We start from the raw sequence: 57,524 nt of genomic DNA, 5'->3' as shown, positions 1-57,524 counted from the left end.
GACCCTGGTGTGGATCTACCTCGAGATGCTCCGCATCTTCCAGATCCTCTCGGGCGACGACTAGCAGGACCGGCAGCCGCCCGAGCTGCCGTCCACAGCAGGGGGAAGGCCCCGCGAGCAGCTGCTCGCGGGGCCTTCCCGCGTTCGGGGGGACAGGGATCGCGGGGGCTCAGCCGAAGCGGCGTGCGGCTCTGCGCAGGTCGTACTCGTGGATGATCGCCTTGGCCTGGCCGTAGGACAGCTCGTGCGCGCCGCGCAGCCAGCTGACCTTCTCCTCGAACCGGACGAGGGAGGGGCCTTCGTCGACGGTACGGAGCCAGTCGGCGAGCTCACGACCGGTGGCCTGGGGGATTCTGTCGATCATGTTGCGGTGCGTCTGCTCGGAGAACTCTACGGACATGGGCGCCTCCGGAAGGGTTGCCGTGCTGTTCTCTTCACGCCACCGTGCCGGAGAGTTCGCCCGTTGGCAATGGTGCCGGGACGGCGCGTAAGGTCGGCCGGGTGCTTGATACTTCGCCCCTGACCGCCGTCGTGGAACGCTTCGCCGACCGGCTGCGGGCCGCCCCGCAGAGCCGCCTCCAGCAGGGAGCCGCGGCCGCGGCGCTGGAGCTGGCCCGGGAGCTCGCCGCGCGGGCGCGGGACCTCGAGGGCCTCCCGCCGCGGGAGATGCCGGACGCGGGGATCTTCGTCGTCGGGGACCAGGTGGCGGTGGCCGGGCGGGACCTCGCCGAGGCGCTGCGCTCCGTACCGGACCCCGACAGCGCGAAGGCCCCGTCCGAGGTGCTGGACGAGGCCGTGCGACGGGTGGAGCAGGCGGAAGTCAGAGCGATGCGATGACGCGGTCCGCGAGGATGTAGACGTTGCTGTCCGGGTCCTCGGCGTCCCCGCAGGAGAAGGTGAGCGCGTAGGCGCCGGAGATGCCCGAGCCGCCCAGCAGCACCGGGGCGGTGCCCGAGCGCAGGGCCTCGGCGAGCCGCTCCGCGGTCTCCCGGTGCCCCGGGGTCATACAGAGCGTGGTGCCGTCCGTGAAGACGTACACGTCCAGGGTGCCCAGCGGGCCGGGGCGGACGTCCGCGAGGGCCGTACGGGCCTCGGCGAGCTCCTCGAGGCGGCTGACGGTGCGCTCGTGGTCCGCGCCGTGGTGCGCCTGGACCGGTACGAAGTCGGGGTGCGAGGGGTGGCGCCGGCGGGCGGCGGCCAGCTCGGCCGAATCCTCCGGGTAGTCCTCGGCCGCGTCCTCGCCCAGCAGCGGCTCCAGACCGACCAGGTCGGCCTGCCGGGGCAGGAAGACCGGGCTGTCCTCGCCCAGGCCGGGCAGACCGCCCAGCAGGGCGCCGGGGGCGTCCCCGGCGAGGCGCGGGGAGGCGTCGGCGGCGTCACGGGCCTCCTGGGCGGCCCAGAAGGCCCGCGCCTCGGCCAGCTCGCGCTCGCGCTCCTCGGCGAGGGCCTCGGCCACGGCGGCTCGTATCTCGGCGGCGGGGGACTGCACGGCGCTGCGGGCGTGCGGCACGGTCGCACCGCGCGGGTGGACCGGCACGGCCAGCTCACTGCGCAGGGCCGTGACCTGCTGACGCAGACCGTGGACGGCGTGCAGCGCAGCAGCGCCCACGGCCGTGGCAGCGGCCGTGGTCAGCAGCAGGGCAAGAGACATGGCGCTCACTGACTAACTCCTGATTGATTCGATCCCCCGACTTCCTACATCAGCTTGACCTGACCTGGGAATGGCATGCAGTGCATTACGTCATGAATTGGACAGGCCTTTCGTCCCGAAGCTCTTGGCCGCATATGGTCTGACCTGCGTAAATGCCGATCCCCCAGGAGATAGGTCACATCCTGGGGGAGATTCGGTCACAGCTCGGCCGCGACGGGGTTGGATCCGGGCGTCAGTACGCCGCAAGGGATCAAGAAGGATCCCTTGCGGCGTCTGGAGAGCGACGAGCTCAGGCGCTCGTTTCTTCGGTCGCGCTGAGCTTCGCCACCGCTGCGGGCAGGTGCCGCCCTCGTACCTCGGGCGACCCCTACCCTCCGCTCCGGCTCAGCTCAGCCGCTCGATGACCATGGCCATGCCCTGGCCGCCGCCCACGCACATGGTCTCGAGGCCGAACTGCTTGTCGTGGAACTGCAGGCTGTTGATCAGCGTGCCGGTGATGCGGGCACCGGTCATCCCGAACGGGTGACCGACGGCGATGGCTCCGCCGTTGACGTTCAGCTTGTCCAGCGGGATCTCCAGGTCCCGGTAGGACGGGATGACCTGCGCCGCGAAGGCCTCGTTGATCTCGAACAGGTCGATGTCGCCGACCGTCAGGCCGGCCCGCTTCAGGGCCTGCTTCGACGCCTCGACCGGGCCCAGGCCCATGATCTCGGGGGAGAGGCCGGTGACACCGGTGGAGACGATCCGGGCCAGCGGGGTCAGGCCCAGCTCGCGCGCCTTGGTGTCGCTCATGATGACCAGCGCCGCGGCGCCGTCGTTGAGCGGGCAGCAGTTGCCGGCGGTGATCAGGCCGTCGGGGCGGAAGACGGGCTTGAGGCCCGAGACGCCCTCCAGGCTCACGCCGGCGCGCGGGCCGTCGTCGGTGGAGACGACCGTGCCGTCCGGGGTGGTGACCGGCGTGATCTCCCGCTCCCAGAAGCCGTTCTTGATCGCGGCCTCGGCCAGGTTCTGCGAGCGGACGCCGAACTCGTCCATGTCCTGGCGGGTCACGCCCTTCAGGCGGGCCAGGTTCTCGGCGGTCTGTCCCATCGCGATGTACGCGTCGGGGATCAGGCCGTCCTCGCGCGGGTCGTGCCAGGACGCGCCCTCGCTCTGCGCGACGGCGGCCGTGCGGGCCTCCGCGTCCGCGAAGAGCGGGTTGTGGGTGTCCGGCAGGCCGTCGGAGGAGCCCTTCACGGACCGGGACACCATCTCGACGCCCGCGGAGATGAAGACGTCGCCCTCGCCCGCCTTGATGGCGTGCAGGGCCATCCGCGAGGTCTGCAGCGAGGAGGAGCAGTAGCGGGTGATCGTGCAGCCCGGCAGGTGGTCCATGCCCATCTGCACGGCCACGATGCGGCCCAGGTTGTGGCCCTGCTCCCCGCCGGGGAGGCCGCAGCCGAGCATCAGGTCGTCGATGTCGCGCGGGTCCAGCTCGGGGACCTTGGCGAGGGCGGCCTGGATGATCGTCGCGGTCAGGTCGTCCGGCCGGATGTCCTTGAGGGACCCCTTGAAGGCGCGCCCGATGGGAGAGCGGGCGGTGGAAACGATGACGGCTTCGGGCATCGGGGCTCCAAGGGGGTGCGTCGTTGCGGGACCGGATGCGAAGTTACCGCCCCGTACGGTGGAATTCACCGGGCGGGGCGTGTGATACCGGTCGCTCCCGCGGGTGCCGGCGCTCCCCGCGGACCCCCGCAGGCCAACGGCCGCGTCCGCCGCTGCCCTGGCCCTGCCCGGGAGCCCGCGCACCGAAACCCGCACTCCCCGACCCGACCGGCCCGGACCCGACCGGACCGGACCCGACCGGACCCGACTCGACCGGCCCGGACCGCCCGGCCCGGACCCGAACCGACCGGCCCGGACCCGACCAAACCGCCCGGCCCCCGGCCCCCGCCCCACCCAGCCGTTCCCGGCCGGAGGCCCGGCGCTCAGGACGGGCCGGACACTCCCGTGGGCGAGGCCGCGGCCGACTCCGAGAGGTCCTCGCCGGGGACCCGCCGCTGGCGCCGGTGCTTGAGCAGTGCCCAGGGGCCGCGGGCCGGCGTGACCTCCGTGCCGGCCTGGCCGGCCGCGGCCGAGGCCGCCTTGGCCACCAGGAGCATGTCCTCGTCCCGGGACACGTCCAGCCGGTCGGACTCCGGCCACACCCCGAGCGCCGCGCACAGCGTCGGCAGCACGGCCATGGCGGCGGTCGCGTACCCCTCGGCCGAGGGGTGGTAGGAGTCCGGGCCGAACATCTCGCGGGGGTTCGCGGCGAACTCGGGGCCCAGCAGATCTCCCATGGAGACCGTACGGGCGCCCAGCGCGACCACTCCTATGGTCTGGGCGGCGGCCAGCTGGCGCGAGACCCGCCGGGCCACCCAGCGCAGCGGCTGGTAGACCGGCTCGATCGTGCCCAGGTCCGGGCAGGTGCCCACGACGACCTCGGCCCCCGCGAGCCGCAGCCGGCGCACGGCCGAGGTCAGGCAGCGCACCGACTGGGTCGGCGGCATCCGCCGCGTCACGTCGTTCGCGCCGATCATGATCACGCACACGTCCGGCGCCGGGGCGCCCTCGCCCGCGGGCCCGTCGAGCAGCAGGCCCACCTGCCGGTCCAGGTCGTCGGACATGGCGCCCGAGACGGCCACGTTGCGCAGCTCCACGGGCCGCTCCGCCACCGCGGCCAGACCCGAGGCCAGCAGGGCCGCAGGGGTCTGGCGGGCCCGCCGTACGCCGAGCCCCGCGGCCGTGGAGTCGCCGAGCATGCCCAGGCGCAGCGGTCCGGGGCTCTGCTCGGGCCCGCCGAACTCGCTCCCGTACAGCCCGTCCGCGCGCGGCGGATCGGGCAGCCCGGTCCCCACCGTGCGCTTGGCGAACTGCATCTCCGCCAGTACCAGTCCCACCGCGGCGACCCCGACCAGCCCGAGTCCGCCCCCGCCGTACGCTGCCCCCGCCGCGATCCGGCGGGCCGTTCTCGCCCTGGACACCCTTCAGGCCACCTCGTTTCCCTGCCTGCTCCTGATGACCTTCCTGCCCCGTACGGACGGTCGGCCAATCCCTTTCCGCATACTCTGGCCATGCCTCCCGGAGAACCCGTGGAGTCCCCTCCTTGGAGAACATGGTGCAATTCCACGACTCGATGATCAGCCTCGTCGGCAACACCCCGCTGGTGAAGCTCAACCGTGTGACCGAAGGCCTCCAGGCCACCGTCCTTGCGAAGGTCGAGTACTTCAATCCCGGCGGCTCGGTGAAGGACCGGATCGCCGTACGGATGATCGAGGCCGCCGAGCAGAGCGGAGCGCTCAAGCCCGGTGGCACCATCGTTGAGCCGACCAGCGGCAACACGGGTGTAGGACTCGCCATCGTGGCCCAGCAAAAGGGCTACAAGTGCATCTTCGTCTGCCCCGACAAGGTGTCGATGGACAAGATCAACGTGATGCGCGCGTACGGGGCCGAGGTCGTGGTCTGCCCGACCGCCGTGGACCCCGAGCACCCGGACTCGTACTACAACGTGTCCGACCGCCTCGCGCGCGAGCCCGGCGCCTGGAAGCCCGACCAGTACAGCAACCCGAACAACCCCCGTTCGCACTACGAGACCACCGGTCCCGAGCTGTGGGACCAGACGGACGGGAAGATCACCCACTTCGTCGCGGGCGTCGGCACGGGCGGCACGATCTCCGGTACGGGCAACTACCTGAAGGAGGTCAGCGGCGGGAAGGTCAAGGTCATCGGCGCCGACCCCGAGGGCTCGGTGTACTCCGGCGGTTCCGGCCGTCCGTACCTGGTCGAGGGCGTCGGCGAGGACTTCTGGCCGACCGCCTACGACCCGAACGTGACGGACGAGATCATCGCGGTGTCCGACAAGGACTCCTTCCAGATGACCCGCCGCCTCGCCAAGGAGGAGGGGCTCCTCGTCGGCGGCTCCTGCGGCATGGCGGTCGTCGCCGCGCTGAAGGCGGCCGAGGGCCTCGGCCCGGACGACGTGGTCGTCGTCCTCCTCCCGGACAGCGGCCGCGGCTACCTGAGCAAGATCTTCAGCGACGAGTGGATGGCCGGACACGGCTTCCTCGAGGAGGCCGGGCCCGCTGCACGCATCGGCGACGTGCTCAGCGACAAGGAGGGCGGCATCCCCTCCCTCGTCCACATGCACCCCGAGGAGACGGTCGGCGAGGCGATCGAGGTCCTGCGCGAGTACGGCGTCTCGCAGATGCCGATCGTCAAGCCGGGCGCGGGCCACCCGGACGTGATGGCCGCCGAGGTCATCGGCTCCGTGGTCGAGAAGGAGCTGCTTGCGGCGCTGTTCGCGCAGCGGGCCTCGCTGAACGACCCGCTGGAGAAGCACATGAGCGCCCCGCTGCCGCAGGTGGGCTCCGGCGAGCCGGTGTCCGAGCTGATGGCGGTGCTCGGCGAGGCGGACGCGGCGATCGTGCTGGTCGAGGGCAAGCCGACCGGTGTCGTCAGCCGCCAGGACCTGCTGGCGTTCCTGGCCAAGGCCGCGAAGTAGCCTGCGGCTCGCTCGGCGGGGGTCGCGGGGGCTCGGCGCCCCCGCGCCCCTCGGCGGCCGCGGGTCGCGGGTCGCGGGTCGCACAAACGGTACGGGCCCGACATGTTGCGGCAGCACCGGCTTAACACGGCTCCGGCACAGTGGTGGTCGTCGGCAGGAGCGGGAACGCTCCGGCCGCACCACCGAACGGCGTTGCGCACCTCCGGAGCGGCTCCCGGACCGCGTGGACGCCTCGGACGCGGACGGCCCTGACCCGGCCCGTGTCCGTCGCGGGGACCGCCGTCGTCCCGCCCCCGGTAACCCGGGGTGCGGCGGTCCCCGCGCCAACTCCTCCCAGGCCCCGCCGGGGCATTCCCAGCCCCGCCGGGGCCAAGTTCAGCCCCGCCGGCGTTTGAGGCGCGGGGGCCCGGGGGCAGCGCCCCCGCAACGCTGCCGCACCCGCCCGGTTGCCGAGCCTGCCCCGGCTCTCGGGGCTGCCAGGGGCATTCCCAGCCCCGCCGGGGCCAAGTTCAGCCCCGCCGGCGTTTGAGGCGCGGGGGTCCGGGGGCAGCGCCCCCGCAACGGCGCCGCACCCGCCCCGGTTGCCGAGCCTGCCCCAGCTCTCGGGGCTGCCAGGGGCCGATCCCAGCCCCGCCGGCGTTTGAGGCGCGGGGGTTCGGGGGCAGCGCACCCGCAGCGGTGCCGCGCCCGTGCCTACTCCGCCGGCCCCCGCCGGAGGCGCGTGGCGTGGATGAAGTTCACGCCGACGATGCCGCCCCAGGCGACCAGCAGGCCCGCAAGATGCGCCTGCGCGGCGGCGATCGCCGACAGCGGGATCGCCAGCACCAGCGTGACGATCACGAAGCCGAAGCGTTCGCCGAAGTTCCCCTCCGCCGGATCCGGCCGGCGGCCCCCGCCGCCCCCGCGGGCCGCGGACAGGCGTTGCTCGGCCAGCCGGCGCCGCACCTGCGTGTCGACCTTCTCGACGAACGAGTCCACCAGCGCGGCCTCGTACTCCGGACCCAGCTCCCGCCGGGCGTCCAGCGTGGCGTCGAGTTCCTTCTTCAGCTCTCGGGCGTGGGCGTCCATGCGCCCACCGTAGGAACCGCCGCGGGGGCCCCGCACTGGGGCTAGCCCCCGTATCCGCATCGCGGGCGCGGCTTGCCGAGCTGCATAACCACATGCAGAGTGCTCCGTGACTGAATAACCCACCGGGACGGAGGGGACGGGCATGAGCGACAGCCCGGCCGCGCGGCTGCAGAAGCTGTTCGAGGGGCACCGGCTGACGCCGACCCAGCGGCGTATCGCGCACTGCATGGTGCGCGGCGCCGCGGAGGTGCCCTTCCTGTCGAGCGTGGAGCTCGCCGAGCTGGCCGGGGTGAGCCAGCCCTCGGTGACCCGCTTCGCGGTGGCGCTGGGCTTCGACGGCTATCCCGCCCTGCGCCGCCACCTGCGCGAGGTGGCCCCTGCCGAGCGGCGGCCGGACGTCACGCACGAGGACGCGTACAACGAGTACCAGCAGGCGGTGCAGGGTGAGATCGAGAACCTGCGGCAGCTCGCGGCGATGCTGGCCGACCCCGCGCCGGTCCAGGAGGCGGGGCGGCTGCTGGCCGCCTCCACCCCGCTGCCGGTGCTGGGGCTGCGGGCCGCGTCCTCGCAGGCGCGCGGCTTCGCGTACTTCGCGGCCAAGGTGCATCCGGACGTGCGGCTCCTCGACGAGGGCGGTTCGATGCTGGACGACCGGATCGACGCGGCCGTCTCCGCAGGGGCCTCGGCGCTGCTCTGCTTCGCGCTGCCCCGGCATCCCCGGGAGGTCGTGGACGTGCTGGAGCGCTCCCGGCGGGCCGGGCTGACCGTGGTGACGGTCGCGGACTCGGCCTTCGCCCCGGTGGCCCGCCACTCGGACCTGCTGATCCCGGCACCCGTCGGGACCGGGCTGGCCTTCGACACGGCGTGCGCGCCGATGCTGCTGGGGCGGGTGCTGCTGGAGGCGATGGCGGACGCCCTGCCGGACGCGCAGGCCCGGCTGGAGGCCTTCGACGCCAGGGCCGCCGCCCGCGGGCTGTTCGTGGAGTAAGCCCGCGGCGCCGCTGCCGGGGGCTCCGCCCCCGCACCCCCCCGCCTCAAACGCCGGCAGGCTGGATGTTGGCTGAGCCGGGCCCGAAAGGCGTCTGAGGCGCGGGTCGCTACAGCAGGGCGTCCCGGAGGGCGCCGCCCGCCTCGGTCACGATCTCCGCGAGGGACTGGGCCGGCCTGGCCAGGCTGAAGCGGACCTCGGTCGACGGGGACACCGTGAAGCCGTGCACCGCCGGGCGCGGCAGGCTGTTGTAGCCGTAGTGGGCGGTGAAGAAGTACGCGCCCGTGTCCGGTACGCCGATCAGGTCGCCCGGCGCCAGCAGCGGCAGCTCCCGGGCGGTGGCGAGCAGGTCCCCCGCGAAGCAGGCCGGGCCCGCGATGTCCTGGGCCACCGGCTCGCCGCGCTTGGCGGCCCCCTTCGCGTCGTACGGCAGGATCCGCAGCGGCCACGCCGCCGGGGCGTAGACCGTGCGGGTCGCCAGCTGGACCCCGGCGTGGGTGAGGGCGATGGGCCGGGACCCGGTGGTCTTGGTGTACTCGACGCGGGCCACCACCAGCCCGTGCTTGGCCAGCAGCGACCGGCCGAACTCGGTGACCAGGCCGTACGAGCCGTCGAAGAGGGCCGGCACCGCCCCGCGCAGGGCGCGGACGTAGTCCGCGTAGGCCGGTGTGTGCTCGTCCGAGGCGAAGTTCACCGGCAGGCCGCCGCCGATGTCGAGGGTGTCGACCTGGCGGCGCCCGGCCGCCGCGTTGATCTCCTCGGCCAGGGCGTGCAGTTCCCGTACCCCTTCGGCGATCAGCTCCAGCGGGACGCCCTGGGAGCCGGAGTGGATGTGCAGCCGGGTCAGCCAGGGCCGGTCCAGGTAGGCCCGTACCAGCCAGGCGCGGGCTCCCGGGTCGCGCAGCGCGATACCGAACTTCGAGGTCGCGGTGGCCGTGGACAGGGCGTCGATGGTGCCCGCCCCGGTCTGCGGGTTGATCCGTACGCCGATCGGGGACGCGGTGGGCGCCGCGGCGACGAGAGCGTCGAGCCGCCCCAGCTCCTGCCGGTTGTCGGCGTTGACCGCGATGCCCAGGGCCAGCGCCTCGCGCAGTTCGGCCGCCGTCTTGGCGGGGGAGTCCAGGACGGTCCGGTCCGACCCCACCCCGGCCGCCCGGGCCAGCGCCAGCTCGCCGGGGCCGGCCACCTCGCAGCCGAGCCCGGCGTCGGCCAGCAGCCGCAGCACCGGGACGAGCGGGGCGGCCTTGACCGCGAAGGCGTGCAGGACGGGGGTGCCGGGGGCCAGCTCGGCGGCGAAGGTGGCGGTCAGGGCCGCGGCCGAGGCCCGGATCCCGGCCGTGTCCAGCAGGCAGACCAGGGGCTCCGCCTCCAGCAGCCCCTGCTCGACGGCGGCCCGTACGGCCAGATCGCGGCGCGCGGCGGCGCCTCCCGTGTCCATGTCGGCAGCCATGTCCGCCATCCCATCATCCGAAGGAGCGGTCCGCAGCTGTTGACTGAATCTATTCATGAGGCCAGGATGTGAATGGATTGACCAACATCGGAGGAGGCACCGCCATGTCAGGACCCCGCCCCGTACGTGCCGCGCGAGGCACCGAGCTCAGCACCCTGGGATGGCAGCAGGAGGCCGCGCTGCGGATGCTCCAGAACAACCTCGACCCCGAGGTCGCCGAGCACCCTGACAAGCTGGTCGTCTACGGCGGCACCGGCAAGGCCGCCCGCGACTGGCGCTCGTACGACGCGATGGTCCGCACCCTCCAGACCCTCAAGCAGGACGAGACGATGCTCGTCCAGTCCGGCCGCCCGGTCGGCGTGATGCAGACCCACGAGTGGGCGCCGCGCGTGCTGCTCGCCAACTCCAACCTGGTCGGCGACTGGGCCAACTGGGAGGAGTTCCGCCGCCTGGAGCAGCTCGGCCTGACCATGTACGGGCAGATGACCGCCGGATCGTGGATCTACATCGGCACGCAGGGCATCCTCCAGGGCACCTACGAGACCTTCGCGGCCGTCGCGGCCAAGAAGTTCGGCGGGACCCTCGCCGGCACCATCACCCTCACGGCCGGCCTCGGCGGCATGGGCGGCGCCCAGCCGCTCGCCGTGACGATGAACGACGGCGTCGCGATCTGCATCGACGTGGACCCGCGCGCGATCGAGCGCCGCATCGAGCACCGCTACCTGGACGTGAAGGCCGACAGCCTCGCCCACGCCCTCCAGCTGGCCGTCGAGGCGCGCGACGCCCGCCGCCCGCTGTCGATCGGCCTGCTCGGCAACGCCGCCGAGCTGCTCCCGCAGATGCTGGCCGAGGGCGCGCCGATCGACATCGTCACCGACCAGACGAGCGCCCACGACCCGCTCGCCTACCTCCCCGTCGGCGTCGCCTTCGAGGACATGGCCTCCGCCGCGGCCAAGGACCCGGCCGGCTTCACCACCCGGGCCCGCGAGTCGATGGCCCGCCACGTCGAGGCCATGGTCGGCTTCATGGACGCGGGCGCCGAGGTCTTCGACTACGGCAACTCCATCCGCGGCGAGGCCCAGCTGGCCGGCTACGACCGCGCCTTCGCCTTCCCCGGCTTCGTCCCCGCCTACATCCGCCCCCTCTTCTGCGAGGGCAAGGGCCCCTTCCGCTGGGCCGCCCTGTCCGGCGAGGCCTCCGACATCCACAAGACCGACAAGGCGATGCTCGACCTCTTCCCGGAGAACGAGTCCCTGCACCGCTGGATCAAGATGGCGGGCGAGCGCGTCCACTTCCAGGGCCTGCCCGCGCGCATCTGCTGGCTCGGCTACGGCGAGCGCGACAAGGCCGGCGAGCGCTTCAACGACATGGTCGCGAGCGGCGAACTCGCCGCCCCGCTGGTCATCGGCCGCGACCACCTGGACTGCGGCTCGGTGGCCTCCCCGTACCGCGAGACCGAGGCCATGCTCGACGGCTCCGACGCCATCGCCGACTGGCCGCTGCTCAACGCCATGGTCAACGTCGCCTCCGGCGCCTCCTGGGTCTCCCTGCACCACGGCGGCGGCGTCGGCATGGGCCGCTCGATCCACGCGGGCCAGGTCACGGTGGCCGACGGCACCCCGCTCGCGGGCGAGAAGATCCGCCGCGTCCTGACCAACGACCCGGGCATGGGCGTCATCCGGCACGTCGACGCCGGCTACGACATCGCCGAGTCGGTCGCCGACGAGCGCGGCGTCCGCGTCCCGATGCGCGAGGGTGACACCGCGTGAGCGAGGCCCCCTCGTTCCACACCATGTGGGCCGAGCTCGCGCCCATCGGCAGGAATGCCGACACCGGCGGCTACCGCCGCCACGCCTGGACCGGCGCCGACGCCGACTGCCGGACCTGGTTCCAGGAGCAGGCCGAGGCGCGCGGGCTGGCGTACGAGACCGACCGCAACGGCAACCAGTGGGCCTGGCTCGGCGACCCCCTCGCGGGCGACGCCGTGGTCACCGGCTCGCACCTGGACTCCGTCCCCGACGGCGGGGCCTTCGACGGCCCCCTCGGGGTGGTGTCCTCCTTCGCGGCCCTGGACGAACTCCGCAGGAGGGGCGCGGAGTTCGCCAGGCCACTTGCCATCACCAACTTCGGCGACGAGGAAGGGGCCCGCTTCGGCCTCGCCTGCGTCGGCTCCCGGCTCGCCGCCGGGCAGCTGACCCGGGAGAAGGCGTACGAGCTCCGGGACGCCGAGGGGATCTCCCTCCCGCAGGCCATGGAGGCCGCCGGGTACGACCCGGAGGGCATCGGCGCCGACCCCGAACGGCTCGCCCGCATCGGCGCGTTCGTCGAGCTGCACGTGGAGCAGGGCCGGGCCCTGGACCTGTCCGGGGACCGCGTCGGGATCGCCTCCGCGATCTGGCCGCACGGCCGCTGGCGGTTCGACTTCCGCGGCGAGGCCAACCACGCGGGCACCACCCGCCTGGTGGACCGCCGCGACCCGATGCTCACATACGCGGCGACCGTGCTGGCCGCCCGTACGGAGGCGGCCCTCGCCGGGGCCGTCGCCACCTTCGGGAAGATCGCCGTCGAGCCCAACGGGGTCAACGCGATCCCCTCCCTCGTGCGCGGCTGGCTCGACTCGCGCGCCGCCGACCAGGCCACCCTCGACACGGTCGTCACCGCCATCGAGAAGGCCGCCCGGGAGCGCGCCGACCAGGACGGCATCGACCTCGGGATCGTCCGGGAGTCCTTCACCCCGGTCGTCGAGTTCGAGCACGCCCTGCGCGAGGAGATGAACCGGATCCTGGGCGGGGCCGTCCCCGTCCTCGGCACCGGGGCGGGACACGACGCCGGAATCCTCTCCGCGGCGGTCCCGACCGCGATGCTGTTCGTACGGAACCCCACCGGCGTCTCCCACTCCCCGAAGGAGTTCGCCGCGGAGGACGACTGCGTGGCCGGAGTCCTCGCCCTGGCCGACGTACTGGAAGGTCTCGCATGCAGCTGAAGGGGCACGTGGTGACCGCGGAGAAGACGTACTGGCTGGAACACGCCTGGCTCGGCACCCACGTCGAGCCGGGCGTCGCCCTGGACGTGTCGGCCGACGGCCGCATCGCGGGCCTGCGCACCGGCGCCGACGCCCCGCCGCCCGGTGCGGAGATCCTGCGCGGCCTGACCCTCCCGGGCCTGGCCAACGCGCACTCCCACGCCTTCCACCGGGCCCTGCGCGGCACGGTGCAGGTGGGCTCCGGCACCTTCTGGACCTGGCGCGACCTCATGTACAAGGTCGCCCAGAACCTCACCCCCGACAGCTACTTCGAGCTCGCCCGGGCCGTGTACGCGGAGATGGCGCTGGCCGGCATCACGAACGTCGGCGAGTTCCACTACGTCCACCACGCCCCGGGCGGCGCCCCCTACGCCGACCCGAACGCGATGGGCGAGGCCCTGATCGAGGCCGCCGCCGCGGCCGGCATCCGGATCACCCTCCTCGACACCGCCTACCTCTCGGCGGGCTTCGGCGAGGCCCCCGACCCGCACCAGCTGCGCTTCTGCGACGGCACCGCCGACGCGTGGGCGGAGCGCGCGAGCGCGCTGAAGCCCCGCGGCCACGCCCTGATCGGCGCGGCGGTCCACTCGGTGCGCGCCGTCCCGGCCGCGCAGCTGGCGACCGTCGCCGCCTGGGCGCAGGAGCGCCGGGTCCCGCTGCACGTCCACCTCTCGGAGCAGACCGCCGAGAACGACGCCTGCCAGGCCGCGCACGGCCGGACCCCGACGCAGCTCCTCGCCGACCACGGAGTGCTCGGCCCGCGCACCACCGGCGTCCACAACACGCACCTGACCGACGCGGACATCGCCCTCCTCGGCGGCACCGCCACCGGCACGTGCATGTGCCCCACCACGGAGCGGGACCTCGCCGACGGCATCGGCCCGGCGACCCGCCTCCAGCAGGCGGGCAGCCCGCTGTCCCTCGGCAGCGACAGCCACGCGGTCATCGACCTCCTGGAGGAGGCGCGGGCGATGGAGCTGAACGAGCGCCTGCGCAGCCGGACCCGCGGGCACTGGACGGCCAACGCGCTGCTCACGGCCGCCACCGCCGACGGGCACGCGGCGCTGGGCCTGGGTGACGCGGGCCGCCTGGAGGCGGGCGCGCTCGCGGACTTCACCACGATCGCGCTGGACTCCGTCCGGACGGCCGGACCCCTGCCGCGCCTCGGCGCCGAGACGGCCGTCTTCGCCGCCTCGGCCGCGGACGTCCGGCACACGGTGGTGGGCGGCCGGCACATCGTCCGCGACGGCCACCACACCCTCGTCCCGGACGTCCCGTCCGCCCTTGCCTCCGCCATCGCGACCCTCCGCGCCTGACCGCTGCGCCCGCGGCGGGCCCTTCCCCCACCCCGCCCCTTCCCGAACCGGGGCTCCGCCCCGGACCCCGCTCCTCAAACGCCGGAGGGGCTGGACATCCAGCCTCGCCGGCGTTTGAGGCGCCGGGGGCCCGGGGGCGGAGCCCCGAGGGGTCCGGGCGGAGCCCGGTTTCGGGAAGGGGCGGGGTGGGGGAACAAACCCTTCGACCACCACGAGGAACCATGACCACCACCGCCATCACGAACATCGGCAGCCTCGTCACCAACGACCCCGCCCTCGGCGAAGGCCCCCTCGGCCTCCTCCAAGACGCGGCCGTCGTCATCGAGGGCGACACGATCGCCTGGGTCGGCCCGACGGCGCAGGCCCCGGCGGCGGACGAGGCGTACGACGCCACCGGCCGCGCCGTCATCCCCGGCTTCGTCGACTCCCACTCCCACCTGGTGTTCGCCGGCGACCGCACCGCCGAGTTCAACGCCCGGATGTCCGGCCGCAGCTACTCCGCCGGGGGCATCCGCACCACCGTCGCCGCCACCCGCGCCGCCTCCGACGCCGAGCTCGAGGCGAACCTGGTGCGCCACCTCGACGAGGCCCGCCGCCAGGGCACCACCACCTTCGAGACCAAGTCGGGCTACGGACTGACCACCGCCGACGAGGCCCGCGCCCTGCGCATCGCCGCCGCGCACACCGAGGAGGTCACCTACCTCGGGGCGCACATCGTGTCCCCCGACTACGCCGAGGACCCGGCCGCCTACGTCGACCTCGTCACCGGCGAGATGCTGGCGGCCTGCGCCCCGTACGCCCGCTGGGTGGACGTCTTCTGCGAGAAGGGCGCCTTCGACGGTGACCAGGCCCGTGCCATCCTCACCGCCGGCGCGGCCGCCGGGCTGATCCCGCGCGTCCACGCCAACCAGCTCTCGTACGGGCCCGGTGTCCAGCTCGCCGTCGAGCTCGGGGCGGCCTCCGCCGACCACTGCACCCATCTGACCGACGCCGACGTCGACGCCCTCGCCCAGGCCGCCGGCACCACGGTCGCCACCCTGCTGCCCGGCGCCGAGTTCTCCACCCGCGCCCAGTGGCCCGACGCCCGCCGCCTGATCGACGCCGGCGCCACCGTCGCCCTGTCCACGGACTGCAACCCCGGCTCCTCCTACACCAGTTCCATGCCCTTCTGCATCGCGCTCGCCGTGCGCGACATGCGGATGACCCCCGACGAGGCGCTCTGGTCGGCCACCGCCGGCGGCGCTCGGGCCCTGCGCCGCACCGACATCGGCGCCGTCACCCCCGGAGCCCGCGCCGATCTGGCCCTGCTCGACGCGCCCAGCCACGTCCACCTCGCCTACCGCCCGGGTGTCCCGCTCGTTTCCGGCGTGTGGCAGCGGGGTGTCCGCGTGCACTGACGAACGGTCAATTCCGGCCTGCCCTTTGTCTTCCCTCCGCAGGGCCCCGGGCGTACCTTGAGCCACCAATCTGATGTGTCGTCAGTAACTTGTGGTACCGAGGTCCGAGGGGAAGACGAAGGTGTCCAACCGGAAACGCTCCACCGCGCTCGCGCTGGCCTCCGCGCTGGCCGGATCGGCGGTCCTGCTCACCGCCCCCGCGGCCCAGGCCGCTGTCGTCGACGTGGCCTACGACTGCAAGACCCCGATCGGCGACAAGTCGGCGGTGTCGCCCATCGACATCAAGGCCGTCAAGGAGGGCGACGGCTACAAGCTGACGATGTCCTTCCAGAAGGGCGTCTCGTCCAGCCCCATCGAGCTGGGCAAGGGCGCGATGAACCCCAGCGCGGTCATCGTCGTCGGCGGAGCGGACAAGGCGTCCGTCCCGGTCTCCGGTCCGCCCAACCCCGAGGCCGCGCCCGCCAACACCCCCATCAAGATCACCGATCTCTCGGGCACCTACACCCCGAAGAAGAGCGGCAAGGTCACCTTCACCGCCGGCGTGCTCACCATCAAGGCCATGGGCACCACGACCACCTGCACCCCGGGCAACAGCCCGGGCCCGTCCCTGGAACTGGACGTCACCGCCGCCGGCGGCGGGGCCCCGGCCGGGGACGAGGACGGGGACGGCACCCTCCCGCAGACCGGCCCCACCGACTCCGCCCTCGCCCTCGGCACCCTCGGCGGCACCGTGCTGCTCTCCGGCGCGGCCGGAGTGCTCTGGCTGACCCGGCGCGGCCAGCGGGCCCGGTCCTGAACGGAGCACCCCCGGCCATGCCCGTGCTCCACACGCTCCGACGGCTCGGGGTGCCGCTCCTCGCGGCCGCCGCGCTGTACGCGGCCGCCGCGACGCCCGCGGCGGCCGAAGAGCCCGGCTGGACGGCCGAGCCCCTCGCCGGAACGGCCGCCGCCGCCCGGCCGGGCGGCGACCGCCCCTTCTTCTACCTCGCCGGACCCCCCGGCACCGTCCTCGAGGACCGCCTGGCCCTGGCCAACACCACCGACCGGGAGCGCACCATCACCCTGCGCGGGGCCGACGCCTACAACACCCCCGACGGCGCCTTCGCGGTGCGCCCGGCCCAGCCCGCGGCCGGCGGCCGCTCGCAGGGCCCCGGGACCGGCGCCGGGTCCTGGATCAGCTTCGGGGCCGGAACCACCGTGAAGATCCCGCCCCGCACCCGCGCGGTGGTCCCCTTCACGCTCACCGTGCCGCCCGCCTCCCCGCCCGGCGACCACCCCGCCGCCGTCGTCGCCACCGAGGCCGGCCACGAGGTCGGCGTACGGGTCCACCTGCGGGTCAGCGGCCCCACCCTGGCCGCCCTCACGGTCGAGGACGTCGCCGTACGGGGCAGGGGCTCGGCCGCCGTCGTCTCCTACACCCTGGTCAACCGCGGCAACGTGGCCCTCGCGCCCGAACTGGGCCTCGCGGCGGAGGGCCTCTTCGGCGAGGTGCCCGGCCGCACCGGCCGCGCCCTGCCCGTCGAGCTGCTCCCCGGCCAGCGGGTGGAGCTGACCGAACCGTGGCCCGGAGCCCCGGTCCTGGACCGGGTGGACGTCACCCTCACCGTCACCGCGCCCGGCGGCGCCCGCGCCACGGCCTCCGGATCGCGCTGGCTCGTGCCCTGGCACCTCGCCGGCTGGACGGGAGCCGGCCTGCTCGCCCTCGGCGGGACCACCGCGGCCGCGCTGTACCTCGTACGCGGCCGCCGGCCCGGCCCGGACCCCTCGCACGACGCGCCGCCCGCGGCCGGACCTGTCCCCGCACCCGAACACGAACTGACGGGAGCCTCCCGGTGAGAAGACTCGCAGCGCTGCTCGCCGCCGGGCTGGCCGTGTGCGCGCTGGCCCTGTTCCCGGCGCCCCCGGCCGCGGCCGACGAGGGCAAGGCCGCCGTGGCGCTCTCCCTCCAGGAGGCCGCCAAGGGCACCGAGATCACCGTCACCGGCACCGGCTGGCGGGCCAAGACCCTGGTGATGCTGCTGGTCTGCGGGCAGAACATGATCGGCGGCACCAACAGCTGCGCCAACGCCGACGGCGTGGCCGTGTCCGTCGCCGACGACGGCCGCTTCGCCGCGCAGCTGCCGGTGGTGGCGCCGCCCAAGCCCTGCCCCTGCGTCGTCAACGTGGCCTCCGTCAACGGGGACCAGTCCACCGTGGCCGCCGGGCTGAAGATCACCGACCATCCGGTGGCCGACCTGCCCGCCGCGTCCGGCACGGCCCGCCTCGCGATGCTCACCGGGGTCCGGCTGGAGGGCGACGACGGGGTGCTGACCTGGTTCGGCGCCCCGCCCAGCCGCACGTTCAAGGTCACCGTCGGCAATCTCGGCTCCGCCCCCGTGAAGGACCCCGTCTTCCAGCTCGGCACCGCCCACGGGGTGTTCGCGCCGCTGTGGGAGGAGGTCCGCTGGAAGGGCACGATCGCACCCGGCGGCAAGGCGGAGATCGCCCTGGACGCGGCCCTGACCGCGGGCGCCCACGGCGACTACACCGTCTCCCTCAAGTACGGCGAGACCGTGCTGGCCACCCAGCCCTGGGGCGTGGACCGGCCGTACGGGGTCCTGCTCTTCTGGGGCCTGCTCCTGCTGGTCGTCCCCGCCGCCGTGTTCCGCCTCGGCATGGCCGTCGTCGACCGGGTCCGGCCGCGCACCGCGCCCGCCGGCCGCCACCGCGGCGCCCGGGTCCCGGAGGGTGCGGCCGCCGTGACGGCCCGCCTGCCCAGGATCCCCGCCCTACGAGGACCCGCCCGCGCGGCCGCCGAGCCGCCGCCGGCGGAGTCCCCCGAGACCACCACGGCGGTCCTGCCGTGGTTCACCCCGGACAGCGCGCCGGAGACAGCACCGCAGACGTCCGCACCGTCTGAGAACCGTTCGACGACGAAGGGACATTCGTGAAGACCCAACGGAGGGTGAGCGCGGCCGTGGTCGCGCTGCTGCTCGGCGGCGCGGGTATCGCCATATCGGCTTCTCCCGCGGTGGCCGCCGAGGCCACGTTCAAGGTCAAGTGCGTTCCGCCGGCCGGCGGAGGCGACCCGGTGGAGGGCGAGACCACCGCCAAGATCACGGCCCCCGCCACCGCCAAGGTCGGTGACGAGGTCGAGGTGGTCTGGGAGACCGTCAAGCCCGCATCGAACAACACCGACCTGATGGACATCCCCAAGGACTCCGTGCAGCCCACCGGCTGGATCGCGGTCAGCGGCGGGGCGGGTGAGCTGAAGGTCGTCGGGGAGAAGAAGAACCCGCCGATCCCGAAGAAGGCCCCCATGGTCATGTCGCCCATGAAGGCCAAACTGAAGCTCACCAAGGCCGGCAAGATCACCCTGACCCCCGGCAAGTACGAGGTCGCCGTCACGTTCTCCTTCGGCACCTTCGTCACCAAGTGCGCGCCGACCGGGGAGGTGAAGGGCGGGGCGACCATCGACGTGGCGGCCGGCTCCACCGGCGGCACCACCAACGGCGGCACGACCACCGGCGGCACCACCAACGGGGGCACCACCAACGGGGGCACCACCAACGGAGGCACCACCAACGGAGGCTCGACCAGCGGCGGGGGCGGCGGCCAGACCGACTTCCCGGGCAAGGCCGTCGAGGTCGCCTTCGACTGCGGCCCGGTCGTCCCCGGGGGCATCAAGACCCCGGTCACGATCAACGCGAAGAAGAACGGCGGCAGCTACGACCTGACCGTCAAGACGGCGAAGGGCGCGATGGCCGCGCCCATGGCCCTGCCCGCGGGGGCCCTCAAGCCCTCCATGAACGTCAAACTCGGCGGCGCGGACAGTGGAACGGTCAAGGTCGCCGGCCCGGCCAACGCGGAGCCGATCGCGGACAAGGCCCCGGTCAGCCTCAACGACATGACCGGCACCTACAAGCCGGGCAAGACCGGCAAGGTGACGCTGAGCCCGGACCAGCTGACCATCGACGTCACGATGGCCCCGGGCTCCACGCCGATCAACGTGCCCTGCAAGGCCACCAGCAGCGGCGTCTCGCTGGAGCTGGACACCACCGCACAGGCCGGCGGCTCCGGCTCGCCCTCCACCACGGGCGCCACCAGCAGCGGCCCGGGCGGGCTCGCCGACACCGGCGCCGAGGACGAGGGCGGCATCAAGGCCCTGGCCCTGGTCGCCGGCACGGTCATCCTGCTCGGCGGGGCGGTGTTCACCTTCACCCCGTGGCGCCGCCTGCGCGGCACGCGGTAGGCGGTACGCACGGGCGCACCCGCCCGGGCGAACGCGAACGGCCCGGCACACCTTCCGGTGTGCCGGGCCGCTCACGTGGCGAGGGGGTGCGTCAGTGCACGGAGCCCATCATCGACTGGACCTTCTTGCGGTACGAGTAGACCGCGAAGCCCGCGAGCACCGCGGCGGCGGCCTCGAAGCCGATCACCCAGGTGCCGTTCAGGTCCACACCGGCGATCGAGAGCAGGCTGGTCGTGCAGTCACCGGCGGTGACCGCCAGGAACCAGACGCCCATCATCTGGGACGCGTACTTCTGCGGCGCCATCTTCGTGGTGACCGAGAGGCCGACCGGGGAGAGGCACAGCTCACCGATGGTCTGGATCATGTAGATCGAGACGAGCCACATGGGGGAGACCATGGTGCCGTCGCCCGCCATGTTCATCGGGACGATGAAGACGAAGAACGAGGCGCCGACCAGGACCAGGCCCATCGCGAACTTCACGATGGTGTTCGGCTCCTGGTTCTTGCGGGCCAGCCACAGCCACAGCCAGGCGAAGACCGGGGCCAGGGCCATCACGAACAGCGGGTTCAGCGACTGGTACCAGGTGGCCGAGAAGCCCAGGCCGAAGATGGTGTCCGCGGTCTTGGAGTCGGCGAACAGGGACAGCGTGGAGCCGCCCTGGTCGTAGATCATCCAGAAGACGGCCGCGGCGATGAAGAACCAGATGTACGCGGTCATCTTCGACTGCTCAGAGCCCGACAGGTCCTTGTCGCGCTTGATCCGCGTCAGGACGGCGATCGGGATGATCAGACCGGCCAGGGTCAGCGGGATCAGGGCCCAGTTCAGCGTGTAGTAGCCCAGCCAGACCACGGCGCCGTAGAAGACGGCGACACCGGCGACCCAGAGCAGGACCTTGCGGATGACCGCGGTGCGCTCCTCGGGGGACAGCGGGTTCGGGACCTCGCTGCTCTTCGGGCTCAGGTTCTTGGTGCCGATCAGGAACTGGGCGAGACCCAGGCCCATGCCGACGGCGGCGAGGGCGAAGCCCAGGTGCCAGTTGTGCTCCTTGCCGACCGTTCCGACGATGAACGGGGCGACGAAGGCACCGAGGTTGATGCCGATGTAGAAGAGCGTGAAGCCACCGTCACGGCGCGGGTCCTCCGGGCCGTCGTAGAGGTGGCCGACCATCGTGGAGATGTTGGCCTTCAGCAGACCGGAACCGGTCGCGACGAGGATCAGACCGACGAAGAACATCGCCTGGCCGGGAAGGGCCAGCGACAGGTGACCACCCATGATCACGAAGCCGGCGATCGCGACCGTCTTGCGGGCACCCCAGACGCGGTCACCGAACCATCCGCCCGGCATGGCCATCAGGTAGACCATGGAGACGTAGACGGAGTAGATGGCCGTGGTCGTGGCCGCGGTCATCGCAAGGCCGCCGCCCTGGCTGCCCGTGGCGGCGTCGGCGCCGCCCGAGACCAGGTAGTACACGAGAAGTGCGCGCATGCCGTAGTAGGAGAAGCGCTCCCACATCTCGGTCATGAACAGCGTGGCCAGGCCACGGGGGTGGCCGAAGAAGGTCGGTTCCGCGGACGGATCCGCCGAGTCCTTCGTCAGGCTGGAAGCCATGGTCGATCCTTGCTTGCTCGGGACGCGTGGCTTCGTGAGCCCATCAGCGCCCGGTGGGGGGTGGCCGGCACCGGCAGCGGAAGTCCCACCCCACGCCCGGGGGTCTCGTCCCCGCGGGGTACGGGGGCGAAGAGACATCCGTAACCGGGATCCACGCCCGGCCGCGCACCATCGCGCGGCGGGCCCGGCCCACAGGTCATTCACTGTCATCAAGCCCGGACAGGTCAGTCCGTCAAGACTGCCCGGTCCGGTCAGGACAGAAATAGAGACCTTCGGCGCGGTTTTCGGCACAAAGGTCCCTGAGGTAGTGCATCAGGCGTCTCGACACCATACGACACGACAGGGCGGCATAAGGAAGGACTTGAGATATGGATCACAGGTCGCCAGGGAACCGTCCGACCATATTCGAAGGTGGTTAATGGTTCATCGGCCCAGATAGCCAGGGGTGCTCCCGCAGCCCCCTCGAACCAGTCGCCTCGGACTACCATCACCCACATGACGCGTGTACTGCTCGCCGAGGACGACGCATCCATCTCGGAGCCCCTGGCCCGCGCCCTGCGCCGGGAGGGGTACGAGGTCGAGGTCCGCGAGGACGGCCCCACGGCCCTGGACGCCGGACTGCAGGGCGGCGTGGACCTGGTGGTCCTGGACCTCGGACTGCCGGGCATGGACGGCCTGGAAGTGGCCCGCCGGCTGCGCGCCGAGGGCCACGGCTTCCCGATCCTGGTCCTGACCGCCCGCGCGGACGAGGTCGACACGGTCGTCGGCCTCGACGCCGGCGCCGACGACTACGTGACCAAGCCGTTCCGCCTCGCCGAGCTGCTGGCCCGGGTCCGGGCCCTGCTGCGGCGCGGCGCCGCCGAGACCGCCCAGCCCCCCGCCACGCACGGCGTGCGCATCGACGTCGAATCGCACCGCGCCTGGATGGGCGAGGAGGAGCTCCAGCTCACCGCCAAGGAGTTCGACCTGCTGCGCGTCCTGGTCCGCGACGCCGGCCGGGTCGTCACCCGCGACCAGCTCATGCGCGAGGTCTGGGACACCACCTGGTGGTCCTCCACCAAGACCCTCGACATGCACATCTCCTGGCTGCGCAAGAAGCTGGGGGACGACGCCGCGAACCCCCGCTACATCGCCACCGTCCGCGGCGTCGGATTCCGCTTCGAGAAGAGCTGAGCAGCTCCCACGCCATGCGCCGCCGCCTGATCAACTCCACGCTCGCCGTCGTGCTCGTCGTGATCGCCGTCTTCGGCGTCTCCCTGGTGATCGTGGAGACCCGGACCATCACCAGCAGTGCCCAGGACCGCATCGAGTACGAGGCCCAGCGCCTGGTCGGCATCGTCGAGGCGAACGTCCTGGAGCGCGAGAGGGTCGACCCGCAGGCCTTGTCGGACCAGCTGGACGTCGGCCACCACGCCACGATCACCATCCCCGGACAGGCCACGGTGGAGGTCGGCCACCGGATCGACGAGGACGTCATCCGCGGCACGGCACGCGGCGAGCAGGGCGAGCTCGTCGTCGTCGAGGAAGCCCGCTCCACCGTGACCAAGGAGGTCGGGCGGACCCTCGCGGTGGTCGGCGCCGTCGCGCTGCTGGCCGTCGTGGCCGCCGTGCTGCTGGCCGTACGGCAGGCCAACCGGCTGGCCTCCCCGCTCACCGACCTCGCCGAGACCGCCGAGCGCCTGGGCTCGGGAGACCCGCGGCCCCGGCACAAGCGGTACGGGGTGCCCGAGCTGGACCGGGTCGCGGACGTACTGGACTCCAGCGCCGAGCGGATCGGGCGGATGCTGACCGCCGAGCGGCGACTGGCCGCGGACGCCTCCCACCAGCTGCGCACACCGCTGACCGCGCTGTCGATGCGGCTGGAGGAGATCACGGTCACCGATGACCTGGAGACCGTGCGGGAGGAGGCGACCATCGCCCTCACCCAGGTGGAGCGGCTCACGGACGTGGTCCAGCGGCTGCTCACGAACTCGCGGGACCCGCGGACCGGCTCGGCCGTCCCCTTCGACCTCGACGAGGTCGTCAAACAGCAGGTGGAGGAGTGGCGGCCCGCCTACCGCAGCGCCGGCCGCGCCATCGTGCGCTCCGGCAAGCAGGGCGTACGGGCCGTCGGCACCCCGGGCGCGGTCGCCCAGGTCCTGGCCACCCTGGTGGAGAACGCGCTGATGCACGGCGGCGGCACCGTCGCCCTGCGCACCCGGGTGATCGGCAACCAGGCCGTGCTGGAGGTCACGGACGAGGGGCCGGGGGTTCCGCCGGACCTCGGCAACCGGATCTTCGAGCGGGCCATCAGCGGCCGCAACTCCACCGGCATCGGCCTGGCCGTCGCCCGGGACCTCGCCGAGGCGGACGGCGGGCGCCTCGAGCTGCTCCAGGCGCAGCCACCGGTCTTCGCCCTGTTCCTGAGCCGGACGGCCCCGGAACGTTCGGAACCGGAGAAGACGGTCCGCTAGGCGGGCGTGTCAGCTCGCCGCGGGTTCGGGTTCCGGCTCGGGCTGCGGTTCGGGCCTGCGGCCCGGCAGCGGAGCCGGCCCGGGTATCGGCTCGACCTCGGCGGCCGACGGCAGGGCCTTGAAGACCCAGGTCCGGTACGACCAGAAGCGGAAGACGGTCGCGGTGCCGATGCCGATGAACTTGAACACGTTGGTGGCGACCGGTCCGTCCCAGCCGAAGCCGTACGTCGCCGTGTACAGCACACCGTTCTCGATGACCAGGCCGACCGCGCTGAAGGCGGCGAACAGGGCCAGCTCCCGGGTCCGGCCGCTCTTGGCGCGGTCCCGGTAGGCGAAGTAGCGGAAGCCGAGGTAGTTCGTGGCGATGGCGACCACGGTGGCTATCACGCTCGCGCGCACCACCTGGAGGTCGGTCGTGTGGCGGATCAGGTTGAAGACACCCAGGTTGACCAGCACACCCAGACCGCCGACGGCCCCGAACTTGGCGACCTCCCGCACGAGACCGCGTACGCGTTCGAGAACAGATCCGTTCCCCGGCGAGCTCATCTGAATGGTCAGTCCCTGTCGGTCACCGCCCCGCGCGGGGGCGTCCGCTGTTCTCCGTCAACCCCCTCATGTTAAGTGTCGCCCCCACGGTCCGTCTGTGCCTTCGGACACCGTGCGACGCACGGCACACCGGCGGGTCCGCGCCAGGGGCACGTCCGGATGGCGGAATACCGCCGGATACCCTGGAGGCGTGACGTTCCCGGTAGTCGGCATGGTCGGCGGCGGACAGCTCGCCCGCATGACCCACGAGGCGGGCATCCCCCTCGGAATCAAATTCAAGATCCTCAGTGACACCCCACAGGACTCGGCGGCCCAGGTCGTGAGCGATGTCGTCATCGGCGACTATCGCGACCTGGAGACGCTGCGCGCCTTCGCGCGCGGCTGCGACGTGATCACCTTCGATCACGAGCACGTGCCCACCGAGCACCTCAGGGCCCTGGAAGCGGACGGCATCCCCGTCCGCCCGGGGCCCGACGCGTTGGTGCACGCCCAGGACAAGGGGGTGATGCGCGCCAAGCTCGACGAGATCGGCGCGCCGAGCCCCCGCCACCGGATCGTGAGCGATCCGGCGGACGTGGCGGCCTTCGCGGACGAGGTGGGCGGTTTCCCCGTCATCCTCAAGACGGTGCGCGGCGGGTACGACGGCAAGGGCGTGTGGTTCGTGCGCACCCCGCAGGACGCCCAGGCGCCCTTCAGAGCGGGCGTCCCGGTCCTGGCGGAGGAGAAGGTCGAGTTCGTCCGCGAGCTCGCGGCGAACATCGTCCGCTCCCCGCACGGCCAGGCCGTGGCCTATCCGGTCGTGGAGTCCCGCCAGGTGGACGGGGTCTGCGACACGGTGATCGCCCCCGCTCCGAACCTCTCGGAAGCGCTGGCGGGCGAGGCCCAGGCCCTCGCCCTGCGCATTGCCAAGGAACTCGGCGTGACCGGCCACCTGGCCGTGGAGCTGTTCGAGACCCCCGACGGCCGCATCCTCGTCAACGAACTGGCCATGCGCCCGCACAACAGCGGCCACTGGACCCAGGACGGGGCCATCACCTCGCAGTTCGCCAACCACGTACGGGCGGTCCTGGACCTTCCGCTGGGCGACCCGCGCCCCCGCGCCACGTGGACGGTCATGGCGAACGTGCTGGGCGGGGACTACCCCGACATGTACGCGGCGTACCTGCACTGCATGGCCCACGACCCGCAGCTGAAGATCCACATGTACGGCAAGGACGTGAAACCCGGCCGCAAGGTCGGCCACGTCAACACCTACGGCGACGACCTGGACGATGTGCTGGAGCGCGCACGCCACGCTGCCGACTACCTCAGAGGAACGGTCACCCAATGAGCACCTCCGCCGCAGGCCCCGTCATCGGCATCGTCATGGGGTCCGACTCGGACTGGCCGGTCATGGAGGCCGCCGCCCAGGCCCTGGACGAGTTCGAGATCCCCTACGAGGTCGACGTCGTCTCCGCGCACCGGATGCCGCGCGAGATGGTCGCGTACGGCGAGCAGGCCGCCGACCGCGGCCTCAAGGCGATCATCGCGGGCGCCGGCGGAGCCGCCCACCTGCCCGGCATGCTCGCCTCGGTCACCCCGCTGCCGGTCATCGGCGTCCCGGTGCCGCTGAAGTACCTCGACGGCATGGACTCGCTGCTGTCGATCGTCCAGATGCCCGCCGGCGTCCCCGTCGCCACCGTCTCGGTCGCCGGGGCGCGCAACGCCGGTCTGCTGGCCGTACGGATGCTGGCCGCGCACGACCCCGACCTGCTGGGCCGGATGCGCGAGTTCCAGCAGGAGCTGAACGACCAGGCCACGGAGAAGGGCAAGCGGCTGCGCACCAAGGTCGCGGGCGCGGAGTCCTTCGGATTCGGCAAGTGAGCGCGGCGCAGCGCCTGGACGAGGCGCGCGAGCTGCTGGCCGAGCACCCCGTCGTGGACGGTCACAACGACCTCCCCTGGGCGCTGCGCAAGCAGGTCCGCTACGACCTGGACCAGCGGGACATCGCCGGCGACCAGTCGGCGTACCTGCACACCGACATCCCGCGGCTGCGGGCCGGCGGGGTGGGGGCGCAGTTCTGGTCCGTGTACGTGAGCACCGAGCTGACCGGCGACGAGGCGGTCAGCGCCACGCTGGAACAGGTGGACGCGGTCGACCAGCTGATCCGCCGTTACCCCGCCGACCTGGTGCGGGCGCTGTCCGCGGACGACATGGAGGCGGCCCGTGCCGAGGGCCGGATCGCCTCGCTGATGGGAGCCGAGGGCGGCCACTCCATCAACAACTCGCTCGCCACCCTGCGCGCCCTGCACCAGCTGGGCGTGCGGTACATGACGCTCACGCACAACGACACCATCGACTGGGCGGATTCGGCGACCGACGAGCCCCGGCACGGCGGCCTGACGGACTTCGGCCGCGAGGTCGTGCGCGAGATGAACCGCGTCGGCATGCTGGTGGACCTCTCGCACGTGGCCGCGACGACGATGCGCGACGCCCTGGACGCCACGTCCGCGCCGGTGGTCTTCTCGCACTCCTCGGCCCGCGCCGTGTGCGACCACCCGCGCAACATCCCCGACGACGTGCTGGAGCGGCTGCCGGCCAACGGCGGGGTGGCCATGGCCACCTTCGTCCCGAAGTTCGTCCTCCCCGCCGCCGTCGAGTGGACGCTGGCCGCGGACGAGAACCTGCGGGCGCACGGCCTGCACCACCTGGACACCACGCCCGGGGCGATGGCCCTGCACCGGGCCTTCGAGGCGGCGCGCCCGCGCCCGGTGGCCACTGCCGCCACCGTCGCCGACCACCTGGACCACATGCGCGAGGTGGCCGGGATCGACCACATCGGCATCGGCGGGGACTACGACGGCACGGCCTTCACCCCGGCCGGGCTGGACGACGTGGCGGGCTACCCGAACCTGATCGCGGAGCTCCTCACCCGCGGCTGGTCGAAGGCCGACCTGGCGAAGCTGACCTGGTCCAACGCGGTACGGGCGCTGCGCGACGCGGAGGCGGTCGCGCGGGAGCTGTCGGCGTCCAGGGGCCCGTCCAACGCGGTGATCGGCTGGTAGGGGCCGTCGGGGCAACGGGTGTGACCTGCGGGTTACACCCGTTTGCCACACCTGCCGGGCGACCCGGGCGTCCGGCGTGTCACGGTGGCACCATCTCTCCCTGCTGCCGCCGAGACCGGAGCGAACGCCATGGCCGACCTGCAGGATGAACCCCACTCCGTGGGCATCGGGGCGGAAGACCTCCCCGCCCCCACAGCGGTGACCAGCGCCCTGGAGCGGGCCGCCGCGCTGCTGTCCGCGCATCCCGTCGCGGACGGGTGCAACACGCTCGTCTGGACCCTGCGCCAGACCCCGTACCACGACATCGACACGCCCGACGCCGGTGTCGACACCGACATCCCGCGGCTGCGCGCCGGGGGAGTGGGCGCCCAGTTCTGGTCCCTGCTCACCCCGGGCGAGGCAGCCGACGACCAGGTGGTCTCCGACACCCTGGAACAGATCGACGTGGCGCTGGCCCTGGTGCGCCGGTACCCCGACAGCCTGTGCCTCGCGCTGACCGCCGACGACATGGCGGACGCCCGCAACCGGGGCCGCATCGCCTGCTTCCTCGGGCCGGTGCCCGGCCGTACGCTGACCGACTCGCTGAGCGCACTGCACGCGTTCCACGCGCTGGGCGTACGGATCTTCGCGCCGGCGGGAGCGCCCTGGGCCCGGCACGACCTGGAGCCCTTCGGCCACGAGGTGGTGCAGGAGGCGAACCGGCTGGGCATCGTGCTGGACCTGACCGGGTGCCCGTCGTTGACGGCCCGCCGGATCGCGGCGGCCTCGAAGGCGCCGGTGATCATCTCGAACACCGCGGCCGCGGCCCTGACCCCGCATCCGGCGAACGTGACCGACGAGGTCCTGCTGGCCCTGCGGGAGGCGAACGGCCTGGCGATGATCACCTTCGACACCGCCCGGACCGGGGACTCCCTGCACGCGGTGGCGGACCACCTCGACCACGTCCGGGCCGTCGCCGGCCCGCACTGCGTCGGCCTGGGCGCCGCCTTCGGCTCGGAACCGGGCGACCCCCGCCCCACGGGCCTGACGGACCCCTCGGGCTATCCGCGCCTGATCGCGGAACTCCTGGACCGGGGCTGGCCGGAAGCCGACCTGGCCCTCCTGACCTGGGGCAACACCCAGCGCGTCCTGCGCGACGCGGAATTCACCGCCCGCGCGGCCCACCACCGCCGCCCCGCGCCCACGCCCTTCTGACGCCCCGGGGCTCCGGGGGCAGAGTCCCCGGCAGCGGCGCCGCACGGTCGGGCACACGGCCCGCCCCCGCGCAGCGGCAACGGCCCGGCCCGTCCCCCGGCGCGGCCGGCGGGCTAGGCGTGCGGCCGGCCCATCGCCCGGTAGGTCCACCCGGCTGCCCGCCACACGGCAGGGGCCAGTGCGTTGCGCCCGTCCAGGATCAGCCGGTCGGTGACGACCCGGCCCAGCTCCGCCGGGTCCAGCTCGCGGAACTCGCGCCACTCGGTGAGGTGGAGGACGACCTCCGCGCCCCGGGCCGCCTCCACCGCGGAGTCCGCGTACCCCAGCGTCGGGAAGACGCGCCGGGCGTTGTCCATGCCCTTGGGGTCGTAGACGGTGACCTGCCCGCCCTGGAGGTGGATCTGCCCGGCCACGTTCAGCGCGGGCGAGTCCCGGACGTCGTCGGAGTCCGGCTTGAAGGTGGCGCCGAGCACCGCGACCCGCTTGCCGAGGAACGATCCGCCGACGGCGTCGCGCGCCAGCTCCACCATGTGACCGCGCCGCCGCATGTTGATCGAGTCGACCTCCCGCAGGAAGGTCAGCGCCTGGTCGGCCCCCAGCTCGCCGGCCCGCGCCATGAAGGCGCGGATGTCCTTGGGCAGGCAGCCGCCGCCGAAGCCGATCCCGGCCCGCAGGAACTTCGCACCGATCCGGTCGTCGTAGCCGATGGCCTCCGCCAGCTTGACCACGTCGCCGCCCGCGGCCTCGCACACCTCCGCCATCGCGTTGATGAAGGAGATCTTGGTCGCCAGGAAGGAGTTCGCGGCGGTCTTCACCAGCTCGGCCGTCGGGAAGTCGGTGACCACCAGCGGAGTCCCCTCCGACATCGGCGTCTCGTACACCTCCCGCAGCAGCTTCTCGCCCCGCTCGCCCTGCACGCCGATCACGATCCGGTCGGGGTGCAGGGTGTCCTGCACCGCGAAGCCCTCCCGCAGGAACTCCGGGTTCCAGGCCAGTTCCACGTCCGCGCCCGCCGGCGCCAGCTCCTCGAGCTTCGCGGCCAGCCGCTGCGCCGAGCCCACCGGCACGGTGGACTTGCCGACCACCAGCACCGGCCGGGTCAGGTGCGGGGCCAGCGAGGCCATCGCGGAGTCGACATAGGACATGTCACACGCGTACTCGCCGTGCTTCTGCGGAGTGTTCACACACACGAAGTGCACGTCTCCGAAGGCGCCGACCTCCTCCCAGGAGGTCGTGAACCGCAGCCGCCCGGAGGACCCCGGCAGCCCGGCCACGTGCGCGGACAGCAGCTCCTCCAGCCCGGGCTCGTACATCGGCACCCGGCCCGAGGCCAGCATCTCGATCTTCTCGGGGACCACGTCCAGCCCCAGTACCTCGAACCCCAGCTCCGCCATCGCCGCGGCGTGCGTGGCGCCGAGGTAGCCGGTGCCGATCACAGTGATCCTGAGGGGGGCCATGGGTGCTCCGTACAGTTGCTGGGGTGCGGCGGACCGTTTGCGGCCACTGAGCATAGTCGGGCCGGTCAGGGGGGACGTTCTCCGGTAGGTGACCCCTCTGTCACGCAACTCACGTGGGCCGTCCATACCGCCATCCGTGCACCGGCCACTAAGCTTGGGTTACTTAACGGTAGTTAGCATCACGCATCACCCTGGGGAGTGAGAGATCTTGGCGGGTTCTGCCGACTTCGACCTGTACCGCCCGGCCGAGGAGCACGACATGCTCCGCGAGTCGGTCCGCTCGCTCGCCGAGGCGAAGATCCTGCCGTTCGCAGCCGCGGTCGACGAGGAGTCCCGCTTCCCGCAGGAGGCCCTCGACGCCCTGGTCGCCAGCGACCTGCACGCCGTCCACGTCCCCGAGACCTACGGCGGCGCGGGCGCCGACGCCCTCGCCACCGTGATCGTGATCGAGGAAGTGGCCCGCGTCTGCGCCTCCTCCTCGCTCATCCCGGCCGTCAACAAGCTCGGCTCGCTCCCGGTGATCCTTTCGGGTTCCGAGGAGCTCAAGGCCAAGTACCTCGGCCCGCTCGCCAAGGGCGACGCGATGTTCTCGTACGCGCTCTCCGAGCCGGACGCGGGCTCGGACGCCGCCGGCATGAAGACCCGCGCGGTCCGTGACGGCGACTTCTGGGTCCTGAACGGCGTCAAGCGCTGGATCACCAACGCGGGCGTCTCCGAGTACTACACGGTCATGGCCGTGACCGACCCCGAGAAGCGCTCCAAGGGCATCAGCGCGTTCGTCGTGGAGAAGTCCGACGAGGGCGTCTCCTTCGGCGCCCCGGAGAAGAAGCTCGGCATCAAGGGCTCCCCGACGCGCGAGGTCTACCTCGACAACGTCCGGATCCCGGCCGACCGCATGATCGGCGCCGAGGGCACCGGATTCGCCACCGCGATGAAGACCCTCGACCACACCCGCATCACGATCGCCGCCCAGGCGCTCGGCATCGCGCAGGGCGCCCTGGACTACGCCAAGGGCTACGTCCAGGAGCGCAAGCAGTTCGGCAAGCCGATCGGCGACTTCCAGGGCGTGCAGTTCATGCTCGCGGACATGGCCATGAAGATCGAGGCCGCCCGCCAGCTCACGTACGCGGCCGCGGCCAAGTCCGAGCGCGTCGACGGCGACCTGACCTTCTTCGGCGCCGCGGCCAAGTGCTTCGCCTCCGACGTGGCCATGGAGGTCACCACGGACGCCGTCCAGCTCCTCGGCGGCTACGGCTACACCCGCGACTACCCGGTGGAGCGCATGATGCGCGACGCCAAGATCACCCAGATCTACGAGGGCACGAACCAGGTGCAGCGCATCGTCATGGCGCGCAACCTGCCGTAACGCGCCCGACCCGCACCACGCGACCGACCCCCGGCGGCCCGCCGGGGGTCGGTCGCGTCGCGGGGGCCTGGGACGGCCCTCCCGGGGGGCCGGGACGGCCGGCGCGGGCGCCGCCCGGCCCGCGGCGCGGGTTCGGCCAGGCATTTGGGGACACGCCGGGCACTACGGCGGCGCGGGTGCACGCCCGCGCGCCTTCCACGGCCTCCAGCCCTTCCGTGCCACTCGGATGGGCTAAATTTGGGCCTTCGTACGCAGGAATCGGTTGGGGAGAACGCACATGACGGAAGCGATCCTGCTGGTCGGCGGACAGGGGACGCGCCTGCGTCCCGTGACGGTGAACACGCCGAAGCCGATGGTCCCGACCGCAGGCGTGCCCTTCCTCGCCCACCAGATAGCCCGCGCCGCCGCCGCCGGCGTCACGCACATCGTGATGGCCACCTGCTACCTCGCCGAGGTCTTCGAGCCCTACTTCGGCGACGGGTCCGAGTTCGGCGTCCACCTGGAGTACGTGGTCGAGGACGAACCGCTGGGCACCGGCGGTGCCATCCGCAACGCCGCCCGGCTGCTCACCGGCGGCCCGGACTCCGCCGTCCTCGTCTTCAACGGGGACATCCTCACGGGCCTGGACATCGCCGGACTCGTCGAATCCCACCAGGCGGCCGACGCCGACGTCTCCCTGCACCTGGTCCGCGTCGAGGACCCGCGCGCCTTCGGCCTGGTCCCCACCGACTCCGAGGGGCGGGTGCTGGCCTTCACCGAGAAGCCGCAGACGCCCGAGGAGATCATCACCGACCAGATCAACGCCGGCTGCTACGTCTTCCGCCGCAGCGTGATCGACTCCATCCCGGCGGGCCGCCCGGTCTCCGTCGAGCGCGAGACCTTCCCCGGCCTGCTGGCCTCCGGCGCCACGCTGCACGGAGTCACCGAGAACACCTACTGGATGGACCTGGGCAAGCCCGAGGCCATCGTCCAGGCCTCCGCCGACCTGGTCCGCGGCGTGGTCTCCTCCCCGGCCGTCCCCGGCCGGCGCGGCGAATCCCTCGTCCTGCCCGGCGCCCAGGTGGCGGCCGGCGCCAAGCTGTCCGGCGGCACGGTCGTGGGGGCCGGCGCCCGGATCGAGGCGGGAGCGGTCGTCCAGGGCTCCATCGTCCTGGAGGGCGCCGTCATCGGCGCCGACGCCCAGGTGAGCGCCGCGCTGATCGGCGCGCGCGCCTCGGTGGGCGAGCGGACGGTGCTCGACGGCGCCGTCATCGGCGACGACGCCCTCGTGGGGGCCGACAACGAGCTCCGCTCCGGCGCCCGGGTCTGGTGCGGGGCGCAGCTGCCCGCCGCCGCGATCCGCTTCTCCCCGGACGCCTGACCCCCGAAGGGCCCCGGCAGGGGCCCCACGGGGCGTCGCAGAGGTCACTGGCCCCGGACGGTGACCTTCTCGTCGTTCTGGATCTGCTTCACCAGCTGCTGCACCTTCGCCTTGTCCCAGACGAGGTTCCCGCCGCGCTGCCCGGAGATCGGCATGTTCATGGACACGCCGTCGCCGCCGTTGACGCCCTTCATGGCGAAGAACATCTGGCCCATGTCGTACAGGCCCATGTCCTTGTCCACGATCAGCGTGTCCAGGCCCGCGCCCAGCAGCGGGTACAGGTCGAAGGGGTTGAGGACCGTGGACGGGGTCGCCGCCTGGCTCGCCAGCGCCGACAGGAACTTCTGCTGGTTCTTCGTCCGCTGCAGGTCCGACTCGGCGAAGGCGTAGCGGGTCCGTACGAAGGCCAGCGACTGCTCGCCGTTCAGCGTCTGCTTGCCGGCCTTGAAGTCGGCGCCCGACTTCTCGTCCTTGAAGCCCTCCTCGATGTCCAGCTCCACCCCGCCCAGCGCGTCCACGATGTTCGCGAAGCCGGCGAAGCCGATCTCCGCGTAGTGGTCGATCCGCAGGCCGGTGTTGTGCTCCACCGTCCGCACCAGCAGCTCGGGGCCGTCCTCCGCGTACGCCGCGTTGAGCTTGACCCGGCGGCCCTGCGCGGGGAACTTCTTGCCCGACTGGGAGCCGACGAAGGACGGGATCTCCACGTCCGAGTCGCGCGGCAGCGAGATCATGGTGTTCCCGCTGGAGCACTTCGCCAGGATCATCATCGAGTCGGTCCGCTTGCCCTCGGCCGAGCCCGTGTGGAGCTTCTTCTTCTCCTCGTCGGACATGCCCTCGCGGCTGTCGGAGCCCACGATCAGGTACGTCGTGCAGTCGCCCTCCTTCGGGCGCTCGACGACCTTGGAGAGGTCCACCTCGCGGCGCACCTTGGAGTCCGCCCAGAAGTAGGTGGAGACCGTGGTCACCACCAGCGCGGAGACCAGCACGATCGAGCCGACCTTGATCCGCTTGCGCCAGTCCGGGGCGGCCCCGGGCGTCCGCCCGGGACGGCCGGGGCCCGAGGGCGGCTGCGACGGCCCGCCGGGGCCGCCGGGGCCCGCGGGCGAGCCGTAGACCTGGCCGGTGTTGTAGCCGCTGTCGTAGCCGCCGTACGTGTCGTGGCTCCGCCCCTGCTGCGGGGGCACCGCGGGGGCGGGCGGTCCGGGCCGCCGGGCGGGCGGCGGTACCGCCGGGCGCGGGGGCTGCTGCCGCTGGACGTGCCGCATCCGCCGCGCGCCCTCGGGCTGCGCTCCCGCGCTGCCGCGCCCGTACCCGTCCTCGCGACCTTCAGGCCAGTCATTCATGCGCCCAAGGATGCCTGCCCGGGCGTGTCGCCCGACAGCCCGGGGGGCTTTCCGTACCGGTCCTGTTGCAGAGCTGATGCCTCCACAACGCATCTAAGGTGTCCGTATGACAGAGATACCGGGCGAGCTGCCCGGGAAGCCGACCGCGGCCTCCCGTACGACCCTCAGCCACATCATGACGGCCAACGACACCAACCTCCTCGGCACGGTGCACGGCGGCGTGATCATGAAGCTGGTGGACGACGCGGCCGGGGCCGTGGCCGGGCGCCACTCCGGTGGCCCAGCGGTCACCGCGTCGATGGACGAGATGGCCTTCCTCGCCCCCGTGCGGGTCGGCGACCTCGTGCACGTGAAGGCCCAGTGCAACTGGACGGGCCGCTCCTCCATGGAGATCGGCGTACGGGTCCTGGCGGAGCGGTGGAACGAGTCCACCCCCGCCACCCAGGTCGGCAGCGCCTACCTCGTCTTCGCCGCCGTGGACGCCGAGGGCAAGCCCCGCCGGGTCCCGCCCGTGCTCCCGGAGACCGAGCGCGACGAGCGGCGCTACCAGGAGGCTCAGATCCGCCGCACGCACCGGCTCGCCCGCCGCCAGGCGATCATGGCCCTGCGCGAGGAGCGGGCCGCCCAGGGCTTCGACGACTGACCGGGGGCCGCGCGCGGCTCACTGCGCCGCGCAGGTCACCTCGTCGCCCGTCAGCACCCCGGAGGTGCCCGGGTACGGGTCCTCCGCCCGTACCGGCACCACCTTGCGGTAGTCCGAGCCCGCGATGACCACCACGGTCCGGCCCTGGCGCGCCACCGCCCGCAGCTCGCTGCCGGGCAGCGCGGCCGCCACCGAGCGGGCGGAGCGGTCCCAGCGCGGGTCGTACGTGATCACCGTGCGCCGGACGTCGCGGCCGGCCCCGTTGCCCGGGGCCCCGGTGGTGTCGAAGCCGGTGGCGCGCAGGGCCGCGTCCACCCGGCCGCCCAGCCCGTCGATCCGGGTCCCGTTCTCCACCTGCACCCGGATCTGCTTCGGCGGCACGTCCACCGGCACGGCCGCGGCCCGGCTGCCGGAGTTCCCGGGCCGGGCCGGGGCCAGCGGCCGGTCCTGGCGGACCGCCTCGAAGAGCTTGGCGGCCTTCGGCTCGTCCCACCGCACGGTGGAGCCGATGCTCTTGACCCGGAAGGACGGGTCGCCGACGGGCACGGAGGCGAACTCCGAGGAGGAGGGGGTGAAGTCCCGCATCGCCTGCCCGAGCGCGAGCATCTGCTCCGAGCCGAAGCCCCGGTCGGCCCGGACCGAGCCCAGCAGCGTGGAGCTGACCTGCTTGAACTTGACCGGGTTCAGCAGCACCCCGCCGTTGGTCGCCTGCTTGATCAGGGCGGCGAGGAACCGCTGCTGGCGCTGCATCCGGCCGAGGTCGGAGGCCCCGTCCACATGGCGCGAGCGCACGTACTGCAGGGCCTGTCCGCCGGTCAGCCGGTGGGTGCCGGGCAGCAGGTCGAGCCCGGTGTTCGGGTCGCGCATGGTCTTGGCGGTGCAGATGTCCACGCCGCCGATGGCGTCGACCGTCTTCATGAAGCTGGTGAAATCCACCTCCAGGTAGTGGTCGATCTTCACCCGGGTCATGTTCTCGACCGTCCGCACGGTCAGGTTGGGGCCGCCCTCCGCGTAGGCGGCGTTCAGTTTCACCGGGTGCGCCTTGTGCGGCTTCCCGGTGATGAGGTCGTGGTGCGCGGGCACCTCCGCGTAGCTGTCGCGGGGCAGGCTGATCACGCTCGCCCGCTCCCGGTCCGCCGACAGGTGGACGAGCATGATGGTGTCGGTGCAGCGGCAGGGCGCCCCGCCCAGGCGGTACTCGCGCTTCTCCTCCGGGGTGATCTTCTCCCGGCCGTCGGTGCCGACCAGCAGGAAGTTCAGGCCGTGCCCGGCCTGCGGGCGGTTCTTCATGTCCTTGAAGGGGTCCACCCGCTCGATCCCGGTGTCCAGCCCCGTCATCACGGCATGTCCGACGGCCCCGCAGCCCAGCACCACCACCGACACCCCGGCCGCGATCCGCACCCCCCACCGGGGTCTGTCGCCCCGGTGCCGGGCCGGACCGCCGCCCGCGCCGCCGCGCCGTGCGCGCTGCGGCTGGGGCGGCCTGGCGGGACGGGTGGGACGGTGCGGCTGGGGCACGGGGGACACCTCCGCGGGAACAGCAGGGGAAACGATCGGCCTGGATCTGATTCGTCAGAACAGTAGGCCCATACGATCAGCCTCTGTCCGTACCGCTCACTCGGCGCGCACCCGGTTCCCCCGTACGCGGTAACGTGACACCGATACCCGACCTTGAAGGACCACATGCCCGCCCAGCAGCCCGCAGTCTCGGTGATCATGCCGGTGCTCAACGAGGAGCACTACCTCCGCGACTCCGTCCGCCACATCCTGGAACAGGAGTACGCGGGCGAGATGGAGGTGGTGATCGCGCTGGGGCCGTCCACGGACCGCACCGACGAGATCGCCGCAGAGCTCGTCGCCGAGGATTCCCGAGTCCACACCGTTCCGAACCCCACGGGCCGGACCCCGGCCGCACTCAACGCCGCCATCAAGGCCTCGCGTCACCCGATCGTGGTACGCGTCGACGGCCACGGCATGCTCTCGCCAAACTACATCGCCACCGCCGTGCGCCTCCTGGAGGAGACCGGTGCGCAGAACGTCGGCGGCATCATGCACGCCGAGGGCGAGAACGCCTGGGAAGAGGCCGTCGCCGCCGCGATGACCTCGCGGATCGGCGTCGGCAACGCGCCGTTCCACACCGGCGGCCAGGCAGGGCCGGCGCAGACCGTGTACCTCGGCGTCTTCCGCCGCGAGGCGCTGGAGCAGCAGGGCGGTTACAACGAGGAGTTCATCCGCGCCCAGGACTGGGAGCTGAACTTCCGCATCCGCGAGGCCGGCGGGCTGATCTGGTTCTCCCCCGAGCTGAAGGTCCAGTACCGGCCGCGGCGTTCGGTGCGGGCCCTGGCCAAGCAGTACAAGGACTACGGGCGGTGGCGGCACGTGGTGGCCCGCTACCACTCCGGCTCCATCAACCTGCGCTACCTGGCCCCGCCGACCCTGGTCTGCGCGCTCGCGGCGGGCGTGGTCGTGGGTGCGGCCGTCAACCCGCTCGGCTTCGCCGTCCCGGCCGGCTACCTCGCGGCGATCGCCGTGGGCTCCGTCCCGGCGGGCAGGGGCCGCTCCCTGAAGGCCCGGGCGCAGATCCCCCTGGCCCTGGCGACCATGCACGTGTGCTGGGGCTACGGCTTCCTGACGAGCCCGCGCTCGCTGGCGAACAAGCTCATCGCGACCCGCCGCCCGGCCGTGCACCGGGACCCGTCGCAGGTCTGAGACGTACGGAGGGGCCCGGCGCGGCGGCTGTGAACCGAACAGCCGCCGCACCGGGCCCCTCGCGCGTACCCGCTACCAGGTGAAGCCCTCCTGGACCGGCATGCAGGCCTTGTCGTTGTCACCGCTGAGGGCGTGGGCGGACGTGGGGGCCACGGTCGGCGCGGGCGGCGGCGGGGTCGGCGCGCTGCCCGTCCGCCAGTCCTTGCCGACGAACAGCACGATCCCGGGGACCTCGGCGGACTTCTCCACCGCGGTGGCGGGCAGGCCGAGCGCCGTGGCCAGGGAGGCCGCGTCGGCCGCCTGGGCGTCGGTGGCGAAGCGGACGACCGTGGTGTCCTCGGCGCCCGTCTGGGTGTCGGCGGTGGCCTTGGTGAAGCCCTTGCCCTTCAGCAGCCCGGCGACGTCGTTCGCCCGGAGCTTGACCTTGGCCTCGGCGCCGTCCTTGCCGCCGGTGGCGTTGCGGACGGTGACCGCGACCTTCGCGGGCGAGGAGGCCGGGGCGGTGGTCGGCGCGGCGGTCGGCTGGGCCGGCGCCGAGGGGGTCGCGGAGGCGCCCGGCGAGGGGGAGGCCCCCGCCTCCGGGGTCCCCGAGCCCTTCCCGTCCAGGGCGATGTCCTCGCGGACCATACGGAACAGGGCCTCGGCCTCGGCCGGCATCGGCTCGACCCGCCCGTCCAGGCCGGGCCGCGTGCTGTAGACCCACGGCATGGTGGTCATGGTGATCCGCCCCGGCGAGACCTTCTTGAGCTCCATGCTGAGGTCGTACAGCTTGTCGATCTTGTTCAGGCCGGTGTCCACGACCATGGCGTCGATCGCGGCCTGCGCCAGGCTGTTCATCTTCACCGGGTTGGTGAGTTTGGCGTTCTTGCGGAACTCGCGGGCCATCGAGTTCATGTACTGGTGCTGGGCGTGGGTGCGGGCGATGTCGGTGCCGTCCTCGAACCCGTAGCGGGTGCGCAGCCACTGCAGGGCCGTCTCGCCCTGGATGATGCTCTCGCCCTTCGGCAGCTTCAGGCCGGAGCCCTTGCCGTCGCGGGTGCGGGAGTGGACGTTCTGCTCGACGCAGACCGGGACGCCGCCGATGGCGTCCGCCATCGAGACCACGCCCTTGAAGTCGATCATCATGAAGTGATCGATGGGGATCTTGGTCAGCTCGGTCCAGGCGGCGACCGTGCAGCCCGGTCCGCCGCGCTGGAGCGACTCGTTCGTCTGGACGAGCCCCTTGCTGGCGGGGTGCACCTTGCCGTTCGGCTCGGTGCACTTGGGCATCATCAGCATCGTGTCGCGCGGCATCGACACCACGGACATGTTGCTGCGGTCCGCTGACAGGTGCAGGAGCATCTGCACGTCCGCGAGCGGCGGGCCGTCGAAGGTGTCCGTGCCCCCGCCGAGGGCCTGGTTCGCCGCGTCGTCGCGCGCGTCCGAGCCGATGAGCAGGATGTTCAGCGGGGTCTGCCCGAAGGAGTTGGGCTTGGAGCCGCCCAGTTTGGTCTCGCCGAGGTTCAGCGCGTCCGTCTTGATGCTGCCGTTCAGGTGGCGGTAGTAGAGGTAGCCGCCCGCCGCCGTCCCGAGTATGAGCAGGGACAAGACCGAGGCCACCCAGCGCAGCACGCGCCTGCGGCCCCGCCTGGTGGACCGGTCGGCCGCCCGCCGGGCGGCCCGGGAGCCGTCCCGCGGTGGGGGTATCGACCCGGTCGCGTCGCCGCCGCCGGATGCGTCCCCGGCGGCCCGGGCGGTCGTCCCCTCCCCTCGCACGCTGCTGTGCCTCACATGTCCCCCCTCAAGATCCTGCTTGGTCAATGCTGTGCCGGTACGACCGGCAGTGCCCCGTTACTTGGCGCAGACGGCCTTGTCGGCCTGGGCCTGCTGGACGTCCTTGGGCAGCTCCTGCGGAACCGGAGCCCCCAGCGGGGCGCCCGGCTGCTGGAAGTCGGGGCCGAGCGTCAGCTTCATCGGCGTCTTGGCCGAGGCGTCCGCCGTCCCCATCTTCAGCGCGGTGGCCGGCAGTCCCAGGGCGTCGGCCAGCGCCCGGGCCTGGTCGGCCTGGTTGGGCGCGTACTCCAGCTGCGTGGCACCGACCTTCGCGGGTGCGTTGCCCTGGTTGCTGGCCTTGGACATGCCCTTGGTGTTCTGGAGCCAGTTCAGCGTGGTGGAGGCGGAGCCCTTGGGCCCGCCGCCGTTGTACACGCTGACCCGCACGTCCGCCGCCGGTGCGCGGTTGCCCTGGAGCAGCGCGTCCTGCTTGGCCTTCGCGTCCGCGTCGGCCGCCTCCTGCGCGGCCTGCTCCTTCTTCTCGACCTCCGTGAGCGAGACGTCCCCCCGGATCATCTGCAGCAGCGGATCGGCCAGGCCCTTGTCCACCACGACGGTGGCCTTGACCTTCTCGGCCGGGTTGTCGAGTACCGGCATGGTGGTGAAGGTGATGTTCTTGAGGTCGATGTCCTTCAACTCGCCCGCGAGATCGGTGAGTTTGTCGATCGACCCCAGCCCCTGGTCCACGGTCAGCGACTTGGTGGCCGCCTCCGCGAGCGAGAAGAACTTCTTCGGACTGGTCAGCGTTTCCTTCGACTTCATCTCGCGCATCATCGAGCCGAGGAACTGCTGCTGGGTCTTGATCCGGTCCAGGTCGCTCTCGTTGCCGAAGGCGTGCCGGGTCCGTACGAAGGCCAGCGCGTCCTCGCCCGCCAGCCGGTGCTCGCCCGCGGACAGCTTCAGCTTGGAGTCCTCGTCGTCGACGGCCTTCTCCAGGCACACGGGCACCCCGCCGACGGCCGTGCTCAGGGTCTTCACCGCGTTGAAGTCGACCATCATGAAGTTGTCGATCTCTATCCCGGTGAGCTCCTTGACGGTGCGCATCGTGCAGCCCGCGTCCCGGCCCTCCTGGCCCAGGCTGTTGTTGAAGCGGGTGCCGTTCGTGCCCTTGATCTCCTTCGTGGAGCCGTCGGGCTGCTTCGTCGGGCAGGACGGGATGTCGGTGATCAGGTCGCGCGGGATGGACAGCGCGGTGGCGTTGGAGCGGTCCTTGGCCACGTGGAAGAGGATCGTGGTGTCGGCGTGGCCGACGCTGTCCTTGTCCCCGTAGCCCTCGTTGCCGGAGCCGCTGCGCTTGTCGGTGCCGATGACCAGGATGTTGATGGCCTGGTCCTTCTTGAAGCCGCCGGTGCCCGCGCCCGCGATGTCGGTGACGCTGAGGTTGCCGTTCAGGTGGTCGTAGTAGAAGTACGCCGCCGCGGCGCCGCCGACCAGCAGGAACGCCAGCGTCCCGCTGGTGACGAGCAGTGCCTTCTTGCGGCGCCCGCCGCCTCCGCCGCCCTTGCGGGAGCGGCCGCCGCGCCGCCCGCCGGGCGGGGCGTCGCCGCGCCGCGGCCTCGGCACGGCCGGGGACGGTGCGGTGGGCTTGCCGGGTGCGGAGGGCGCTCTGCGCGGGGCGGCCACAGCGGACCCCTGCTGGTGCGCTGCGGAGTCGCCCAGTCGCAGTTCGTAGTTGCCGGTGCGGGGATTGAGCACCCACTGGTCTGCGGGGTCGATCTCGTCGGCCCGCCCACGGCTTTGCGCATCCACGGTTGCTCGAATCCTCCGTCGGGTGCCTCGCGACGCGCCTCCCCCAGGCGCACGGTCAACGATCCGGCTGCTGGTGCCCGGCCTCTGGTCCGGCGGGGCACCGGATCGCTCACCTTATCCGCCAGCTTCGGCTGCAAACCATGCTGGTGACAAATTCCACTCCCCTTATAACGGGGCGAACCTCTCAACCCGTTCGGTTCGGTCACCGGCTTTTGGGATTGCTTTACCGGCAGTCGGCCATACCCGCCGTGGTCCCGGTGAAGGTGGGGACGGGAACGGGGGTCGCGGTGGTTCCCTCGCCGGTCCGGCCCGTGCCGTCCCGCGGCGCCGGGGACTCCGCGGCGTCCACGGGCTCGTTCCGCTTGCCGCCCTCGGGCGGGGACTCGGCTTCGGGCTTCGGCGGGGCGACCGTCACCGGCTGGTCGGTGCGCAGCTGCTGGAACAGCCGGGCGGCGTCCGGTTCCGACAGTTCGTCCCGGTTCGGGTCAGCCCAGTACGGTTTGCGGGGAACCGTCAGGAACTTCACCTGGTCGGTCGGTATGTCCCGTACGCCCCGGACGAGTTCGTACAGGCCGCGCAGCGAGGCCAGCCCCGGGTCCGTGGTCACCGACGAGGTCGCCGCGTCCAGGAGCGGATACAGCCGGGCCGGGTTCAGCAGCACCCCGTTGCTCTGCACCTTCTTGACGAGCGAGCCGAGGAACTGCTGCTGGCGTTCCATCCGTTCCGTGTCACTGCCGTTGCCCAGGCTGTAGCGGGCGCGCACGAAGCCCAGCGCCTGCTCGCCCCGCAGGGTCTGGCGCCCCGCGGGCAGCCGCAGCTTCGCCTCGGAGTCGTCGACCGGGTGCTTGAGGCAGACCTCCACCCCGCCGATGGCGTTGACCATCTTCTTGAAGCCGCCGAAGTCGATCACCATGTGGTGGTCGATCCGGATGCCCGTGAGCTGCTCGACCGTACGGATCGTGCAGCCGGCCCCGCCCCACTGGAACGCCCAGTTGAACTGGGCGCGCCGTTCGCCGGTGCGGCTGCCGTCCGCCATCAGGCACTCCGGGATGTCCGTCATCAGGTCCCGGGGTATCGACACCGCCGTGGCGCTGCGCCGGTCCGCCGGCAGGTGCAGCAGGATCGTGGTGTCCGAGCGCTCGGTGCCCCGGTCCTGCCCGTATCGGGCGTTGTCCTTGCCCGAGCGGGAGTCCGAACCGATCAGCAGGATGTTCTGGGCGCCGTTCCCGAAGTGGGCCGGACGGTCGCGCTCGTAGCGGCGCAGTTCGGCCGCCGCGGAGGTGTCCTCGGTGATGTTCCCGTCGAGCTTGTTGTAGAGCCACCACCCGCCGGCCGAGCCCGCCAGGACCAGGAAGGCCGCCCCGAGACCGGTCCAGCGCAGCAGTCGGCGCCGACGGCTGCGGGGAGGCTTCGAGCCACCCGCGGCCGTCCCGGTCCCGCCCGGTATGCCTGCGCTGTCCGTCACTGGCGTCCGTCCCCTCGCCGCTCCGACAACAGCCGTACGGGTGAGTACGGCCACTGCCGATCCTGCCTCCGGGCGACCGGGGCAGCCCGGGGGCAGGGGCGTGTCTAGAGCCATCTGGGTGACAAATCGCCCATTCCCGTCATTGGCCAGTCTGAGTGACGGAGCTCCGGACCGCGCTCAGACGGTGTGGGTGACCCGCTCGCTCTCGACGCGCTGCGCCAGCGCCTGCGGCGACAGCCGGTCCAGGTTCCGGCACAGCACCACGGAGCCGCCCGACGCCAGCGCGGCGTACAGCCCCGCCGAGAGCCCGTCCCAGGTGTCGTAGCCGAGCCCGGTCAGCACCCGCGAGCCCGCGCCGAGGCCGAGCTTCGCCGCGTCCTCGACGGCGCGCGCCGTGAGCTCCGCGTACGAGAGCTCCTCGCCGCCCACGGCCAGCCCGGGCCCCTGCGGATCCACCGGCACGAACGGCGCGAAGCGGTCCCCCTGCCCCGGCACCTCGACCGCGTAGTCCGCGAACCCGGCCGGCGGCTGCGGGAACCGCCCGCCCAGCGGCCGCAGCGCCAGCGCCACCCGCTCGCCGGAGCAGCCCCGGGCCTCGTCCAGCGAGTCCGGCCCGCTGACGACGAGGTCCGCGGCGGCCGGATCCCCGCCGACCTCGGCGACGACCCCGACCGAGGCGCAGGCCAGCAGCCAGACGGCGCTCTGCCAGTGCGCGGGGAGCATCAGCGCGAGCCGGTCCCCGGGCTCGGCGCCCAGGTCGCCCTGGAGCAGATTGGCGGTCTTGGCCACCCAATTGGCGAAGGTGGCGACGGACAATTCCACGCGCTCGCCCGTGGCGTCGTCGTAGAAGGTGACGAGCGGGCGGCCCGGATCGGCGGCGAGCGCGGATCGCAGCAGGTCGGCAGGGGTGCGGTCAGTGGCGTTCACCCGGCACAGGGTACGCGGGCCCGTCCCCCGTACGGGGGCCCGCGGCTGCGCCGTACGGGGGAGGGGCACCCGGGGGCGGGCCGGACGGGCCGTCAGTTCTCGGATGGCGCCCGCCCGTGCGGGTGCTCACCATCCTTTTCATGCGTGGATTCCTTGCTTCCTCGATCGGCGTCGCGACCGCCGCCGTACTCGCCCTGCCCGTCGCCTTCCCCACCGCGGCCCTGGCGGAGTCCGCCCCCGCAGCCCCCGCCGGTTCCACTCAATCGCTCCCGCTCGTCCCCCTGGGACCCCCGGCGACCCGGGCGCCCGGCGTCCCCGGAATGAGCGCCTCGCCGGGCGTCCTCCCCGAGACGCAGGGCCTGGCCGCCCGCGAGGTCAAGACGTTCTCGCTGGTCGGCGTGGTCTGGGACGACGCCACCACCCAGCTGCACGGCAAGGTCCAGGTCCGCACCCGTTCCGCGAAGACCGCGACCTGGTCCGACTGGCAGGACGTCGAGACCCACAACAGCGAGCACGCGGCCGACCCCGACGCGGTGGAACGCGGCTCCGGCCGCGTCCGCGGCGCCACCGCCCCGCTGTGGGTCGGCGAGTCCGACGGTGTGGAGGTCCGCGTCCAGGCGGAGCCCGGCGCCTCCTCCACCCGCGCCCCCTCCCGGCTGCCCGCGGGCATGCGGATCGAGCTGGTCGACCCGGGCGCGGAAGCCCCCGCCACCGGGTCTGACGGAAAGAACAGCGGCCCCGAAGGCGACGACAAGGGCGAGGTGGTGGCGCCCGGCATGACGATGGAGATGGCGGAGTCCTCCGCCGCGAACCTCCCGCACGCCGAGCTGGGCGCGAACGAGATCACCGAACTCGACAAGGCCGACTCCACCGCCGACGCGGTCTTCGCGAGCGACGGCGAGCTGACCGCGGCCGCCGCCCCGTACATCGGGCCGCGCCCGCGCATCGTCACCCGCAAGGGGTGGGGCGCGGACGAGTCCCTGCGCGAGTCGGGCTTCGTCTACACGAGCACGGTCAAGGCGGCGTTCGTCCACCACAGCGCCTCCGGCAACAACTACGCCTGCAAGGACGCCCCGGCGGTCCTGCGCAGCCTGTACCGCTACCACGTGGTCAGCAGCGGCTGGCGGGACTTCGGCTACAACTTCGCCGTCGACAAGTGCGGCACGGTCTACGAGGGCCGCGCGGGCGGGGTCTCCAAGGCGGTGCTCGGCGCGCACACCATGGGCTTCAACACCAACAGCATGGGCGTCGCGGTGCTGGGCACGTTCACCTCCACCAGTCCGCCGGCCGCGGCGGTCGACGCGGTCGCCCGCCTCACCGCATGGAAGCTCGGCCTCTTCAACCGCGACCCGCGCGCGAAGACGACCCTGACTTCGGGCGGCGGCAACCGCTACCCCAAGGGCCAGAACGTCTCGATGAACATCATCTCGGGCCACCGCGACGGCTTCGCCACGGCCTGCCCGGGCGCCAAGCTCTACGGCAAACTCCCGACCACCCGCACCTCGTCAGCCAAACTCCAAGGCCGCCCGTAGCCTCCGGCGCGGGCACGAGTACAGGCGCGGCCCCGGCCGCGGCCGGCGGGCGGTGCCCAGCCCCCCCGGGCCGCGGGCGGTGGGGTTGGGCGGGGGCCCAGCCCCCCGCCCAACCCCACCGGGTTGCATCTCACCCCCACCGGGCGCAATCCCACCCCCACCGGGCCCCACCCCACCCCCACCGGGCGCAATCCCACCCCCACCGGGCCCCGTCCCAGCCCCACCGGGCGCAATCCCACCCCCACGGGCGGCAAATCCAGCCCCGCCGGCGTTTGAGGCGCGGGGCCCGGGGCGGAGCCCCGATCTTTGACGCGCACCCGCAATCCCAGCCCCGCCCGCACTTGAGGCGCCGGGCCCGGGGCGGAGCCCCGATCCTTGGCCCGCGCCCGCAGTCCCAGCCTCGCCGGCGTTTGAGGCGCGGGGCGCGGGGCGGAGCCCCGATCTTTGGCCCGCACCCGCAATCCCGGCCCCGCCCGCACTTGAGGCGCCGGGGCGCGGGGCGGAGCCCCGATCTTTGGCCCGCGCGCGCAGTCCCAGCCTCGCCGGCGTTTGAGGCGCGGGGCGGAGCCCCGAATTCTTGAGCCGCAGCCAAGGGCGGCGTCAGGCCGATCCCAGCCCCGCCGGCGGAGCCCAGGCGCCCAGCCGCGCCCCCCGGGAAGCCCCGGCAGGGCTACGCTCAAGGCATGGCCGGCCGCTTCGACCCCCTCAACCGCACCACCGTCCGCGGCGGCCGCACCCCCGTGCCCGCCGGCGGAGCCAACCCGGCAGGCCCGGCCCACCCGACAGGCCCCCCCGCCGCCACGGCCCGCCGCTGGACCCCCACCGGCCCCATAGACCTCGGCATCACCCTCGGCCCCCTCAGACGCGGCCCCGCCGACCCCACCTTCCGCACCACCCCCGACGGATCGGTCTGGCGCGCCAGCCAGACCCCCCAGGGCCCCGCGACCCTCCGGGTCGCCCGGTCCGGCGCCGAGATCGACGCCGAGGCCTGGGGCCCCGGCGCCGACTGGCTCCTCGAGCAGCTGCCCGCCCTCCTCGGCTCCGGCGACGACCCCGCCGCCTTCGTCCCCCGCCACCGCCTCGTGCACGCCAGCCACCGCCGCCGCCCCGGCCTGCGCCTCACCCGCACCGGGCTGGTCCTGGAGTCCCTGATCCCGGTCATCCTGGAGCAGAAGGTCACCAGCGACGAGGCGTACCGCTCCTGGCGCCGCCTCGTACGCCAGTACGGCGAGCCCGCCCCCGGCCCGCACGTCCCCGGCCCGTACGGCGTGGGTCTGTACGTGATGCCCACCGCCCGCACCTGGGCCCTGATCCCGTCCTGGGACTGGCACAAGGCCGGGGTCGACTCCAAACGATCCGACACCATCGTCCGGGCCGCCCGCGTCGCCCACCGCCTCGAAGAGGCCGCCGCCATGGAGCCCGCCGCGGCCGCCGCCCGACTGGAGGCCGTCCCCGGCATCGGCCCCTGGACCTCCGCCGAGACCCTCCAGCGCAGCAACGGCGATCCCGACGCCGTGACCACCGGCGATCTCCACCTGCCCGGCATCATCGGCTTCGCCCTCGCCGGGAACCGCGACGCCGACGACGCCGCCATGCTGGAGCTCCTGGCCCCGTACGCCGGCCAGCGCCACCGCGCCGCCCGGCTCATCCTCCTCGCGGGCCGCACCCCGCCGCGCCGCGTACCGCGCATGCCGCGCAGCGACATCGGCCGGCTCTGACCCCCAGGCGCCCCAGGCGCCCCCGGGGCGTCCGACCCGCCCGGCCGCCCGGCTACCGGACCCGGATGAAGTCCTCCGCGGCCCGCGCGGGCCGCTCGAGGGGGGACTCGGCCGGGTGCCCGACCGCCACCGCCCCCATCGGATCCCAGTCGCCGGGCAGCCCCAGCACCTCGCGCACCACGTCCCGGCAGAACATCGTCGAGGACACCCACGCCGAGCCCAGCCGCTCCCCGGCCAGCGCGACCAGGAAGTTCTGCACGCCCGCGCCCATCGCGACCACGAACATCTCGCGCTCCGCGGTGTCCCGCCGCGCGTCCCCGTAGTCGTGCGCGCCGTCCGTGACCAGGCACGGCACCACCAGGTACGGGGCGGCCCGCAGCACGTCGCCCCGCCGGACCCGCTTCGCGACGGACTCCTCCGGCTTCCCGTCGGCCCGCAGGTCCGCGACCCACGCGTCCCGCATCGCGTCCAGCAGCTCCAGCCGGGACGCCGCCGACTCCAGCAGCACGAACCGCCACGGCGTCGTGTGGTGCGGGGCCGGTGCCGTCACGGCCGCCGCCACCGCCCGCCGCACCGCGCCCGGGTCCACCGGCTCGGCCGAGAAGGCCCGTACGGTGCGGCGCTGCGTCACGGCCTCCCGTACCGCCTCCGAGGTGCCCAGCCGGAACATGTCGTCGGCCGCGGTGCGCACCAGGTCGCGCGCCGACGAGTCCCCGCCGAGCACGTGCCCCAGGCCGCGCACCACGGCCACCGGCAGCCCGGCCGCCTTGCCCTTGACCAGGTCGCCCGCCGCCGCCAGCTCGTCCGCGGTGGCCACCACCGTCGCGCTCAGCGGATTGCCGTACACGTCCGTCCCCCCGCGCAGGTCGTCCAGGACCCGCACCCCGGCCGAGCCGATCGCCACGTCGGTGAGCCCGGTGCGCCAGGGCCGCCCGAAGGTGTCCGTCACGACCACGCCCACGTCCACGGAGAGGATGTCGCGCACCCCGTCGCGGATCGCGGCGGCCGAGGCGTCGGGGTCCTCGGGCAGCAGCAGGACCGTGCCGGGCGCGGTGTTGGAGGCGTCCACGCCGGCGGCCGCCATCACCAGGCCCTGCCGGTTCTCGACGATCCGCAGCGCGCCCCGGCGCGCGACGACCCGTACCGTCTCCGCGTCGATCGCGGCCTCGCGCGAGTCCGCCTCGACCACGCGGCCCTCGGCCTTGGAGACGATCTTCGAGGTGACCAGCAGGACGTCCCCGTCCCGCAGGTCGGGCGCGGCCACCGTGATCAGTTTCGCCAGGTCGTCCCCCTGCCTGACCTCGGGGATCCCGCCGACGGCCCGTACCTCGTACGAGGGCACGTGCTCGCCGGGGGCGTGCGGGCCGGTCACCGGGAGGCCTCGGCCAGTTCCAGCGCGGCCCTGGCCATCTCGGCGGTGGCCTCCGGGTCGGTCATCATCAGCGGCACCGCGCGGCAGGCGATCCCGGCGGCCTCGACCTCGGCGACGGCGTCCGCGTCGGCGGTGTCCACCAGCCAGCCGTCCAAGAGCTCGGTGCCGTAGTGCAGGGCGACGGCGGCGGCCGTGGACTCGACGCCCACCGCGGCCAGCACCTTGTCGGCCATCCCGCGCACGGGCGCGCCCCCGACGATGGGGGAGAGGCCGACGACCGGCGCCCGGGCGGCGGCCACGGCGTCCCGGATGCCGGGCACGGCGAGGATCGTGCCGACCGAGACGACCGGGTTGGACGGCGGGAAGACGATCACGTCGGCGGCGGCGATGGCCTCCAGCACGCCGGGGGCGGGCTTGGCCTGATCGGCCCCGACGGGGACGATCGCCTCCGCGTCCACCGCGGCGCGCAGCCGGACCCAGTACTCCTGGAAGTGGATGACCCGGCGCTCTCCGGTGCCGGCCTCGGTGATCGCGACGTGGGTCTCGACGCGGTCGTCGGACATGGGCAGCAGCCGCACCCCGGGCTGCCAGCGGTCGCAGAGGGCCTCGGTGACGGCGCTGAGCGGGTAGCCCGCCGCGAGCATCTGGGTACGGACGATGTGGGTGGCGAAGTCGCGGTCGCCGAGGCCGAACCAGGACGGTCCGACCCCGTACGCGGCGAGCTCCTCCTTGACGGTGAAGGACTCGTCGGTGCGGCCCCAGCCCTGGTCCTCGTTGATGCCACCGCCGAGGGTGTACATCACCGTGTCCAGATCGGGGCACACCTTGAGCCCGAACAGGTGAATGTCGTCACCGGTGTTGCCGATGACCGTGATGTCCGCGTCGGGCACTGCCGACTTGAGTCCGCGGAGGAACCGGGCGCCGCCTATACCGCCGGCCAGAACAACAATGCGCATGCGGACAGTCTGTCAGCCGCGGGCTGCCGTCGAGGGGGGCGGTGGGACCGCGTGCGGGACCGTCCGGCGCCGGGCGGCCGGGTCAGGCGGGGACGGACTCCGACGCGGCCGGGGAGCAGCCGTGCATCGGCATCTGGGTCAGGCCGGGGAAGTAGACGTGCAGGCTGACCGCGCCGTCGAGGGTGTCGTTGACGACCTCGTGCGCGTAGCCGGAGGCGAAGACCCGCTGGGCCCCGGCGCCCAGGGTGAGCCGCCCACGCGGGCCGCGCTCGGTGAGCTCGCCCTCGAGGACGGTCAGGACGCCGGAGGAGGGGCCGTGGTCGTGCGGGCCGCTGCCCTGGCCGGGCACCCAGCTGAGCAGCCAGACCTCGTAGCCGGGGCCGGTGCGCAGGCGGTGGTACCAGCGGGTGGTGGCGTCGTACTGGACGAGGTGCTCCCAGGAGGCGCGGTCCTCGGCGATGGAGCGGGCCAGGCCGACGAACTCGGAGACGGTCGCCGGGTGCTCGCGGGCGGGCTGCAGGAGGTGCTGGACGGCGAGGATGTCGCCGGCGATCTGGAGGTCGCTCTCTACGGTGGTCGGGGTGCTGTTCATCGTGGGAAGTCCTCGACGGATGTCAGTGGTGCGGGCGGTTGCTGTGGGGCGGCCGGAGCTCAGGGGAGCCGAAGCTCCGAAGGCATCAACAGCTGCAACAGCAACAGCGAACCTGGGCAGCGCGCAGGAACCCACGAATGGGGGTCCGGGTGGCGGCTGCGGGCGCTGACATGCGAACAAGGAGAACGGGTCAGAGGTCGGACTGTCAACCCAATGTCCGGTTTGGGGGAAAAGTTTCACCTCATCCGGTTACTGTGCCCGGAGAAAGGTTTGTGCAGTCCAGGCCAGGGGATGTGCCGCGATGCCGAGCCCAAACCTGAAGCCGCATCTCGTGACCGGACTGTGATCTCCGCCGCTTCTTTGGCCGAATCGCAACCCCACCGCGGGGTGACGCGTGAATTGCGGGTAGAGGCGCGCAGTGCGGGGCACCTGTTGCATGTGTCACGATTTTTGGCGATATGAACACTTTCTGCATAGGCTTGGTTCCGCAGAGTGAATAAGGGGCCCAATAGCAGATCTCGGCTTGACTGCGCCGGAGCCACGCACTTGTAATTTCACTCGTGTCGTTACGTAGCGATCAGTAACGGCATCACCACGGGGACGCACAGACAGAGCGAGGGGCGCACATGACCGAGCTGTTTCAGGAACTGCTGGTCGAGGAGGCGGACGAGGAGCTCGGATGGCAGGAGCGCGCTCTGTGCGCCCAGACCGACCCCGAATCCTTCTTTCCGGAGAAGGGCGGCTCCACCCGCGAGGCCAAGAAGGTCTGCCTCGCCTGCGAAGTCCGCTCCGAATGCCTTGAGTACGCCCTCGCCAACGACGAGCGATTCGGCATCTGGGGCGGACTGTCCGAGCGTGAGCGCCGCAGGCTGAAAAAGGCCGCGGTCTGATACGCCCCGGATCCTCCCGCCGGGTATCCACCGCACGGCGCACCACCGGTCGAACTGCGCGGCCAACAGGGCAAATCACGGCAAACAGCACCACACGCAGCACGACGGAGAACATCACGAACAGCACGGCAAACGGTCCGCCTCCTGCACCTTCCCCGCAGGAGGCGGACCGCTGCTTTGCCAGCCGTTAGGGTGGGGCGCTGTCCAGCAGCCTCCGGGGGAACACCGCCCCCGGACCTCCCCCGCGACCCGGTCCCGGGGGACCCCCAGGCCGGAGGGCCAGTAGCGCGATGTCCCTGCACAGCCAGTCGGCGGCCTCCCACCAGGCCCCCGCCACACCCGAGTTCCCCCGGCACGTCGTCACCGCGGTCCTCGTCGCCCACGACGGCGCCCGCTGGCTGCCCCGGACCCTCGCCGGCCTCCTCGGCCAGGAACGCCCCGCGCAGAACCACATGGCAGCCGACACCGGCAGCGCCGACGAGTCCGCGCGGCTCCTCACCGAGGCCTTCGGCGACCACCGCGTCCTGCACCTGGCTCGCCGCACCGGATTCGGCACCGCCGTCGACGAGGCCGCCCGCACCGCCGGCACCCTGACCCCCGAGGACCTCCCGTACCTCAAGCGCCCCAGCGGCTGGGACCCCGTCAGCCGCACCTGGCGCGACGACGCCTACGACCTCCCCGAGCTCCCGTACGGCGAACCCGTCCAGTGGCTCTGGCTGCTCCACGACGACAGCGCGCCCGAACCCGACGCCCTCGCCGAACTGCTCCGCGTCGCCGACGAGAACCCCGACGCCGCCGTCATCGGCCCCAAACTGCGCGGCTGGTACGACCGGAAGCAGCTCCTCGAAGCCGGCGTCACCATCGCCCGCAGCGGCCGCCGCTGGACCGGACTCGACCGCCGCGAACAGGACCAGGGCCAGCACGACCAGATCCGCCCCGTCCTGTCCGTCTCCACCGCCGGCATGCTCATCCGCCGCGACGTCTACGACGCCCTCGGCGGCTTCGACAAGCGGCTGCCCCTCATGCGCGACGACGTCGACCTCTGCTGGCGCGCCCAGAACGCGGGCCACACCGTCCTCGTCGCCCCCGACGCCGTCCTGCGCCACGCCGAGGCCTCCGCCCGCGAGCGCCGCACCGTCGACTGCGCCGGGCGTACGAGCTCCAGCCCGCACCGCGTCGACAAGGCCGGCGCCGTCTACACGATGCTCGCCAACAGCTCCGGCCGCGCCCTGCCCTACGTCCTGCTGCGCGTCCTGCTCGGCACCGTGCTGCGCACCCTGGCCTACCTCGTCGGCAAGGCCCCCGGCCAAGCCGTCGACGAGATCACCGGCCTGCTGGCCGCGCTGCTGCGCCCCGGCCGGATCCTCGCCGCCCGCAAGGCCCGCCGCCGCCCCGCCGTCCCCACGGCCGAGCTGCGCCCGCTCTTCCCGCCGCCCGGCGCCTCCCTGCGGGCCAACGCCGAACAGCTCGCCGGGTACTTCGGCGACGTCCGGTCCACCGACCCCGCGCCCGCCGGCCGGCACGGCGGCGGCAGCATCCTCACCGCACCCGGCGAGGACGGCGACTACCCGGTGGCCGAGGAGCGCTTCGCGCGCCTCAAGCGGATCGCCCGCAACCCCGCCCCCGTCCTCTTCGGCCTGCTCCTGCTCGTCTCCCTCATCGCCTGCCGCTCCCTGATCGGCGGCGGCTCCCTGATGGGCGGGGCCCTGCTCCCCGCCCCCGGCAGCGGCCCCGACCTGTGGCGCGCCTACACCGACGGCTGGCAGGCCGTCTCCACCGGCTCCGCCGCCGACGCACCGCCCTACCTGGCCGTCCTCGGCGCCTTCGCCACGCTCCTCTTCGGCTCCACCCACGCCGCCCTGACCCTGCTGCTCGTCGGCTCCGTCCCGCTCGCCGGACTCACCGCCTACTTCGCCTCCCGGCCGCTCGTCGAATCCCGGCTGCTGCGCGCCTGGGCCGCCATCGCCTACGCGTTCCTGCCCGCCGTCACCGGAGCCCTCGCCGGGGGCCGCCTCGGCACCGCCGTCCTCGCCGTCCTGCTGCCCCTGATCGCCCGCTCCGCCGTCGCCGCCTGCGGACTCGCCGACAGCGACCGCAGCAGCTGGCGCGCCGTGTGGACGTACACCCTGCTGCTGACCGCCACCACCGCCTTCACCCCCGTCGTCTGGCCGCTCGCCGCCGTCCTCGGGGCCGCCGCGCTCGCCGTGCACCGCACGCAGTGGAAGACGTACGGACCGCGCTACCTCGCCACCCTCGCCGTCCCGCTCCTCGTGCTCGCCCCCTGGTCGCTGGGCCTGCTCACGCACCCCGGCCGCCTCCTGCGCGAGGCCGGACTGCCCTACGGGACCGGCTCCGCCTCCGCGCTGGACCTGCTCGGCATCAGCCCCGGCGGCCCCGGCACCGCCGGCGGGCTGCTGCTGATCGGCGTCGTCCTGGCCGCGCTCGCCGCCCTGCTGCGCACCGACCGGCAGTTCGCCGTGCGCACCGCCTGGGCCACCGCCCTCACCGCGCTGCTCCTGGCCGTCCTGCTCAACCGCGGCGGATGGGCCGGACCGGCCACCCTCGTCTACGGCCTCGCCCTGCTGGCGGCCGCCGCGCTCGGCGCCGACGGCGCCAAGGAGCGCGTCGCCGCCCGCAGCTTCGGCTGGCGCCAGCCGCTGGCCGCGCTGATCGCCCTCGCCGCCGCCGCCGGACCGCTGATCGCCGCGGCCGCCTGGCTCGTCGCCGGCGCCGACGGCCCGCTCCAGCGCCGCGACCCGGTGCAGGTGCCCGCCTTCGTCGCCGACGCCGGAGGGGACGACAACCAGACCCGCACCCTGATCCTCGACCTGGACCCGCCCGCCACCGTCTCCTACAGCCTCGTCCGCGGCTCCGGCGGCCGCCTCGGCGACGCCGAGACCGCCGCCCGCACCGGCAGCGACCCCCGCCTCGACAAGGTGGTCTCCAACCTGGTCGCCGGCTCCGGAGCGGACCAGTCCAGCCAGCTCAGCGCCTACGCCATCCGCTTCGTCATGTTCCGCCCCGGCGGCCCCGAAGAGATCCGCCGCGTCCTCGACGCCACCCCCGGCCTCAGCCGCCGCCACCAGCAGGACGGCACCGCCCTGTGGGGCGTCGAACCCTGGCTGCCGCGCGCCGTCATCGTCTCCGGCAAGCAGGGCGAGGCCCCGATCCCCGTCGCCGCCGGCCCCGTCGAGGCCCACGGCAAGATCCCGGACGGTGAGGCGGGCCGCGTGCTGCGCATCGCCGACCGCGCCGACTCCGGCTGGCAGGCCACCCTCGACGGCAAGCCCCTCAAGCCCAAGACCCTCGACGGCTGGGCCCAGGGCTTCGAACTGCCCGCCGCCGGCGGCCGCCTCGGCCTCGTCCACGAGGACTCCCTCCTGCGGACCGGCTGGCACTGGGCCCAGGGGCTCCTCGCCCTGGTGCTGCTCGTGATGGCCCTGCCCGGCCGCCGCGAGCGGCTCGACGACGACCTCCCCGCGGAAGAGGCCGCCATCCCGGCCCAGCCCGGCCCGGGCGAGCCCGGCGAGGGACGCCGCGCCCGCCGGCTGCGCGCGGAGGCCGAGCAGGCTCCCGCCCCCGCCCCGGTGGAGGCCGCGGTGGCCGCCGATCCGTACGCGCAGATCCCGGCGCAGCCGGTGTACGGCGAGGAGGGGGGCGCCCCCGGGCAGAGTCCGGGGGAGTACGCCTACCAGGCCTACCCGGACCAGAGCGGCTACGCCTACGACCCCCAGCCGCAGCAGCCCCCGCAGCAGCAGCCCTACGCGCAGCCCGGGGAGTACGAGCAGTACCCGTACCCGCAGCAGCAGGCACAGGAGCAGTACCCCTACCCGTACGAGCCCTACGAGCCCTACGAGCCGTACGACCCGCACAACGGCCCCAACGGCCACGCCCAGTACGACCCGCGTCCGGACGGGAGCCCCCAGCAGTGAAGCAGCGCGCACCCCTCACGCTGGCCGCCGTGGCCGCGGCGCTGGCCGCCCTCACAGGCGTCGCCGCCCTCACCGCCCCCGGCGCCGACGGCACGGCGGCCGACGGCAAGGCCCCGGCCGCCGCCCGGATGCCGGTGGAACGGTCCCTGCTGGTCTGCCCGGCCCCCAGCTCCTCGGACATCGCGGACACCACCTACACCGCGTTCACCCCCGGCGCACCCGCATCCGCCGAGGGCAAGGGATCCGCCCGGCTGCTCGGCGCCACCAAGGACGCCAAGCCGGTGCTGGAGCCCAAGGAAGTGGGCAAGCCCTTCGGGGCCACCGCCTCCGGCGCCGACGCCCCCGCCCTGGGCGGCAGCGCCGACGGGGTCCTCGCCCCCGGCTGGACCGCGCAGCTGACCACCAAGATCTCGGTCGGCCGGGCCCGGGGCGTCCTCGGCGCCTCCTGCACCGCCCCGGGCACCGACTTCTGGTTCCCCGCCGTCAGCACCGCCAAGGGCCGCGAGGACTACCTCCACCTCACCAACCCCGACGACGCCGCGGCCGTCGTGGACATCAAGCTCTTCGGCCCGGACGGGCCCGCCAAGCCCGACGCGGGCACCAGCGAGAACATCCGGATCGACCCCAAGTCCAGCAAGTCGGTCCTGCTCTCCTCCCTGGTCCCGGGCAGCCAGCTCGCGGACGCCACCGCCCACGTGACGACCCGCGCGGGCCGCGTCGGCGCCTCCGTCCAGGTCGCCGAGGAGGGCGTCGGCGCCGACTGGCTGCCGGCCGCCGCGGACCCGGCGGGCTCCCTGGTCCTGCCGGGCATCCCGGCCGACGCGGTCTCCGTACGGCTGGTGGCCTTCGTGCCCGGCGACGAGGACGCGGACCTGAAGGTCCGGCTGGCCGGCCCGAACGGGGCCATCAGCCCGGCGGGCAACGAACAACTGCACGTCAAGGCGGGTATGACCGCGAGCGTCGACCTCAAGGACGTGACCCGCGGCGAACCCGGCTCCCTGCTGCTCGCCCCGGCCGACCCCAAGAAGGCCGCCCCCGTCGTCGCGGCGGTCCGGGTGGTGCGCGGCAGCGGGGCCAAGCAGGAACTGGGCTTCGTGCAGGCGAGCGGGCCGGTGGGCACGCGGGCGACCGTGGCCGACAACCGGCCGGAGGAGAACGCGACCGTCCTGTCGCTGACGGTGCCGGGAGACACGGACGCGAAGGTCAAGGTGACGGCCTCGCCGGGCACCGGCGGCGGGGAGGCGGCCTCCCAGGAGGTGACGGTCAAGGCGGGCACCACTCAGGTGGTGGCCGTGGCCCCGGCGGGCGGCAAGGGCTCCTACGCCCTCACCGTCGAGACCCTCTCGGGCGGCCCGGTCCACGCGGCCCGCACCCTGAACCTCCCGCACGAGGGCACTTCGATGTTCACCGTCCAGACCCTGTCCGACGACCGCTCCACGGTCGCGGTACCCAGGGCCGCCGAGGACCTCTCGGTCCTGACGAGGTAGCGCCTCCCGGGGTGCGGCGCCGCAGCGGAGCCCCGCGGCGGCGCCCGTGCCCGTACCCGGCCCGGGCGCAGGCGCCCGTGGTCCGGCTCCGGTCAGTCCTGCCCGTACCGCGGGTCCACGGTCTCCGGCGACAGCCCCAGCAGCTCGGCCACCTGCTCCACCACGATCTCGTGGACCAGCAGCGCCTTCTCGTCGCGCGTCTTGGTACGGATCTCCACCGGCCGCCGGAAGACCACGATCCGGGCCGGCCGGCCCTCGCGGGGCTCCGAGACCCCGCCCAGCGGCACCGCCTCGTCGTTCCAGCCCGCGTCCGCTCCGCCCGGCGGCCCCGGCACGTCACCGACCAGGAACTCCACCTCGGCCAGCTGCGGCCAGCGTCGCTCCAGCCGCTCCACGGAATCCCGTACGAGGTCCCCGAACAGCTCCGACCTGCTCGCCGACAGCGGCACCTGCGGCGGCGCCACCGGCCCGCGCATCCCGCGTCCGTGCCGGTCCCGCCGACGCGGGCGCGGCTCGGCGGGGGCCCCGACCGGGGGCTGGGCAGGACGGGGAGGCAGCGGGCTGTCGGTCACCCCCGCAGGGTAGCTCTCGGCACGACACGGGGGAGTGAGCGGCGGGAGAGTCGTCGCGGCCCGGTCAAGAGTGCGGTACCGTCCAACGTCGTGAGCCTTGTACGTCGTTGTTCGCGCACCGCGTGCGGCCGCCCTGCCGTCGCGACGCTGACGTACGTCTACGCCGATTCGACCGCAGTTCTCGGCCCGCTCGCCACCTACGCCGAGCCCCACTGCTACGACCTGTGCGCCGAGCACTCCGAGCGCCTGACCGCCCCGCGCGGCTGGGACGTCGTCCGCCTGTCCGACGGCTCCGGCCCGTCGCGCCCCAGCGGCGACGACCTCGAAGCCCTCGCCAACGCCGTCCGCGAAGCGGCCCGCCCGCCCGAGCGCGCGGCCGAGGCCGGCGGCGGGGGCTCGCGGGGGCCCGCCACCGGCGAGACCCGTCGCGGACACCTGCGCGTTCTGCGATCGCCCGATTCCTGACGCTCCGCTCGCCTGAAGAGCGGGTACCGGTTCAAGGTAGGTTGGCCGGACCGGACAGGACCTTCAGGAGGGCAGGCAGTGGCCGCAGATCTTTCGAACATCGTCAAGGCGTATGACGTGCGTGGTGTCGTGCCGGACGAGTGGGACGAGTCGTTGGCGGAGCTGTTCGGTGCCGCGTTCGTGGAGGTGGCGCAGGCTTCGGCGATCGTGGTCGGTCATGACATGCGGCCGTCGTCGCCGGGTCTGTCCGCGGCTTTCGCCCGTGGTGCGGCTGCCCGTGGTGTGGACGTGACGCTGATCGGTCTGTGCTCGACGGACCAGCTGTACTACGCCTCCGGCTCGCTGGACCTGCCGGGTGCGATGTTCACGGCCTCGCACAATCCGGCCCAGTACAACGGCATCAAGCTGTGCCGGGCGGGTGCGGCTCCGGTCGGCCAGGACACCGGCCTGTCGCAGATCCGTGAGCTGGTCGAGAGGTGGTCGGACGAGGGCGCCCCCGCGATCGCGGCGGGCACGGTGCCGGGCACGGTCACCGAGCAGGACACCCTGACCGGTTACGCCGCCCACCTGCGCGGTCTGGTGGACCTGGCCGCGATCCGTCCGCTGAAGGTGGTCGTGGACGCGGGCAACGGCATGGGCGGCCACACCGTCCCGACCGTGTTCGAGGGTCTGCCGCTGGAGCTGGT

47 protein-coding genes and 1 pseudogene (1 of these 48 running past the window's edge) are annotated in these 57,524 nt (G+C 73.1%); 29 read left to right on the top strand and 19 right to left on the bottom strand.

The window, feature by feature from the left end; genetic code table 11:
• Window positions 1-64 carry the end of a Bax inhibitor-1/YccA family protein gene (locus tag AB0D66_RS11885; protein WP_362300473.1) on the top strand. The gene continues 791 nt to the left of window position 1, outside the view, so the window shows 64 of its 855 coding nt (coding positions 792-855); its start codon lies off the left edge, out of view; the stop codon is at window positions 62-64.
• 105 nt (window positions 65-169) lie between these two features.
• Here AB0D66_RS11885 and AB0D66_RS11880 read toward each other — a convergent pair whose 3' ends face one another.
• Window positions 170-400, bottom strand: a complete 231-nt coding sequence (locus AB0D66_RS11880) for a DUF4287 domain-containing protein (protein WP_362300471.1) — start codon at window positions 398-400, stop codon at window positions 170-172.
• A 101-nt stretch (window positions 401-501) separates the two neighbouring features.
• Here AB0D66_RS11880 and AB0D66_RS11875 point away from each other — a divergent pair, with 101 nt between their 5' ends.
• Entirely contained in the window at window positions 502-837 is a 336-nt protein-coding gene (locus AB0D66_RS11875; protein ID WP_362300468.1) for a hypothetical protein, read from the top strand.
• Here the strand turns inward: AB0D66_RS11875 and AB0D66_RS11870 are convergent.
• The 3 genes from AB0D66_RS11870 to AB0D66_RS11860 form a co-directional block, all read right to left on the bottom strand.
• Entirely contained in the window at window positions 821-1,651 is an 831-nt protein-coding gene (locus AB0D66_RS11870; protein WP_362300797.1) for a hypothetical protein, read from the bottom strand. The genes AB0D66_RS11875 and AB0D66_RS11870 overlap by 17 nt on opposite strands.
• A gap of 384 nt (window positions 1,652-2,035) precedes the next feature.
• On the bottom strand, window positions 2,036-3,256 hold the full coding sequence (locus tag AB0D66_RS11865; RefSeq protein ID WP_362300465.1) for an acetyl-CoA C-acetyltransferase: 1,221 nt from the start codon (window positions 3,254-3,256) through the stop codon (window positions 2,036-2,038).
• A 362-nt stretch (window positions 3,257-3,618) separates the two neighbouring features.
• On the bottom strand, window positions 3,619-4,656 hold the full coding sequence (locus tag AB0D66_RS11860; protein WP_362300462.1) for an SGNH/GDSL hydrolase family protein: 1,038 nt from the start codon (window positions 4,654-4,656) through the stop codon (window positions 3,619-3,621).
• A 134-nt stretch (window positions 4,657-4,790) separates the two neighbouring features.
• Between AB0D66_RS11860 and AB0D66_RS11855 the strand changes: the two genes are divergently transcribed.
• On the top strand, window positions 4,791-6,173 hold the full coding sequence (locus AB0D66_RS11855) for a cystathionine beta-synthase (protein ID WP_362300795.1): 1,383 nt from the start codon (window positions 4,791-4,793) through the stop codon (window positions 6,171-6,173).
• Between the two features lie 693 nt (window positions 6,174-6,866).
• Here AB0D66_RS11855 and AB0D66_RS11850 read toward each other — a convergent pair.
• Entirely contained in the window at window positions 6,867-7,241 is a 375-nt protein-coding gene (locus AB0D66_RS11850; RefSeq protein ID WP_362300459.1) for a hypothetical protein, read from the bottom strand.
• Between the two features lie 142 nt (window positions 7,242-7,383).
• Between AB0D66_RS11850 and AB0D66_RS11845 the strand changes: the two genes are divergently transcribed.
• The gene (locus AB0D66_RS11845; RefSeq protein ID WP_362300456.1) at window positions 7,384-8,229 is read left to right on the top strand and encodes a MurR/RpiR family transcriptional regulator; all 846 of its coding nucleotides are present in this window, start codon (window positions 7,384-7,386) and stop codon (window positions 8,227-8,229) included.
• Window positions 8,230-8,338: 109 nt separating this feature from the next.
• Here the strand turns inward: AB0D66_RS11845 and AB0D66_RS11840 are convergent, their stop codons facing one another.
• Window positions 8,339-9,679 (bottom strand): diaminopimelate decarboxylase, encoded by a 1,341-nt coding sequence (locus AB0D66_RS11840; RefSeq protein ID WP_362300453.1) that lies wholly within the window; start codon window positions 9,677-9,679, stop codon window positions 8,339-8,341.
• A gap of 104 nt (window positions 9,680-9,783) precedes the next feature.
• Here AB0D66_RS11840 and hutU point away from each other — a divergent pair, with 104 nt between their 5' ends.
• The 8 genes from hutU (at window position 9,784) to AB0D66_RS11800 (ending at window position 19,645) form a co-directional block, all read left to right on the top strand.
• The gene (gene hutU / locus AB0D66_RS11835) at window positions 9,784-11,448 is read left to right on the top strand and encodes a urocanate hydratase (RefSeq protein WP_362300450.1); all 1,665 of its coding nucleotides are present in this window, start codon (window positions 9,784-9,786) and stop codon (window positions 11,446-11,448) included.
• Window positions 11,449-11,471: 23 nt separating this feature from the next.
• Complete coding sequence (locus tag AB0D66_RS11830; RefSeq protein ID WP_362300792.1) at window positions 11,472-12,662, top strand: allantoate amidohydrolase; 1,191 nt, start codon at window positions 11,472-11,474, stop codon at window positions 12,660-12,662.
• Complete coding sequence (locus AB0D66_RS11825; RefSeq protein WP_362300447.1) at window positions 12,653-14,017, top strand: formimidoylglutamate deiminase; 1,365 nt, start codon at window positions 12,653-12,655, stop codon at window positions 14,015-14,017. Before AB0D66_RS11830 ends, AB0D66_RS11825 begins: the two co-directional genes overlap by 10 nt.
• Window positions 14,018-14,238: 221 nt before the next feature.
• Window positions 14,239-15,414: an imidazolonepropionase gene (gene hutI / locus AB0D66_RS11820; RefSeq protein WP_362300444.1), complete on the top strand. Its 1,176-nt coding sequence runs from the start codon at window positions 14,239-14,241 to the stop codon at window positions 15,412-15,414.
• 121 nt (window positions 15,415-15,535) lie between these two features.
• Complete coding sequence (locus AB0D66_RS11815) at window positions 15,536-16,210, top strand: LPXTG cell wall anchor domain-containing protein (protein WP_362300443.1); 675 nt, start codon at window positions 15,536-15,538, stop codon at window positions 16,208-16,210.
• Window positions 16,211-16,227: 17 nt separating this feature from the next.
• The gene (locus tag AB0D66_RS11810) at window positions 16,228-17,250 is read left to right on the top strand and encodes a hypothetical protein (RefSeq protein ID WP_362300440.1); all 1,023 of its coding nucleotides are present in this window, start codon (window positions 16,228-16,230) and stop codon (window positions 17,248-17,250) included.
• The gene (locus AB0D66_RS11805; protein WP_362300438.1) at window positions 17,247-18,344 is read left to right on the top strand and encodes a hypothetical protein; all 1,098 of its coding nucleotides are present in this window, start codon (window positions 17,247-17,249) and stop codon (window positions 18,342-18,344) included. The genes AB0D66_RS11810 and AB0D66_RS11805 overlap by 4 nt, the downstream gene beginning before the upstream one ends.
• Window positions 18,341-19,645, top strand: a complete 1,305-nt coding sequence (locus AB0D66_RS11800) for a hypothetical protein (RefSeq protein ID WP_362300435.1) — start codon at window positions 18,341-18,343, stop codon at window positions 19,643-19,645. The genes AB0D66_RS11805 and AB0D66_RS11800 overlap by 4 nt, the downstream gene beginning before the upstream one ends.
• A 91-nt stretch (window positions 19,646-19,736) precedes the next feature.
• On the opposite strand, the gene AB0D66_RS11795 is transcribed toward AB0D66_RS11800, so the two are convergent.
• Window positions 19,737-21,254 (bottom strand): oligopeptide:H+ symporter, encoded by a 1,518-nt coding sequence (locus tag AB0D66_RS11795; protein ID WP_362300432.1) that lies wholly within the window; start codon window positions 21,252-21,254, stop codon window positions 19,737-19,739.
• A 495-nt stretch (window positions 21,255-21,749) separates the two neighbouring features.
• Between AB0D66_RS11795 and AB0D66_RS11790 the strand changes: the two genes are divergently transcribed.
• Window positions 21,750-22,427, top strand: coding sequence for a response regulator transcription factor (locus AB0D66_RS11790; RefSeq protein ID WP_069920540.1), 678 nt, complete (start codon window positions 21,750-21,752; stop codon window positions 22,425-22,427).
• Window positions 22,428-22,441: 14 nt separating this feature from the next.
• A complete protein-coding gene (locus tag AB0D66_RS11785) occupies window positions 22,442-23,707 on the top strand; it encodes an ATP-binding protein (RefSeq protein WP_362300428.1) in 1,266 nt (421 codons plus the stop codon).
• Between the two features lie 9 nt (window positions 23,708-23,716).
• On the opposite strand, the gene AB0D66_RS11780 is transcribed toward AB0D66_RS11785, so the two are convergent.
• A complete protein-coding gene (locus AB0D66_RS11780) occupies window positions 23,717-24,253 on the bottom strand; it encodes a GtrA family protein (RefSeq protein ID WP_362300425.1) in 537 nt (178 codons plus the stop codon).
• 190 nt (window positions 24,254-24,443) lie between these two features.
• Here AB0D66_RS11780 and AB0D66_RS11775 point away from each other — a divergent pair, with 190 nt between their 5' ends.
• The 4 genes from AB0D66_RS11775 (at window position 24,444) to AB0D66_RS11760 (ending at window position 28,491) form a co-directional block, all read left to right on the top strand.
• Window positions 24,444-25,583, top strand: coding sequence for a 5-(carboxyamino)imidazole ribonucleotide synthase (locus AB0D66_RS11775; RefSeq protein WP_362300422.1), 1,140 nt, complete (start codon window positions 24,444-24,446; stop codon window positions 25,581-25,583).
• Window positions 25,580-26,116, top strand: a complete 537-nt coding sequence (gene purE / locus AB0D66_RS11770) for a 5-(carboxyamino)imidazole ribonucleotide mutase (protein WP_362300420.1) — start codon at window positions 25,580-25,582, stop codon at window positions 26,114-26,116. The genes AB0D66_RS11775 and purE overlap by 4 nt, the downstream gene beginning before the upstream one ends.
• A complete protein-coding gene (locus AB0D66_RS11765; protein ID WP_362300417.1) occupies window positions 26,113-27,297 on the top strand; it encodes a dipeptidase in 1,185 nt (394 codons plus the stop codon). The genes purE and AB0D66_RS11765 overlap by 4 nt, the downstream gene beginning before the upstream one ends.
• A 129-nt stretch (window positions 27,298-27,426) precedes the next feature.
• Window positions 27,427-28,491: a membrane dipeptidase gene (locus AB0D66_RS11760; RefSeq protein WP_362300414.1), complete on the top strand. Its 1,065-nt coding sequence runs from the start codon at window positions 27,427-27,429 to the stop codon at window positions 28,489-28,491.
• 113 nt (window positions 28,492-28,604) lie between these two features.
• On the opposite strand, the gene AB0D66_RS11755 is transcribed toward AB0D66_RS11760, so the two are convergent.
• Window positions 28,605-29,948 carry a UDP-glucose/GDP-mannose dehydrogenase family protein gene (locus AB0D66_RS11755; RefSeq protein ID WP_362300411.1) on the bottom strand — a complete coding sequence of 448 codons (1,344 nt, stop codon included), beginning with the start codon at window positions 29,946-29,948 and terminating at the stop codon, window positions 28,605-28,607.
• A 208-nt stretch (window positions 29,949-30,156) separates the two neighbouring features.
• Between AB0D66_RS11755 and AB0D66_RS11750 the strand changes: the two genes are divergently transcribed.
• On the top strand, window positions 30,157-31,314 hold the full coding sequence (locus AB0D66_RS11750; RefSeq protein ID WP_030716523.1) for an acyl-CoA dehydrogenase family protein: 1,158 nt from the start codon (window positions 30,157-30,159) through the stop codon (window positions 31,312-31,314).
• 277 nt (window positions 31,315-31,591) lie between these two features.
• Window positions 31,592-32,674, top strand: coding sequence for an NDP-sugar synthase (locus AB0D66_RS11745; protein ID WP_362300408.1), 1,083 nt, complete (start codon window positions 31,592-31,594; stop codon window positions 32,672-32,674).
• Between the two features lie 44 nt (window positions 32,675-32,718).
• Here AB0D66_RS11745 and AB0D66_RS11740 read toward each other — a convergent pair whose 3' ends face one another.
• Entirely contained in the window at window positions 32,719-34,017 is a 1,299-nt protein-coding gene (locus tag AB0D66_RS11740) for an LCP family protein (RefSeq protein ID WP_362300406.1), read from the bottom strand.
• Between the two features lie 106 nt (window positions 34,018-34,123).
• On the opposite strand from AB0D66_RS11740, the gene AB0D66_RS11735 reads away from it, so the two are divergent.
• Window positions 34,124-34,660: an acyl-CoA thioesterase gene (locus tag AB0D66_RS11735; RefSeq protein WP_361752045.1), complete on the top strand. Its 537-nt coding sequence runs from the start codon at window positions 34,124-34,126 to the stop codon at window positions 34,658-34,660.
• Window positions 34,661-34,678: 18 nt separating this feature from the next.
• On the opposite strand, the gene AB0D66_RS11730 is transcribed toward AB0D66_RS11735, so the two are convergent.
• Window positions 34,679-36,061 (bottom strand): LCP family protein, encoded by a 1,383-nt coding sequence (locus AB0D66_RS11730; RefSeq protein ID WP_362300789.1) that lies wholly within the window; start codon window positions 36,059-36,061, stop codon window positions 34,679-34,681.
• 282 nt (window positions 36,062-36,343) lie between these two features.
• Here AB0D66_RS11730 and AB0D66_RS11725 point away from each other — a divergent pair, with 282 nt between their 5' ends.
• Window positions 36,344-37,369: a glycosyltransferase family 2 protein gene (locus tag AB0D66_RS11725; protein ID WP_362300402.1), complete on the top strand. Its 1,026-nt coding sequence runs from the start codon at window positions 36,344-36,346 to the stop codon at window positions 37,367-37,369.
• 72 nt (window positions 37,370-37,441) lie between these two features.
• On the opposite strand, the gene AB0D66_RS11720 is transcribed toward AB0D66_RS11725, so the two are convergent.
• The 4 genes from AB0D66_RS11720 to AB0D66_RS11705 all read right to left on the bottom strand — a co-directional run bounded on the left by AB0D66_RS11720 (window position 37,442) and on the right by AB0D66_RS11705 (window position 43,322).
• Window positions 37,442-38,956 (bottom strand): LCP family protein, encoded by a 1,515-nt coding sequence (locus AB0D66_RS11720; protein WP_362300400.1) that lies wholly within the window; start codon window positions 38,954-38,956, stop codon window positions 37,442-37,444.
• A 243-nt stretch (window positions 38,957-39,199) separates the two neighbouring features.
• Window positions 39,200-40,930 carry an LCP family protein gene (locus AB0D66_RS11715; protein WP_362300397.1) on the bottom strand — a complete coding sequence of 577 codons (1,731 nt, stop codon included), beginning with the start codon at window positions 40,928-40,930 and terminating at the stop codon, window positions 39,200-39,202.
• Between the two features lie 223 nt (window positions 40,931-41,153).
• Entirely contained in the window at window positions 41,154-42,395 is a 1,242-nt protein-coding gene (locus tag AB0D66_RS11710) for an LCP family protein (RefSeq protein ID WP_362300395.1), read from the bottom strand.
• Window positions 42,396-42,572: 177 nt separating this feature from the next.
• Complete coding sequence (locus tag AB0D66_RS11705; protein WP_362300392.1) at window positions 42,573-43,322, bottom strand: TIGR03089 family protein; 750 nt, start codon at window positions 43,320-43,322, stop codon at window positions 42,573-42,575.
• Between the two features lie 140 nt (window positions 43,323-43,462).
• On the opposite strand from AB0D66_RS11705, the gene AB0D66_RS11700 reads away from it, so the two are divergent.
• Together AB0D66_RS11700 and AB0D66_RS11695 are read left to right on the top strand one after the other, a co-directional pair.
• Complete coding sequence (locus tag AB0D66_RS11700; protein ID WP_362300389.1) at window positions 43,463-44,854, top strand: peptidoglycan recognition protein; 1,392 nt, start codon at window positions 43,463-43,465, stop codon at window positions 44,852-44,854.
• A 683-nt stretch (window positions 44,855-45,537) separates the two neighbouring features.
• On the top strand, window positions 45,538-46,572 hold the full coding sequence (locus AB0D66_RS11695) for a DNA-3-methyladenine glycosylase 2 family protein (RefSeq protein WP_362300387.1): 1,035 nt from the start codon (window positions 45,538-45,540) through the stop codon (window positions 46,570-46,572).
• Between the two features lie 52 nt (window positions 46,573-46,624).
• Here the strand turns inward: AB0D66_RS11695 and AB0D66_RS11690 are convergent, their stop codons facing one another.
• From AB0D66_RS11690 to AB0D66_RS11680, 3 genes are all read right to left on the bottom strand, one after another.
• On the bottom strand, window positions 46,625-47,944 hold the full coding sequence (locus tag AB0D66_RS11690; protein WP_362300385.1) for a coenzyme F420-0:L-glutamate ligase: 1,320 nt from the start codon (window positions 47,942-47,944) through the stop codon (window positions 46,625-46,627).
• Window positions 47,941-48,900 (bottom strand): 2-phospho-L-lactate transferase, encoded by a 960-nt coding sequence (cofD, locus tag AB0D66_RS11685; protein WP_362300382.1) that lies wholly within the window; start codon window positions 48,898-48,900, stop codon window positions 47,941-47,943. The genes AB0D66_RS11690 and cofD overlap by 4 nt, the downstream gene beginning before the upstream one ends.
• Before the next feature lie 82 nt (window positions 48,901-48,982).
• Complete coding sequence (locus AB0D66_RS11680) at window positions 48,983-49,492, bottom strand: cysteine dioxygenase family protein (RefSeq protein WP_362300379.1); 510 nt, start codon at window positions 49,490-49,492, stop codon at window positions 48,983-48,985.
• 626 nt (window positions 49,493-50,118) lie between these two features.
• Between AB0D66_RS11680 and AB0D66_RS11675 the strand changes: the two genes are divergently transcribed.
• The 3 genes from AB0D66_RS11675 (at window position 50,119) to AB0D66_RS11665 (ending at window position 55,801) form a co-directional block, all read left to right on the top strand.
• A complete protein-coding gene (locus AB0D66_RS11675) occupies window positions 50,119-50,382 on the top strand; it encodes a WhiB family transcriptional regulator (protein ID WP_003983763.1) in 264 nt (87 codons plus the stop codon).
• Between the two features lie 290 nt (window positions 50,383-50,672).
• Window positions 50,673-54,314 (top strand): glycosyltransferase family 2 protein, encoded by a 3,642-nt coding sequence (locus tag AB0D66_RS11670; RefSeq protein ID WP_362300376.1) that lies wholly within the window; start codon window positions 50,673-50,675, stop codon window positions 54,312-54,314.
• A complete protein-coding gene (locus AB0D66_RS11665; RefSeq protein WP_362300373.1) occupies window positions 54,311-55,801 on the top strand; it encodes a DUF5719 family protein in 1,491 nt (496 codons plus the stop codon). The genes AB0D66_RS11670 and AB0D66_RS11665 overlap by 4 nt, the downstream gene beginning before the upstream one ends.
• Window positions 55,802-55,893: 92 nt before the next feature.
• Here AB0D66_RS11665 and AB0D66_RS11660 read toward each other — a convergent pair whose 3' ends face one another.
• Entirely contained in the window at window positions 55,894-56,277 is a 384-nt protein-coding gene (locus AB0D66_RS11660; protein ID WP_362300786.1) for a metallopeptidase family protein, read from the bottom strand.
• 186 nt (window positions 56,278-56,463) lie between these two features.
• Between AB0D66_RS11660 and AB0D66_RS11655 the strand changes: the two genes are divergently transcribed.
• Window positions 56,464-56,838, top strand: a complete 375-nt coding sequence (locus AB0D66_RS11655) for a DUF3499 domain-containing protein (protein ID WP_362300371.1) — start codon at window positions 56,464-56,466, stop codon at window positions 56,836-56,838.
• Between the two features lie 78 nt (window positions 56,839-56,916).
• Window positions 56,917-57,524, top strand: a pseudogene (manB, locus tag AB0D66_RS11650) (phosphomannomutase/phosphoglucomutase); the annotation flags it as partial.

It is taken from the genome of Streptomyces sp. NPDC048270 (assembly GCF_040652335.1).
Taxonomy (GTDB): Bacteria; Actinomycetota; Actinomycetes; order Streptomycetales; family Streptomycetaceae; genus Streptomyces.
The sequence above is the reverse complement of the archived record's forward strand: the minus strand, read 5'-3'. Positions and strand labels throughout refer to the sequence as shown.

What these genes read in the sequence shown, in the direction of transcription:
- AB0D66_RS11880 (WP_362300471.1), bottom strand. Translation starts at nt 400, where the DNA reads ATGTCCGTAGAGTTCTCCGAGCAGACGCACCGCAACATGATCGACAGA.
- AB0D66_RS11870 (WP_362300797.1), bottom strand. Translation starts at nt 1,651, where the DNA reads ATGTCTCTTGCCCTGCTGCTGACCACGGCCGCTGCCACGGCCGTGGGC.
- AB0D66_RS11865 (WP_362300465.1), bottom strand. Translation starts at nt 3,256, where the DNA reads ATGCCCGAAGCCGTCATCGTTTCCACCGCCCGCTCTCCCATCGGGCGC.
- AB0D66_RS11850 (WP_362300459.1), bottom strand. Translation starts at nt 7,241, where the DNA reads ATGGACGCCCACGCCCGAGAGCTGAAGAAGGAACTCGACGCCACGCTG.
- AB0D66_RS11845 (WP_362300456.1), top strand. Translation starts at nt 7,384, where the DNA reads ATGAGCGACAGCCCGGCCGCGCGGCTGCAGAAGCTGTTCGAGGGGCAC.
- AB0D66_RS11840 (WP_362300453.1), bottom strand. Translation starts at nt 9,679, where the DNA reads ATGGCTGCCGACATGGACACGGGAGGCGCCGCCGCGCGCCGCGATCTG.
- hutU (WP_362300450.1), top strand. Translation starts at nt 9,784, where the DNA reads ATGTCAGGACCCCGCCCCGTACGTGCCGCGCGAGGCACCGAGCTCAGC.
- AB0D66_RS11830 (WP_362300792.1), top strand. Translation starts at nt 11,472, where the DNA reads ATGTGGGCCGAGCTCGCGCCCATCGGCAGGAATGCCGACACCGGCGGC.
- AB0D66_RS11825 (WP_362300447.1), top strand. Translation starts at nt 12,653, where the DNA reads ATGCAGCTGAAGGGGCACGTGGTGACCGCGGAGAAGACGTACTGGCTG.
- hutI (WP_362300444.1), top strand. Translation starts at nt 14,239, where the DNA reads ATGACCACCACCGCCATCACGAACATCGGCAGCCTCGTCACCAACGAC.
- AB0D66_RS11810 (WP_362300440.1), top strand. Translation starts at nt 16,228, where the DNA reads ATGCCCGTGCTCCACACGCTCCGACGGCTCGGGGTGCCGCTCCTCGCG.
- AB0D66_RS11795 (WP_362300432.1), bottom strand. Translation starts at nt 21,254, where the DNA reads ATGGCTTCCAGCCTGACGAAGGACTCGGCGGATCCGTCCGCGGAACCG.
- AB0D66_RS11790 (WP_069920540.1), top strand. Translation starts at nt 21,750, where the DNA reads ATGACGCGTGTACTGCTCGCCGAGGACGACGCATCCATCTCGGAGCCC.
- AB0D66_RS11785 (WP_362300428.1), top strand. Translation starts at nt 22,442, where the DNA reads ATGCGCCGCCGCCTGATCAACTCCACGCTCGCCGTCGTGCTCGTCGTG.
- AB0D66_RS11780 (WP_362300425.1), bottom strand. Translation starts at nt 24,253, where the DNA reads ATGAGCTCGCCGGGGAACGGATCTGTTCTCGAACGCGTACGCGGTCTC.
- purE (WP_362300420.1), top strand. Translation starts at nt 25,580, where the DNA reads ATGAGCACCTCCGCCGCAGGCCCCGTCATCGGCATCGTCATGGGGTCC.
- AB0D66_RS11760 (WP_362300414.1), top strand. Translation starts at nt 27,427, where the DNA reads ATGGCCGACCTGCAGGATGAACCCCACTCCGTGGGCATCGGGGCGGAA.
- AB0D66_RS11755 (WP_362300411.1), bottom strand. Translation starts at nt 29,948, where the DNA reads ATGGCCCCCCTCAGGATCACTGTGATCGGCACCGGCTACCTCGGCGCC.
- AB0D66_RS11745 (WP_362300408.1), top strand. Translation starts at nt 31,592, where the DNA reads ATGACGGAAGCGATCCTGCTGGTCGGCGGACAGGGGACGCGCCTGCGT.
- AB0D66_RS11740 (WP_362300406.1), bottom strand. Translation starts at nt 34,017, where the DNA reads ATGAATGACTGGCCTGAAGGTCGCGAGGACGGGTACGGGCGCGGCAGC.
- AB0D66_RS11735 (WP_361752045.1), top strand. Translation starts at nt 34,124, where the DNA reads ATGACAGAGATACCGGGCGAGCTGCCCGGGAAGCCGACCGCGGCCTCC.
- AB0D66_RS11725 (WP_362300402.1), top strand. Translation starts at nt 36,344, where the DNA reads ATGCCCGCCCAGCAGCCCGCAGTCTCGGTGATCATGCCGGTGCTCAAC.
- AB0D66_RS11700 (WP_362300389.1), top strand. Translation starts at nt 43,463, where the DNA reads ATGCGTGGATTCCTTGCTTCCTCGATCGGCGTCGCGACCGCCGCCGTA.
- AB0D66_RS11695 (WP_362300387.1), top strand. Translation starts at nt 45,538, where the DNA reads ATGGCCGGCCGCTTCGACCCCCTCAACCGCACCACCGTCCGCGGCGGC.
- cofD (WP_362300382.1), bottom strand. Translation starts at nt 48,900, where the DNA reads ATGCGCATTGTTGTTCTGGCCGGCGGTATAGGCGGCGCCCGGTTCCTC.
- AB0D66_RS11680 (WP_362300379.1), bottom strand. Translation starts at nt 49,492, where the DNA reads ATGAACAGCACCCCGACCACCGTAGAGAGCGACCTCCAGATCGCCGGC.
- AB0D66_RS11675 (WP_003983763.1), top strand. Translation starts at nt 50,119, where the DNA reads ATGACCGAGCTGTTTCAGGAACTGCTGGTCGAGGAGGCGGACGAGGAG.
- AB0D66_RS11670 (WP_362300376.1), top strand. Translation starts at nt 50,673, where the DNA reads ATGTCCCTGCACAGCCAGTCGGCGGCCTCCCACCAGGCCCCCGCCACA.
- AB0D66_RS11660 (WP_362300786.1), bottom strand. Translation starts at nt 56,277, where the DNA reads ATGCGCGGGCCGGTGGCGCCGCCGCAGGTGCCGCTGTCGGCGAGCAGG.